Origin of the sequence: Nonomuraea basaltis (assembly GCF_005893125.1) — a bacterium.
GTDB lineage: Bacteria > Actinomycetota > Actinomycetes > Streptosporangiales > Streptosporangiaceae > Nonomuraea > Nonomuraea basaltis.
This window is the reverse complement of the sequence record NZ_VCJS01000011.1, coordinates 1-54,776: the sequence shown is the minus strand read 5'-3', so window position 1 is coordinate 54,776 and position 54,776 is coordinate 1. Positions and strand designations below refer to the sequence as shown.

The 54,776-nt window shown below is 69.2% G+C and carries 56 protein-coding genes, 3 tRNA genes and 3 pseudogenes; 24 read left to right on the top strand and 38 right to left on the bottom strand.

Annotation, left to right across the window (positions count from 1 at the left end; translation table 11 throughout):
* Positions 1-69 precede the first annotated feature (69 nt).
* Together EJK15_RS07540 and EJK15_RS07535 are read left to right on the top strand one after the other, a co-directional pair.
* Positions 70-543: a YtxH domain-containing protein gene (locus EJK15_RS07540; protein ID WP_138709655.1), complete on the top strand. Its 474-nt coding sequence runs from the start codon at positions 70-72 to the stop codon at positions 541-543.
* Positions 544-647: 104 nt separating this feature from the next.
* Positions 648-1,724, top strand: coding sequence for an Rv3169 family protein (locus EJK15_RS07535; RefSeq protein WP_138709654.1), 1,077 nt, complete (start codon positions 648-650; stop codon positions 1,722-1,724).
* On the opposite strand, the gene EJK15_RS07530 is transcribed toward EJK15_RS07535, so the two are convergent.
* Positions 1,725-2,177: a hypothetical protein gene (locus tag EJK15_RS07530; protein WP_138709653.1), complete on the bottom strand. Its 453-nt coding sequence runs from the start codon at positions 2,175-2,177 to the stop codon at positions 1,725-1,727.
* Between the two features lie 124 nt (positions 2,178-2,301).
* Here EJK15_RS07530 and EJK15_RS07525 point away from each other — a divergent pair, with 124 nt between their 5' ends.
* From EJK15_RS07525 to EJK15_RS07515, 3 genes are read left to right on the top strand one after another with little or no spacing between them, the layout of a single operon-like run.
* Entirely contained in the window at positions 2,302-2,973 is a 672-nt protein-coding gene (locus EJK15_RS07525; protein WP_138709652.1) for a response regulator transcription factor, read from the top strand.
* 38 nt (positions 2,974-3,011) lie between these two features.
* Positions 3,012-4,328 (top strand): sensor histidine kinase, encoded by a 1,317-nt coding sequence (locus tag EJK15_RS07520; protein ID WP_240776814.1) that lies wholly within the window; start codon positions 3,012-3,014, stop codon positions 4,326-4,328.
* Positions 4,329-4,376: 48 nt separating this feature from the next.
* Complete coding sequence (locus tag EJK15_RS07515) at positions 4,377-4,754, top strand: QcrA and Rieske domain-containing protein (RefSeq protein WP_138709651.1); 378 nt, start codon at positions 4,377-4,379, stop codon at positions 4,752-4,754.
* Positions 4,755-4,793: 39 nt separating this feature from the next.
* Here EJK15_RS07515 and EJK15_RS07510 read toward each other — a convergent pair whose 3' ends face one another.
* From EJK15_RS07510 to EJK15_RS07500, 4 genes are all read right to left on the bottom strand, one after another.
* A complete protein-coding gene (locus tag EJK15_RS07510; RefSeq protein WP_138709650.1) occupies positions 4,794-5,141 on the bottom strand; it encodes a hypothetical protein in 348 nt (115 codons plus the stop codon).
* On the bottom strand, positions 5,138-5,278 hold the full coding sequence (locus EJK15_RS70290) for a nuclear transport factor 2 family protein (protein WP_171074162.1): 141 nt from the start codon (positions 5,276-5,278) through the stop codon (positions 5,138-5,140). Before EJK15_RS70290 ends, EJK15_RS07510 begins: the two co-directional genes overlap by 4 nt.
* Positions 5,279-5,388: 110 nt before the next feature.
* The gene (locus EJK15_RS07505; RefSeq protein ID WP_138709649.1) at positions 5,389-5,961 is read right to left on the bottom strand and encodes a PadR family transcriptional regulator; all 573 of its coding nucleotides are present in this window, start codon (positions 5,959-5,961) and stop codon (positions 5,389-5,391) included.
* 46 nt (positions 5,962-6,007) lie between these two features.
* Positions 6,008-6,805, bottom strand: a complete 798-nt coding sequence (locus EJK15_RS07500; RefSeq protein WP_138709648.1) for an MBL fold metallo-hydrolase — start codon at positions 6,803-6,805, stop codon at positions 6,008-6,010.
* 30 nt (positions 6,806-6,835) lie between these two features.
* Between EJK15_RS07500 and EJK15_RS07495 the strand changes: the two genes are divergently transcribed.
* Positions 6,836-7,267 (top strand): VOC family protein, encoded by a 432-nt coding sequence (locus tag EJK15_RS07495; protein ID WP_138709647.1) that lies wholly within the window; start codon positions 6,836-6,838, stop codon positions 7,265-7,267.
* Here EJK15_RS07495 and EJK15_RS07490 read toward each other — a convergent pair whose 3' ends face one another.
* The 3 genes from EJK15_RS07490 to EJK15_RS07480 all read right to left on the bottom strand — a co-directional run bounded on the left by EJK15_RS07490 (position 7,268) and on the right by EJK15_RS07480 (position 11,021).
* Entirely contained in the window at positions 7,268-7,912 is a 645-nt protein-coding gene (locus tag EJK15_RS07490; RefSeq protein ID WP_138709646.1) for a response regulator, read from the bottom strand. It abuts the gene before it with no gap.
* A gap of 78 nt (positions 7,913-7,990) precedes the next feature.
* A complete protein-coding gene (locus EJK15_RS07485) occupies positions 7,991-9,148 on the bottom strand; it encodes a sensor histidine kinase (RefSeq protein ID WP_240776813.1) in 1,158 nt (385 codons plus the stop codon).
* An 82-nt stretch (positions 9,149-9,230) separates the two neighbouring features.
* Entirely contained in the window at positions 9,231-11,021 is a 1,791-nt protein-coding gene (locus EJK15_RS07480; protein ID WP_138709644.1) for a flavin-containing monooxygenase, read from the bottom strand.
* A 326-nt stretch (positions 11,022-11,347) separates the two neighbouring features.
* Here EJK15_RS07480 and EJK15_RS07475 point away from each other — a divergent pair, with 326 nt between their 5' ends.
* The 4 genes from EJK15_RS07475 to EJK15_RS07455 all read left to right on the top strand — a co-directional run bounded on the left by EJK15_RS07475 (position 11,348) and on the right by EJK15_RS07455 (position 14,300).
* Positions 11,348-12,694, top strand: a complete 1,347-nt coding sequence (locus EJK15_RS07475; protein WP_138709643.1) for a hypothetical protein — start codon at positions 11,348-11,350, stop codon at positions 12,692-12,694.
* Between the two features lie 104 nt (positions 12,695-12,798).
* Positions 12,799-13,149 (top strand): ArsR/SmtB family transcription factor, encoded by a 351-nt coding sequence (locus EJK15_RS07470; protein WP_138709642.1) that lies wholly within the window; start codon positions 12,799-12,801, stop codon positions 13,147-13,149.
* Entirely contained in the window at positions 13,149-13,424 is a 276-nt protein-coding gene (locus EJK15_RS07465; protein WP_240776812.1) for a hypothetical protein, read from the top strand. The genes EJK15_RS07470 and EJK15_RS07465 overlap by 1 nt, the downstream gene beginning before the upstream one ends.
* A 153-nt stretch (positions 13,425-13,577) precedes the next feature.
* Positions 13,578-14,300, top strand: coding sequence for a hypothetical protein (locus EJK15_RS07455; RefSeq protein ID WP_138709641.1), 723 nt, complete (start codon positions 13,578-13,580; stop codon positions 14,298-14,300).
* A gap of 9 nt (positions 14,301-14,309) precedes the next feature.
* On the opposite strand, the gene EJK15_RS07450 is transcribed toward EJK15_RS07455, so the two are convergent.
* Genes EJK15_RS07450 through EJK15_RS07445 form a run of 3 tightly spaced genes read right to left on the bottom strand, consistent with a single transcriptional unit; the run spans position 14,310 to position 20,354 of the window.
* On the bottom strand, positions 14,310-16,910 hold the full coding sequence (locus tag EJK15_RS07450; RefSeq protein WP_138709640.1) for a LuxR C-terminal-related transcriptional regulator: 2,601 nt from the start codon (positions 16,908-16,910) through the stop codon (positions 14,310-14,312).
* A 51-nt stretch (positions 16,911-16,961) separates the two neighbouring features.
* Positions 16,962-17,123 carry a hypothetical protein gene (locus tag EJK15_RS70285; RefSeq protein ID WP_171074161.1) on the bottom strand — a complete coding sequence of 54 codons (162 nt, stop codon included), beginning with the start codon at positions 17,121-17,123 and terminating at the stop codon, positions 16,962-16,964.
* A 36-nt stretch (positions 17,124-17,159) separates the two neighbouring features.
* Positions 17,160-20,354: an AfsR/SARP family transcriptional regulator gene (locus tag EJK15_RS07445; RefSeq protein WP_138709639.1), complete on the bottom strand. Its 3,195-nt coding sequence runs from the start codon at positions 20,352-20,354 to the stop codon at positions 17,160-17,162.
* A gap of 127 nt (positions 20,355-20,481) precedes the next feature.
* On the opposite strand from EJK15_RS07445, the gene EJK15_RS07440 reads away from it, so the two are divergent.
* Positions 20,482-21,000 carry a universal stress protein gene (locus tag EJK15_RS07440; RefSeq protein WP_138709638.1) on the top strand — a complete coding sequence of 173 codons (519 nt, stop codon included), beginning with the start codon at positions 20,482-20,484 and terminating at the stop codon, positions 20,998-21,000.
* Here the strand turns inward: EJK15_RS07440 and pdxR are convergent.
* Positions 20,956-22,359: a MocR-like pyridoxine biosynthesis transcription factor PdxR gene (gene pdxR / locus EJK15_RS07435; RefSeq protein ID WP_138709637.1), complete on the bottom strand. Its 1,404-nt coding sequence runs from the start codon at positions 22,357-22,359 to the stop codon at positions 20,956-20,958. The genes EJK15_RS07440 and pdxR overlap by 45 nt on opposite strands.
* A gap of 142 nt (positions 22,360-22,501) precedes the next feature.
* On the opposite strand from pdxR, the gene EJK15_RS07430 reads away from it, so the two are divergent.
* Positions 22,502-23,698 (top strand): MFS transporter, encoded by a 1,197-nt coding sequence (locus tag EJK15_RS07430; protein WP_138709636.1) that lies wholly within the window; start codon positions 22,502-22,504, stop codon positions 23,696-23,698.
* On the opposite strand, the gene EJK15_RS07425 is transcribed toward EJK15_RS07430, so the two are convergent.
* The 3 genes from EJK15_RS07425 to EJK15_RS07415 are packed head-to-tail and all read right to left on the bottom strand — an operon-like array spanning position 23,681 to position 27,140.
* On the bottom strand, positions 23,681-25,888 hold the full coding sequence (locus EJK15_RS07425; RefSeq protein ID WP_138709635.1) for a heavy metal translocating P-type ATPase: 2,208 nt from the start codon (positions 25,886-25,888) through the stop codon (positions 23,681-23,683). The two genes, EJK15_RS07430 and EJK15_RS07425, sit on opposite strands and share 18 nt — an antisense overlap.
* Positions 25,889-25,917: 29 nt before the next feature.
* On the bottom strand, positions 25,918-26,931 hold the full coding sequence (locus EJK15_RS07420; protein WP_138709634.1) for a hypothetical protein: 1,014 nt from the start codon (positions 26,929-26,931) through the stop codon (positions 25,918-25,920).
* Positions 26,928-27,140, bottom strand: coding sequence for a heavy-metal-associated domain-containing protein (locus EJK15_RS07415; protein WP_138709633.1), 213 nt, complete (start codon positions 27,138-27,140; stop codon positions 26,928-26,930). Before EJK15_RS07415 ends, EJK15_RS07420 begins: the two co-directional genes overlap by 4 nt.
* A 640-nt stretch (positions 27,141-27,780) precedes the next feature.
* Here EJK15_RS07415 and EJK15_RS74250 point away from each other — a divergent pair.
* From EJK15_RS74250 to EJK15_RS07405, 3 genes are all read left to right on the top strand, one after another.
* Positions 27,781-27,900 carry a DLW-39 family protein gene (locus EJK15_RS74250; RefSeq protein WP_020542320.1) on the top strand — a complete coding sequence of 40 codons (120 nt, stop codon included), beginning with the start codon at positions 27,781-27,783 and terminating at the stop codon, positions 27,898-27,900.
* 15 nt (positions 27,901-27,915) lie between these two features.
* A complete protein-coding gene (locus EJK15_RS07410; RefSeq protein WP_138709632.1) occupies positions 27,916-28,644 on the top strand; it encodes an HAD-IA family hydrolase in 729 nt (242 codons plus the stop codon).
* A gap of 15 nt (positions 28,645-28,659) precedes the next feature.
* Positions 28,660-28,732, top strand: a tRNA-Ala gene (locus EJK15_RS07405).
* A gap of 25 nt (positions 28,733-28,757) precedes the next feature.
* On the opposite strand, the gene EJK15_RS07400 is transcribed toward EJK15_RS07405, so the two are convergent.
* The 5 genes from EJK15_RS07400 to EJK15_RS07380 form a co-directional block, all read right to left on the bottom strand.
* A complete protein-coding gene (locus tag EJK15_RS07400) occupies positions 28,758-29,738 on the bottom strand; it encodes a site-specific integrase (protein ID WP_138709631.1) in 981 nt (326 codons plus the stop codon).
* A gap of 24 nt (positions 29,739-29,762) precedes the next feature.
* Positions 29,763-31,169 (bottom strand): class-II fumarase/aspartase family protein, encoded by a 1,407-nt coding sequence (locus tag EJK15_RS07395; RefSeq protein ID WP_138709630.1) that lies wholly within the window; start codon positions 31,167-31,169, stop codon positions 29,763-29,765.
* Complete coding sequence (locus EJK15_RS07390) at positions 31,166-32,716, bottom strand: NAD-dependent succinate-semialdehyde dehydrogenase (protein ID WP_420847027.1); 1,551 nt, start codon at positions 32,714-32,716, stop codon at positions 31,166-31,168. Before EJK15_RS07390 ends, EJK15_RS07395 begins: the two co-directional genes overlap by 4 nt.
* 167 nt (positions 32,717-32,883) lie before the next feature.
* Positions 32,884-33,576 carry a type 1 glutamine amidotransferase domain-containing protein gene (locus EJK15_RS07385; RefSeq protein ID WP_138709628.1) on the bottom strand — a complete coding sequence of 231 codons (693 nt, stop codon included), beginning with the start codon at positions 33,574-33,576 and terminating at the stop codon, positions 32,884-32,886.
* 32 nt (positions 33,577-33,608) lie between these two features.
* Positions 33,609-34,469 carry an SDR family NAD(P)-dependent oxidoreductase gene (locus tag EJK15_RS07380; RefSeq protein ID WP_138709627.1) on the bottom strand — a complete coding sequence of 287 codons (861 nt, stop codon included), beginning with the start codon at positions 34,467-34,469 and terminating at the stop codon, positions 33,609-33,611.
* Positions 34,470-34,653: 184 nt separating this feature from the next.
* Here EJK15_RS07380 and EJK15_RS07375 point away from each other — a divergent pair, with 184 nt between their 5' ends.
* Entirely contained in the window at positions 34,654-35,535 is an 882-nt protein-coding gene (locus tag EJK15_RS07375) for a helix-turn-helix transcriptional regulator (RefSeq protein WP_138709626.1), read from the top strand.
* Positions 35,536-35,636: 101 nt separating this feature from the next.
* Here the strand turns inward: EJK15_RS07375 and EJK15_RS77450 are convergent.
* Positions 35,637-35,849 (bottom strand): annotated as a pseudogene (locus EJK15_RS77450) (hypothetical protein); the annotation flags it as partial.
* A gap of 77 nt (positions 35,850-35,926) precedes the next feature.
* Between EJK15_RS77450 and EJK15_RS77445 the strand changes: the two are divergent.
* From EJK15_RS77445 to EJK15_RS07340, 5 genes and pseudogenes are all read left to right on the top strand, one after another.
* Positions 35,927-36,133 (top strand): annotated as a pseudogene (locus EJK15_RS77445) (cupin domain-containing protein); the annotation flags it as partial.
* Between the two features lie 724 nt (positions 36,134-36,857).
* A complete protein-coding gene (locus tag EJK15_RS72640; RefSeq protein ID WP_206060703.1) occupies positions 36,858-37,046 on the top strand; it encodes a hypothetical protein in 189 nt (62 codons plus the stop codon).
* Positions 37,043-38,176, top strand: a complete 1,134-nt coding sequence (locus EJK15_RS07355; protein ID WP_171074160.1) for an acyltransferase family protein — start codon at positions 37,043-37,045, stop codon at positions 38,174-38,176. Before EJK15_RS72640 ends, EJK15_RS07355 begins: the two co-directional genes overlap by 4 nt.
* A 270-nt stretch (positions 38,177-38,446) precedes the next feature.
* A complete protein-coding gene (locus EJK15_RS07345; protein ID WP_138709623.1) occupies positions 38,447-39,727 on the top strand; it encodes a sensor histidine kinase in 1,281 nt (426 codons plus the stop codon).
* Entirely contained in the window at positions 39,724-40,353 is a 630-nt protein-coding gene (locus EJK15_RS07340) for a response regulator (protein WP_138709622.1), read from the top strand. The genes EJK15_RS07345 and EJK15_RS07340 overlap by 4 nt, the downstream gene beginning before the upstream one ends.
* A gap of 881 nt (positions 40,354-41,234) precedes the next feature.
* On the opposite strand, the gene EJK15_RS07330 is transcribed toward EJK15_RS07340, so the two are convergent.
* Entirely contained in the window at positions 41,235-41,645 is a 411-nt protein-coding gene (locus EJK15_RS07330) for a type II toxin-antitoxin system VapC family toxin (RefSeq protein WP_138709621.1), read from the bottom strand.
* Positions 41,642-41,962: a type II toxin-antitoxin system Phd/YefM family antitoxin gene (locus EJK15_RS07325; protein WP_103957053.1), complete on the bottom strand. Its 321-nt coding sequence runs from the start codon at positions 41,960-41,962 to the stop codon at positions 41,642-41,644. The genes EJK15_RS07330 and EJK15_RS07325 overlap by 4 nt, the downstream gene beginning before the upstream one ends.
* A gap of 219 nt (positions 41,963-42,181) precedes the next feature.
* On the opposite strand from EJK15_RS07325, the gene EJK15_RS70280 reads away from it, so the two are divergent.
* Positions 42,182-42,253 (top strand) — tRNA-Ala (locus EJK15_RS70280).
* A 25-nt stretch (positions 42,254-42,278) separates the two neighbouring features.
* Here the strand turns inward: EJK15_RS70280 and EJK15_RS07320 are convergent.
* The 13 genes from EJK15_RS07320 to EJK15_RS07260 all read right to left on the bottom strand — a co-directional run bounded on the left by EJK15_RS07320 (position 42,279) and on the right by EJK15_RS07260 (position 52,164).
* Entirely contained in the window at positions 42,279-42,734 is a 456-nt protein-coding gene (locus EJK15_RS07320; RefSeq protein WP_138709620.1) for a hypothetical protein, read from the bottom strand.
* On the bottom strand, positions 42,721-43,092 hold the full coding sequence (locus tag EJK15_RS07315; protein WP_138709619.1) for a hypothetical protein: 372 nt from the start codon (positions 43,090-43,092) through the stop codon (positions 42,721-42,723). The genes EJK15_RS07320 and EJK15_RS07315 overlap by 14 nt, the downstream gene beginning before the upstream one ends.
* A gap of 33 nt (positions 43,093-43,125) precedes the next feature.
* On the bottom strand, positions 43,126-43,638 hold the full coding sequence (locus EJK15_RS07310; protein WP_138709618.1) for an SRPBCC family protein: 513 nt from the start codon (positions 43,636-43,638) through the stop codon (positions 43,126-43,128).
* 281 nt (positions 43,639-43,919) lie between these two features.
* Positions 43,920-44,861, bottom strand: coding sequence for an NmrA/HSCARG family protein (locus EJK15_RS07305; protein ID WP_138709617.1), 942 nt, complete (start codon positions 44,859-44,861; stop codon positions 43,920-43,922).
* 63 nt (positions 44,862-44,924) lie between these two features.
* The gene (locus EJK15_RS07300) at positions 44,925-45,869 is read right to left on the bottom strand and encodes an NADP-dependent oxidoreductase (protein ID WP_138709616.1); all 945 of its coding nucleotides are present in this window, start codon (positions 45,867-45,869) and stop codon (positions 44,925-44,927) included.
* A gap of 120 nt (positions 45,870-45,989) precedes the next feature.
* Positions 45,990-46,442 carry an MmyB family transcriptional regulator gene (locus EJK15_RS07295; RefSeq protein WP_138709615.1) on the bottom strand — a complete coding sequence of 151 codons (453 nt, stop codon included), beginning with the start codon at positions 46,440-46,442 and terminating at the stop codon, positions 45,990-45,992.
* 99 nt (positions 46,443-46,541) lie between these two features.
* Entirely contained in the window at positions 46,542-47,363 is an 822-nt protein-coding gene (locus EJK15_RS07290) for a helix-turn-helix transcriptional regulator (protein WP_138709614.1), read from the bottom strand.
* 15 nt (positions 47,364-47,378) lie between these two features.
* Positions 47,379-47,885, bottom strand: coding sequence for a MarR family winged helix-turn-helix transcriptional regulator (locus tag EJK15_RS07285; RefSeq protein WP_138709613.1), 507 nt, complete (start codon positions 47,883-47,885; stop codon positions 47,379-47,381).
* Positions 47,886-48,390: 505 nt separating this feature from the next.
* A complete protein-coding gene (locus EJK15_RS07280) occupies positions 48,391-48,696 on the bottom strand; it encodes a tyrosine-type recombinase/integrase (RefSeq protein WP_240776810.1) in 306 nt (101 codons plus the stop codon).
* A 46-nt stretch (positions 48,697-48,742) separates the two neighbouring features.
* Positions 48,743-49,561 (bottom strand): protein phosphatase 2C domain-containing protein, encoded by an 819-nt coding sequence (locus tag EJK15_RS07275; RefSeq protein ID WP_138709611.1) that lies wholly within the window; start codon positions 49,559-49,561, stop codon positions 48,743-48,745.
* A gap of 3 nt (positions 49,562-49,564) precedes the next feature.
* Entirely contained in the window at positions 49,565-50,404 is an 840-nt protein-coding gene (locus tag EJK15_RS07270) for a sigma factor-like helix-turn-helix DNA-binding protein (protein WP_138709610.1), read from the bottom strand.
* A gap of 415 nt (positions 50,405-50,819) precedes the next feature.
* Positions 50,820-51,227 carry an ATP-binding protein gene (locus EJK15_RS07265; protein ID WP_138709609.1) on the bottom strand — a complete coding sequence of 136 codons (408 nt, stop codon included), beginning with the start codon at positions 51,225-51,227 and terminating at the stop codon, positions 50,820-50,822.
* A gap of 94 nt (positions 51,228-51,321) precedes the next feature.
* Positions 51,322-52,164 carry a helix-turn-helix domain-containing protein gene (locus tag EJK15_RS07260; protein ID WP_171074159.1) on the bottom strand — a complete coding sequence of 281 codons (843 nt, stop codon included), beginning with the start codon at positions 52,162-52,164 and terminating at the stop codon, positions 51,322-51,324.
* 459 nt (positions 52,165-52,623) lie between these two features.
* Between EJK15_RS07260 and EJK15_RS07255 the strand changes: the two genes are divergently transcribed.
* Positions 52,624-53,223, top strand: a complete 600-nt coding sequence (locus EJK15_RS07255; RefSeq protein ID WP_138709607.1) for a DUF6461 domain-containing protein — start codon at positions 52,624-52,626, stop codon at positions 53,221-53,223.
* A gap of 74 nt (positions 53,224-53,297) precedes the next feature.
* Here EJK15_RS07255 and EJK15_RS07250 read toward each other — a convergent pair whose 3' ends face one another.
* Positions 53,298-53,864: a hypothetical protein gene (locus tag EJK15_RS07250; protein WP_206060702.1), complete on the bottom strand. Its 567-nt coding sequence runs from the start codon at positions 53,862-53,864 to the stop codon at positions 53,298-53,300.
* Positions 53,865-54,017: 153 nt separating this feature from the next.
* Here EJK15_RS07250 and EJK15_RS70275 point away from each other — a divergent pair.
* Positions 54,018-54,091 (top strand) — tRNA-OTHER (locus EJK15_RS70275).
* A 494-nt stretch (positions 54,092-54,585) separates the two neighbouring features.
* Here the strand turns inward: EJK15_RS70275 and EJK15_RS07245 are convergent.
* Positions 54,586-54,776, bottom strand: a pseudogene (locus tag EJK15_RS07245) (IS701 family transposase); the annotation flags it as partial.

Genomic DNA, 54,776 nt, shown 5'->3' with positions numbered 1-54,776 from the left:
GGGAAGGTCAGGCTCGGGGCCCCAACGACAGGGGAGGTTGTCGTGTCCCTGACACTAAGAAGACGCCGCGTGGTCATGGAAGTACCCGCCACGTGGATGGGCCGTGTGAAGGCCCAGGCCGTACGAACCGGCCGCCGTATGGCACCCATGGCGGACCAGGCCAGGACGGCCACCGCCCATCGCATCGAAGACGCCCGCTACTGGGCGGCGCCGCGGCTGGAGTCCGCGGCGCACGGCTTCGAGGATCAGGTCGCCCCCAAGGTCAGCTCGATGCTGACCACGGCGGCCAGGAAGATCGACCCGACGCCGTCGCGTTCGCGACAGTGGCCGGCGTTCATCCTGGTGACCGGCCTCGCGGTGGGGGCCATCGGCTACCTGTTCTACCGCCGCAATGCCCAGCAGTGGACCGAGCACATGAAGGATTCCGCCTCTGATGCCTCACGCTGGGTCAACGAGAAGGCGGAAAGGACTGCCGAGGCCTCGGACCAGATGGCGGCCGACGCGTCGAGCAAGGCGGATGAGACATCCCGCAAGATGTCCTGATCTGCCCAGGGAGCGCGCCCTCGATACCGGAAGAGGTACGAGGGCGCGCTTCTGTTGCCCGGCGCCCCGTTGACGTTTTACCAAGCGCTTGCTACAACCCGGGCATGGCGCTGTCACCCCTCGACGACTATCCCGTCCACCAGGCTGCCCAGGTCATGCGGCACGTGGCCACCTCCGACCGTAACTTCTACGACCGCTACTACTTCAACTGCCACGCGGGCACCGACGAGCTCATGCTGATCGTCGGCCTCGGCCAGTACCCCAACCTGGGCGTCACCGACGCCTTCGCCTGCGTACGCCACCGCGACCTGCACCGCGTCGTACGGGCCTCGCGCGAGCTCGGCCCCGACCGGATGGACACCGGGATCGGGCCGTTCCGCGTCGAGGTCGTCGAAGGGCTCAAACGGCTCCGAGTGATCCTGGAGCCGAACGAGCATGGCCTGTCCTTCGACCTCCTCTGGGAGGGCACGATCCCGGCGACCCTCGAACCCCGGCACTTCCTGCGGTGGCAGGAGCGTGTCATGTTCGACTCGGTACGCCTGGCGCAGACCGGTCGCTGGTCCGGAAATATCAGGATCGGCGAGGAGGACATCCCGGTCACCCCCGACCGCTGGCAGGGCACCAGAGACCGCTCCTGGGGCATCCGGCCGGTCGGCGAACCCGAGCCGCCCGGCATCCAGTCCAACAACCCCGGCACGTTCTACTGGCTCTACGCCCCGATGCGGTTCGACGACCACGCCATCCTCTGCATCGTCCAGGAGGACGAGCGGGGCCGCCGGGTGCTGGAGGAGGCCGTACGCGTCTGGTCGGACGGGCGGGAGGAGGAATACCTCGGCCGGCCGGACTACCGCCCCGTCTACGTCCCGGGTACCCGGGACGTCGTCGAGGCCACGATCACCTTCTCCCCGCCCGGCGGCAAGCCGTTCGACGTGCACTGCACCCCCCTCCTGCCGGTGCACCTCATGGTCGGCACCGGCTACGGGCTGGAGCCGGACTGGCGGCACGGCATGTACCAGGGTCCGGGGCCCGTGGTGCAGGGCGTGACGTACCGGCTGCCCGGCGACGCCGCCAAGATGTGGGGCCTGGTCGACGCCGTCGGGCGCTTCGAGTACGACGGGCTCGTCGGCCACGGCCTCTACGAGTACTGGGCGCTAGGGCCGCATCCGTCCTTCACCGAGTGACTATTCGGCCTTCTTGCAGGTGATCTTGACCGCCTTGCCGGGCTCGCCCACGGGGGCCTCGCCCTTCTCCGCGACGACGACGCCCCCGTTGACGTCCTTCACGTCGACCGGCTCGCCCGGCGTGGCGGGAAGCGCGGGCACCGCGTCGCCCTCCTCGAACTTCTTGATCTTTACGTGCGGCTCGCCCTTCGCCCCTTCAGGCAGGGGAAGGGCCTCCAGCTTCACCGTTTCCTTCGGGTCGACCTTCTTCACCTTCCCGTCGGGGCCGACCAGCACGCCCATCTGCTCGCCCGGATTGATCTCGGGGAACTCGATGGTCTTGCCGTCGCTCGTCGTGCACGTCACCTTGGCACCTGCGGTGGAGGTCGGCTCGTCGGCCAGGGCGGACCCGGCCAGACCGGTGAGCGCGAGCGCGCAGACCGCGCCGAGCACCGCGAGACGTCGCTTGAACATGGAATCTCCTCTATGGGATCGGTCGAACGCCCCCGAGCCTGGCCCGCCGTACCTGAAGCGATCCTGAAGAGGCCCTAAATGATCTTCAGGTTGGCTTTAGGTGCGGTGAGGCACTCTGGACGGCGTGCGAGTGCTACTGGTGGAGGACGAGGAGCGGCTGGCCGACCTGATCAAGGGCGGGCTGGCGGGCGAGGGCTTCGCCGTGGACGTGGCCCACGACGGACGCGACGGGCTGTGGATGGCCACCGAGAACACGTACGACGTGATCGTCCTGGACGTGATGCTGCCCAGGATGAACGGGTACGCGGTCTGCTCCCGGCTGCGCGAGGCGGGCGACTGGACGCCGATCATGATGCTCACGGCCAAGGACGGCATCTACGACGAGGCGGAGGCGCTCGACAACGGGGCCGACGACTACCTGTCGAAGCCGTTCTCGTACGTGGTGCTGCTGGCCCGGCTGCGCGCGCTGGTGCGGCGGGGCGGGCGCGAGCGGCCGGTGTCGATCACCGTGGGCGACCTGGTGATCGATCCGGCCGGGCTGCGGTGCCGCCGGGGTGAGGTGGAGATCGGGCTGACGCCGAAGGAGTTCGCGGTGCTGCACGCCCTGGCCCGGCGGCCCGGCGAGGTGGTCTCCAAGAGCGAGCTGCTGGCCCAGGCCTGGGACTTCTCCTATGACGGCGACCCGAACATCGTCGAGGTCTACATCAGCGCGCTGCGCAGGAAGATCGACCTGCCGTTCGGCCGGACGACGCTCATGACGGTCCGCGGGGCGGGCTACCGATTGGAGGCGGAGTGAAGCGGGTGCGGTTTCCTGCTGCAGGCGGAATGCGGCGGGTGTCCGCGGGGCTCTCCTCCGTGCGGCTGCGGGCGACCGCGGCGGCGACGCTGGTCGTGGCGCTCGCCCTCGGGATCGTGGCTCTGGTGCTGATCGTGGTGCTCCGGGGCAGCCTGGAGAGCAGCGCGGACGCCGAGGCGGCCAGGAAGGCCGTGGCCGCGGCGCCGCTTGCGCAGACCATAGAGATCAAGTCCAATCCCGGTACTCCCGTCGGGGTGCCCGCGGAGCCGGTACAGCCGGGTGCCGTGGTGAAGGGGGGCGCGGTCCACCTGTATGGCGGTACGGCGGCCAGGCTCGCCGATCCCGATGTCGTGCTGACCGCCGAGAAGGGGGACGTGATCAAGGAGTGGGCGGAGCCGGGCGAGTACGCCGTCGCCGGGGTGAAGGTGGCCACCGCGACGGGTCCCGGCATGGTCTGGTCGAGGGTCTCGCGGGCGACCGCCGAGGACGCGCTGCGGACCATGAACAGCGCGCTGCTGCCCGGCGTGCCGGCGGTGCTGCTCGTGGTGGCCGCCATGACGTGGTTCTCGGTGGGCCGCGCGCTCGCTCCGGTGGCCGCCATCAGGGCCAAGGTCGCCGACATCACCGCCCGCGACCTGCACCAGCGCGTCCCCGTACCCGGCTCGAAGGACGAGATCGCCGCGCTGGCCACCACGGTGAACGGCACGCTCGACCGCCTGGAGACGGCCGTGGGGACGCACAAGAGGTTCGTCGCCGACGCGGCGCACGAGCTGCGCAGTCCCATCGCCACCCTGCGCGCGCGGCTGGAGCTGGCCGAGCCCAGTGAGCTCACCAAGGAGGCACTGGCCGACGTCGAGCGCCTGCAGGCCCTGGCCGCCGACCTGCTCATGCTGGCCAAGCTGGACGCGGGCGAGCCGCTGCGCGCCACCGAGCTGGATCTCGGCCAGGTGGCGGCCGAAGAGTCCCTGCGAGCCAGGCGGCGGCCCGAGGTGCGGGTGGAGCTGGACATCGAGCCCGACGTGGTGATGAAGGGCTCCCGGGCGCATCTCGACCGCCTGGTGACGAACCTGGCCGACAACGCGGTACGGCACGCCGCCTCGACCGTACGGGTCCGCGTACACGCGGAGGACGATCAGGCCGTGCTGGAGGTGCTCGACGACGGCCCGGGGATCCCGTTCGAGCAGCGGGAGGCGGTGTTCGACCGGTTCACCAGGCTGGACGAGGCGCGGGCCAGGGACGCGGGCGGCGCCGGGCTCGGGCTGCCGATCGCGCGGGACATCGCGACCCTGCACGACGGGTCGCTCGTGTACGCGGGCGGCGGTTTCGTCGCCAGATTTCCCTTGGGCACCCCCTGAACCCAATCCGTGATCTCCATACGTGAGGATTGGTTGAAGGAGGCAACTATGCTCACACGCCGTGCATTGATCGTCCGAGGTGGTACCGCGAGCGCGGGAGTGGTCTTCCTGTGGCCCGGCCAGGCGGAAGCGGAGGCGGCCGGCCCTCTGCTGGCCACGACCAAGAGCATCCCGCTCGGCGGCGGCCGGGTCATCAAGGGCAAGTACGTGATCACCCATCCGAAGAAGGGTGTCTACCGGTGCTTCAGCGCCATCTGCACCCATCAGGGCTGCGCGGTGGCGAGTGTGAGCCGTGGCACGATCAACTGCCCGTGCCACGGCAGCAAGTTCAGCGCCTCGACCGGGGCGGTGGTGAACGGCCCCGCCAAGCGGCCGCTCGCCCGCAAGAAGATCAAGGTCTCGAAGGGGAAGATCAGGCTCGCCTGATCTGCAGGGCGTACGTCGTGCTGCGCTCGGGCACTGACCCTAGGTGAGCCGCGCGGAGCAGCCCAACTGGTTCGCGATGCGGGCGATGCCCTTGGCGAACGATTCGCGCGTGCGCTCGCCGAAGCCGATGAACAGGTTGTTGGCCAGCGCCACGGCCCAGTACGGGCCGGCCACGCTGTAGACGCGATGGTCCACGCGTGCGCCCTCGGGGTGGCGGGTGACCGACCATTCGCCGCGGTACCACCAGCCACCCTGGTAGGCCACGGTGTGGTCGCCGAGCTCGGTCTTCATCTCGTAGGCGGGCCGATCCTTCAGCAGGGCCTGCCACACCTGCTCGACGGGTGCGCCGATCACCCCGGCGACCTCGGTGATGAGCCGCTTCCTCATGGCCGGCCCACCCGGGTGTTCTGGAAGGAGGCGAAGCGCCAGCCCTCGGGCGTGAACAGCTCGGCGTACGCCCTGGCGTCGCCGGCGTTCCACGTCTCCGTCATTCGCGCGAGCAGGCGGACGATCTCTGCGGACATGGCACAGCTCCCTTGGTCGCGGCGCCTATCCTGTGAATGCGAGTTCGGGCAGGGCAGGCGCCTTGTTCGGATGTCCGGCCGCCGGGGTGTTGGCGCACCCCGGCGGCCTCTTACATTTCGATCGAGGGAGCCCAGTCGAGCTCCCCCTTGTCGAGCCGGTCGAGCAGGTCTCTGACCCAGTCGAGCTCGGCCTTGTGCAGCGCCTGCTCGTACCCGACCTCGAGCATGAGGATCGCGGGCAGGCCGCTGTCGGCCATGGCCCGTATGTGGGCGTCCATCCCGGCCAGGACGCCCTCGATCGTGGCCGCCCGGGTGCGCAGCGCCCGCTGCGCGTCGGGCAGCCGCATGCAGGCGATGAGTGAGACGGCCGCGACGAACGCGCGCCGGTCGGGGTCTGGTTTCTCCAGCAGCTGCCGCAGCCGGGTGACCAGCTCTTCGCGGCCCTCCTCGGTGATCTCGTAGACCGTGCGCTCCGGCCTGCGGCCCTCGCGGTCGGTCTTGGCGGGCACGATCAGCTCGTCCCCGGCCAGCCGCTCGACCGCGTGGTAGAGGCTGCGCGGCAGGCCGGTGATGTAGTCCTTGTGCGTCTCGATGATGAAGCGATGCAGCTCGTACGGGTGGGCGGCGCGCACCGTGAGCAGTGCCAGCACGGTCAGGCCGACCAAGTCGTGGCGTCGCGCCATGATGCCTCCCTCTATATTGCAAGTTGCAATATAGCGTGGCAACGGGTCAGGCGTCGAGCTGCATGAAGGCGCGGGCGATGGCCTTGCTGGTCACGTCCTCGGGATAGGGGAAGAGCTTGATCACGTCGCGCAGGCCCTCCACGTGCGCCCGCCTGGCCAGCTCCGCCACGAGGGCCAGCTCGGCCCGCTGGGCCTGCACGAACTCCCGGTCCACCACCGCGCCGTGCCCCGGCACGAACACCTGCTCGGGCATCTCGTCCAGCATCGCCGCCGTGGTGGCCGGCCAGTCGAGCGGGTACGAGTCCCCGAATGCCGGCGGCGCCCCCTCCTCCACCAGGTCACCGGCGAACACCACACCGGCGTCAGGAACGTGGACGACGACGTCGTTGCTGGTGTGCCCGAGCCCGAAGTGCCGCAGGTGCACGATGCGCCCGCCGATGTCCAGGCTGGCCGCGACCGTGAACGTGTGGTCGGGGGGCACGATCGTGACCTCCTCCAGCTCCTCGCGCCGCTCGGGCAGCCGCCCGATGACCTTCGCGCGGTGCTGCTCGCCGTGCCGCTCGATCTCCTCCGCGCACCTGATGTGACCCCAGATCTCGGCGGGACGGAAGAGCGCGTTGCCGAAGTAGTGATCGTAGTGGGAGTGGCTGTTGACCACCGTCCACGGACCGGCGGTGATCCTCCTGACCGCCTCGATCAGGTCCGCCGCCTCCCGGTGTGAGGTACGCGTGTCGAGCACCAGGCAGTGCCCGTCGTCGCCCACGATCAGGCCCGAGTTCATGTCGAAGGACTCGTGACGCCGGACATAGACCCGGTCGCCGATCTCCTGCCACTGCTCGTTCATGGCACCGAACCCTAACTTTATGATCGGCACATGGCATATGACTTCCAGGTCGTCATCGACACGAACGACCCGCACGCGCTGGCCGACTGGTGGGCCGACGCGCTCGGATGGCAGGTGGAGCCCCAGGACGAGACGTTCATCCGCCAGATGATCGAGAAGGGCTACGCCACCGACGACGACACGACCACCCACCGCGGCGCGCTCGTGTGGAAGTCCGGCACGGCCATCAGGCACCCCGACGGCCTCGAACGCGCGCCACGTGTGCTGTTCCAGCAGGTGCCCGAGCCCAAGACGGTCAAGAACCGGGTGCACCTGGACATCCGGGTGGGCGCCGACAACATCGAGTCCGTGGTCGAGAAGCTGACCGCCAAGGGCGCGAAGGTGCTGCACCGCGGCCGCCAGGGGCCCAACTGGTGGATCACCATCGCCGACCCGGAGGGCAACGAGCTCTGCATCACCTGATCACCCCTGGCGCAGGTACGCCAGCACCGCCAGCACCCTCCTGTGCCCGTCGGCGGCCGGCGGCAGGTCGAGCTTGGCGAAGATGTTCGCGATGTGCTTGGCCACGGCCGCCTCGGTGACGAACAGCTCCTTCGCGATCGACGCGTTCGAGCGTCCCTCCGCGATCAGCCCGAGCACCTCCTGCTCGCGCGGGGTGAGCCGGTCCAGGGGATCGCGTCGCCGTCTCAGGAGCTGCCGCACCACTTCGGGGTCCACGACCGTGCCGCCCGCGGCCACCCGGTCGAGCGCGTCGACGAACTCGCGCACGTCGCCGATGCGGTCCTTCAGCAGGTAGCCGATGCCGGCTCCGGCGCCGGAGTCGAGCAGCTCGACCGCGTACGTCTGCTCGACGTACTGGCTGAGCACCAGCACGGCCAGCTCGGGATATCGCGCGCGGAGCTGCAGCGCGGCCCGCAGCCCCTCGTCGGTGAAGCCGGGCGGCATCCGCACGTCGGTCACCACGGCCTCGGGCCGGTGCTCGTCGACGGCGGCGAGCAGTCCTGGCGCGTCGCCGACCGAGGCGACCACGGTGTGGCCGAAGCGTTCGAGCAGCCCGGCCAGGCCCTCCCTGAGCAGCACGGCATCTTCAGCGATCACTACGCGCACCGGATCTCCACACGGGTCGTCTCCATGAGCACTGCGTCTATGAGCACAGGATCTCCACGCGGGTCGTCTCCGTGAACACTACGCGCACGGGATCTCCACGCGGACCAGGGTAGGCCCGCCGACCGGGCTGAACAGCGACAATCTTCCTCCCACCACGGACAGCCGGTCGGCCAGGCCGGTCAGTCCCGTGCCCTTCGCCGGGTCGGCGCCGCCGGCGCCGTCGTCTCGTACCTCGACGACCAGATGGCCGCGCTCGACCCGGCCGGTGACGGCGCCCCTGGTGGCCCCGCTGTGCTTGGCCAGGTTCGCGAGTGCCTCGCTGACCACGTAGTACGCGGTGACCTCCACGGGCACCGGCAGCCGCCCCGGCACCTCGATGTCGACGTCGACCGGCACGGGGGAGCGCCCGGCCACGTCGCGTACGGCGGCCGCCAGCCCCCGGTCGGTGAGGATCGGCGAGTGCACCCCGCGGATCAGCTCGCGCAGCTCGGCCAGCGCCTGCTTGGCCTCGTCGTGGGCCAGCCCGATCAGCCGGCTCGCATCCGAGCTCTCGGGCAGGTCGAGCCTGGCCATGCCGAGCGTCATCGACAGCGCGACCAGCCGCTGCTGTGCGCCGTCGTGCAGGTCCCGCTCGATCCTGCGGCGCTCCATCTCGAACGCGTCCACCAGCCGCGCCCGCGACCGCAGCACCTCGCTCAATTCCGACCCCTGGGGCGCCAGGACCGCTCTGACCATGGCGCCCCTGGCGCCGCCCCAGGCGGTGACCGTGTACGCGGCGACCGGGACCAGCAGCACCCCGACCACGCTCGCCGCGGCGCCGGCGAACGGCGTCACTGTCGGCTGGACGACAGGCGTGAGGACCAGCAACAGGGGTCCTGCGACGGTGAACGCGACCATGAGCAGGTCGATCCACCACATCGCGAGCAGCGTCATGACCGCCAGCCCGGCCTCCCGCCTGCGCCGGTCCGGCACCTCAGGCAGGGGTACACCGTCGACGAGCCGCAGCCGCCATCGTTCGAACCAGGCGACGGGCAGGACGCACACCGCCAGGGCCGCCGGCCCCGTGAGGACGCGGAGCGGCTCGGGGACGAGCAGCGTGGCCGCGGCGACGAACCCGACGGCCGCGCCGGGGACGACGCTGGCCAGCAGGTACGCCACGCACCGCCACGGCCAGGCCGAGCCGAGGAACGGCAGCGGCCGCCGGGTGAGCGCCTCCAGCGCGGTCCTGTTGAGCACTTTGTGACCGTATCCGCCGGTAGGAGGGCGAGGCAGTAGTGCTGGGTTTACCTTTGGGGCCGTTTTGAGGGCCGGCCACCGATCAGGGGCGGAACTCGAGCCCTTCGAACGCGTTCGAGGACCGCCACTCGTCGATATAGGCGAAATACGCCATCGCGCCCTGCGGATAGCCCACATTGAGCCAGCTCCGCAGCCCGAGATCCTGGCGGCCCTCGTTGTTGTAGTAGCCGGGCGTGCAGTCCGGCGAGCCCAGCAGCGTGCCGGGGCCCGACAGCAGCAGCTCGACCCACGCGTCCTCGGCGGCCTTGGTGACCTCGACCTCCGCGAAGCCGTGGTCGAGGGCGTGCTTGACGATCACGGCGATGGTCCGGCCCGCCTCGGTGAGGTTGTGCGGGATGTTGGAGATGAGGTTCGCGCCCTGGGCCGGCTGGACGAGGAAGGCGTTCGGGAAGCCGTGCACGTGGATGCCGTGCAGCGTGCGCATGCCGTCCGCCCAGCGCTCCGACAGCCTGGCCCCGTCGCGCCCGGCCAGGTCGTAGCCGGCCCGGCGAGTGTAGTCGGTGCCGACCTCGAAGCCGGAGGCGTAGATGACGCAGTCGGCCTCGTACTCCCTGCCCGCGACGACGACGCCGGTCTCGGTGATCCGCTCGACGCCCTTGCCGTCGGTGTCCACGAGGTGCGTGCCGGGGACGTTGAAGGCCTGCAGGTACTCGTCGTGGAAGCAGGGGCGTTTGCAGAGCTGGCGGTACCACGCCTTGAGCTTCCGCGCGGTCTCCCGGTGCTCGACGACGGCGTCGACGCGGGCGCGGATCTCCTCCATCTTCTCGAAGTCGGAGTCCTCGAACGCGGCCAGCAGCTTCTCCGGGGTGAGCTCGTCGAGTTCCTTGATCTTGGCGCGGACCCGGCGGGCGATGTCGGTCCAGCCGTCCATCACCAGGTCCTCCTCGGCCAGGCCGCCGGTCTGCACGGCCGTGAAGTTCTCCAGCCAGCGCTGCTGCCAGCCCGGCGTGGCGATCCGCGCGAACCACTCGGGGTCGGTCGGCCGGTTGTCCCGCACGTCCACGGACGACGGGGTGCGCTGGAACACGTACAGCTCCTTGCACGCCCGCGCCAGGTGGGGCACGCACTGTACGGCCGTCGCGCCCGTGCCGATGACGGCCACCCGCCGGTCCGCCAGCCGGTCCATGGGCGCGCCCGACGGGTCGCCGCCGGTGTAGGCGTAGTCCCAGCGGCTCGTGTGGAAGGAATGACCGCGGAAGGATTGGATTCCGGGGATGCCGGGGAGTTTGGGCACATGGAGCGGGCCGACGCCCATGGTGACGAACTGCGCGGTGAAGTGGTCGCCCCGGTCGGTGTACAGGTGCCAGCGCGATCGGGCCGCGTCCCATTCGAGCTGCCGGACCTCCGTGTGGAACAGCGCGTTGTCGTACAGGCCGTAGTGCTTGCCGATGCGGCGGCAGTGCTCCAAGATCTCGGGCGCGTGCGCGTACTTCTCGGTCGGCATGTGGCCGGTCTCCTCGAGCAGCGGCATGTACACGAACGACGCCGTGTCGCACTGCGCTCCGGGGTAGCGGTTCCAGTACCAGGTGCCGCCGAAGTCGCCGGCCTTGTCGATGAGGCGTACGTCCCCGACCCCGGCCTCCCTCAGCCGCGCACCGGTCACGAGTCCGGCGAAGCCGCCGCCGATGACCGCGACCGTCACGTGGTCGGCCTTCGGCTCGCGCTCCATCCTCGGCGTGTACGGGTCGGCGAGGTAGTGCGCGAAGCGGCCGGTGAGGCGCAGGTACTGGTCGTTGCCGTCGGGGCGGAGCCGCTTGTCGCGCTCCTCGCGGTATTTCCGGTACAGGGCCTCTTTGTCGATGACGGCTGTCATGTGTCCTCCGGAGGGGCCGCATGGGTGACCGGGGCAATTCCAGAATGTCATTCGGAAATGGCCTCCGACAAGCCCCGTACCCTCCGGAGGGCGGGTTTACCTGATCACCGGATGCTCAGCCCCACGCCGATCAGCCCGTCGCCGAGGTCCCCGAGATCGGCCGGTTCGGACGGTGTGGGCCCGCAGCAGGTCCTCGGTGTCCTCGTCGGACCCGCACGTGAGGTACGCGAACCGCAGCAACGCGGTGCCCCGCGCCGCCACGAAATCCGCGCCCGTGACCGAAGCGGCTATGGTGAGAATCCCGCACACGAGGAAGCAGAACCGCCTTGGCTCACCGCGCCCTGGTCATCGCCATGTTGCCCGCCATCGGGCTGCGCGTGCTGGCCGTGCTCGGCTACCCGCCCGCGCTGCTCTTCTACGGCGACTCGTTCGCTTTCCTGCGCGAGGAGCTGACGCCGGGGACGACCCGGCCGTCCGGATACTCCCTGCTGCTGGCGGTGCTCCGCCCCGCCCACAGCCTCACGCTGGTGACGGTCCTGCAGCACCTGCTGATGCTGGCGCTCGCGGTGGGGGTGTACGCGCTGCTCAGGCGGCGCGGCCTGCCCGGCTGGGGCGCCACGCTGCTGGTCACCCCGCTGCTGTACGACGAGTTCCTCATCCTCCTCGAGCACATGATCATGGCGGACGCGATCTTCATCGTGCTGGTCACGGCCGCCGTCGCGCTCATCGTGTGGCGCGTCACCCCCGCCACGGCCGCCGTCGGCGGGGCGCTGCTCGGCCTGGCCGGCATCACCAGGACGATCGGCCTGCCGCTGCTGCTGCTGACGGCCGCCTACCTGCTGATCAGGCGCTACGGCTGGCGCCCGCTGCTGGCTCTGGTCGTGGCCGGGGTGATTCCCCTGGGCGCGTACGCCACCTGGACGAAGGTCGAGAAGGGCAAGTTCGCCCTCACCGAGGCGGACGGGAACTTCCTGTGGTCCAGGACCATGAGCTTCGCCGACTGCGACGTGATCAAGCCGCCGGAGCGCCTGGCCGTGCTCTGCCCCCAGATGCCCGTCGAGCAGCGCCCCTACCCGCCCCACTGGCTGTGGGAGAGCTTCTCGCCGCTGCTCAAGGTGCCGGGGACGGCCAATCGCAACAAGCTGGCCGGGGAGTTCGCCAGGGAGGCCATCCTCGCGCAGCCCGGCGGCTATCTGAGCGCTGTCGCGACCGACCTCGGGCAGTTGCTGCGCTGGGAGCGCACGGCCGTGGACGAGAAGACGCCGTACAAGCTGCCGGCGGCCGAGCGGCCGATCAGCGGGTCGGTGCGGGGCATCGCGGAGGCGTACGAGGCGGGGCCGGCCGCCACGCGCGTCGTCGAGCCGTTCGCCGGGTGGCTGCGCGCCTATCAGCGGTTCGGGTACGCGCCGTTCCCGCTGCTCGTGCTGGCCCTGGCGGGCGCGCTGGCGCTGGCCCTGGTGCGACGGCGATGGGACGCCCTGCTGCCCGCGCTGGCGGCGCTCGCGCTCATCGCGGCTCCGCCGTTCCTGGCGGCCTACGACGTGCGGTACGTGATCCCGGCGATCCCGCTGATCTGCCTGGCGCTGGGGCTGACCTTGGGCGCCCGCCCGGCTGACGCCGCCACCGGCCGGCCCGCGCGGGCGCCGGAGGCCGTAGCCGGTCGCGCGAGCTGACGTCGCGGTGGCCGGTCGCGCGAGCTGACCGTCGCCGTTGCCGTCGCACGTGCCGAATGCTACGGTTCCCCCTGTAAAGAAATTCTTACACCTGACGGGGCCTTATGACTGCGGCCGGGCCGACCGGCGACGATCTGGTCGAGATGCTGGCGGCGCTGGCCAATCCATTGCGGTTGCGCATCGTCGCGCGGCTGGCCGACGGCCGTGACTACGTGAGCCATCTGGCCCGCGAGATCGGGGTGAGCCGCCCGCTCCTCCACATGCACCTGCGGCGGCTCGAGGCGGCAGGCTTGATCGCCGGCAGCCTGGAGCTGTCGGAGGACGGCAAGGCCATGAAGTACTACGAAGTCACGGACTTCAGCCTGCACCTGACCGCGTCGGCGCTGGCCGAGGCGGCGAAGACACTGACCAGGTCGGACCCGGGAAAGGGTCCTGGAGCCGAGGAGCACTCCTGATGCTGGATGGGGCAATGTCCTGGCCCGAGGCCATCTTCTACCTCGGCGTGCTGGTCCTGGTCGCCTTCCTGATCGCCCTCTTCGTCGTGGGCACGTTCGAGATGCGGAAGGCGAAGCTCGAGGCCTCCCAGGCCGAGGATCTGCGCCGGCTCGTGCGCCGGTTCGAGCAGCTCTCCGAGAACACCATGGACGCCCAGCAGCGGGTGGCCGCCGACCTGGCCGAGCTGCGGGCGCGTACGACGTCGATCGAGCAGATCCTGCGCACCGTCGAGTAATCACGTGCCCCCACCGGCTGAGGGCCCTGGCGACGAGCGGCCGGGTGGCGGAGAACCTGCCCGCCAGGCACCAGACGGCGACGATGCGCCAGCGCCGACCGCTTCGGAAGAGTGCCCGGTCTTGGCGCCCCAACGGCGGCATAATGGCGGCCGATGCCGAAATTTCAGGACTTGTCCGAATACGCGGCGGCGATCGCCCCGGTCATCAACGCGGCCCACGTCGACGTGCACGCCTCGGCCCGGCGGGCGGTCACCGAGCTCGCCGAGGCGTCCGGCGTGACCCCCGGGTTGCTAGCCGACCTGCGGTTCATGCTCCCCCTGCACCCCGTGACCCGGGCGCAGCTCGGCGCGATCTACCGGTACGCCGACGCGGCCGAGCAGGACGACATCCAGGGGCACCTGCGCGAGGCCACGCTGACCGAGGACGGCGACGGCGTGCTCAGGGTTACGGAGAAAGGGCTGGCGTTCATCCACCGCCTGTACGAGCTGCACGAAGCCACGACCGAGCGCGTCTGGGCCGGGCACGACCTGCCGGGGCTGGCCGGCCTGGCAGGCAGGGTGCTGGGCCGGGCCACAGCGGAGCGCGTGCCGGGCGGCGCGCTGGAGCTGGTGGCGCCACCGTACGAGCCGGGCGGGGCGGCGCCCGGGTTGGTGCTGTTCAACCGGCTGGCCGTGCTCCGATACCACCGCGCGGACGCGCACGCCGCGGCATGGCGGGCAGCGGGCCTGTCCGCGGCCGAGATCGTCGGCCTGGCGGACGGGCTGCTGCGTGCCGTGGTCGAGGCGGACACGAACGTGCGGGCCGGGACGCCGTACAAGGTGCTCTCCGAGAGCGAGCGGGAGATCCTCTACGACGGCCTGCTCGGACTCATCTGAGGCGCGCGGTCAGAGCGCCGCGAGCAGGCGGCCGACCTGGGTGCGGTCGTTGACGCCGAGCTTGTCGTAGGCGGCCTGCAGGTGGTTGGCCGCCGTACGGGCGGACAGCGTCAGCCGGTCGGCGATCTCCCGGTTCGTCAGCCCGGCGGCGGCGAGCTGGACGATCTCCCGCTGCCGCGGCGTCAGCTCCGGCGTGGCCAGCTCCACCAGCGCGGGCGTCGTGACGCCCGGGCAGCGCCTGGCCAGCGCCCACGCCCTGGCCTGCGCGCCCCTGGCCAGGGTGCCCCGGCCGGCGTCCCGGTAGGCGGCCGACTCCTGCGCGGTGGCCTCGGCCGCGTACAGCACCAGGCCGAGCCCCTCGAACTCCCCGGCCACCGCCCGCAGCTCGTCCGGGTCCCCCGCGGCCCGAGCGTGCCTGGCCAGGAGCCCTACCAGCGGCCCGTCCATGCGTTCCGCCAGTGCGGAGAGCCGGTCGGCGGCGAGCAGGGGCACGCCGAGCCGCACCAGGTCGTGCAGCGCGAACATCAGCGGGCCGAGCTGCTCGTGCTTCTCCGCGAGGTCGGCCGCCGACAGGCACAGGCTCACCGCCTCGTCCAGGGCGCCTCCCGCCGCCGCCACCCAGACCGCCGCCTGCAGCACCGGCTGCCGGGTGAACGGCCAGCGCGCCGCGAGCTCCTCCGCCTCCGCGAGCGTGGCGCGGGCCTGAGCCGTCCGGCCCAGCAACGCCAGCGCGTGGGCCAGCTCGCCCAGGCACCTGCCCAGGTACGGCGTGCGCGCCGGCAGCCTGACGGCGTCGTCGCGGCACCATCTGACGGCCCCCGCCGCGTCCCCGCGTAACCTGCTGACCAGCGCCCGGTAGGCCCCGAACCCGGACACCGACAGCTCGGCGGCGGCCAGCTCCATGCCCTCCTCCGCCGAGCGCGCGGCCGCCTCCAGCCTCCCGGAGAACACCTGCGCGGCGCAGCGTGCGTCCAGCAGCGTCGGCAGCGCGTGCGGCGCCTCGTCCCCCCAGCCGGCCACGCCCGCCAGCGCTTCCTCGGCCACCACGAGGCTGTGCTCGAAGCGCCCCGAGTAAGCGCCGATCCACGCCTCCAGGCCGGCCGCGTGCGCCGCGCCCCTGACCGTCATCGGCGTGCACGCGAGGGCCCGGGCCAGCGACCCGGCGGCCCCGGTCAGGCGGCCGGCCAGGAAGTCGGCCACGCCGCGGTAGATGTGCGCCTCCTGCTGCCAGGCCGGCTCCGTCAGCGCCTCCGCCACCGCGTCCAGCACCCGGCACGCCTCCGCGTCCGCGCCCGCCCAGGCCAGGTTGATGCCCAGGCTGAACGCGTGCTGCGCGCGCTCGCTCTCGGTCACCGCGTTCCTGGCGGCCTGCCGCAGCGCCGCCAGCGCGGAGTCCGCGTCGCCCAGCACCATGAGCACCTGGCCGAGCAGCGCCACCGCCGCCACCCCGGCCCCCGCGTCGAGCGCGGCCCTGGCCAGCCGCGCGGCCAGCCGGGGATCACGCCTGGCCCAGGCCAGGTTCGCGGCGGACAGCAGCATCTCGGGTTCGGCGCCCGAACCGGCGGCCGAGCCGCTGTCCAGCCGCCACACGGCCGCCCGCAGCTGGTCCTCGCGCCGCCGCAGCCCCGTGGCCTCCAGCGCCTCGGCCAGCATCCGCTGCCGGCGCCGGGCCCGTAGCACGCCGCAGTCGGCGCGTACCACCTCGCCGTAGAGGGGGTGGCCGAGCCGCACGTGCTCCCGCCGGCCCTCACCCACGGTCACGACCAGGCCGCGGTCCTCCACCCGCTCCACCGCCCGCGCCGAGGTCAGCGACGCCAGCAGCTCGGTGCCCAGTGGCTCGCCGAACGCCACCAGCTCCAGTACCTCGCGCTCGTCCGCGTCGAGATGGCCGATCCGGTCGCTCACCAGCTCGTGCAGCCGCGTGGTCATGGACAGCTCGCCCCGCCAGCGCCACTGCCCGTCCCGCTCGGCCAGGCACCCCGAAGTGCGGCCCGCGTGCACCATCTCGCGCAGGTAGAGCACGTTGCCCCCGCTGACCCCGGCCAGATGACGTACGGTGTCCGCGGCCACCTCGCCGCCGAGCGCGCCCGCGAGCACCTCCCCGACCTCGTTCGAGGTCAGCGGCGGCAGCTCGATCCTGGCGATCAGCTCGTCCTTCCACAGCGCGGCCACCGCGGCCGGCTGCGGCTCGCCACTGCGTACCGTCACCAGCAGGCTCGCCTCGCCGCTCTCGGCCAGGTAGTGCAGCAGCGCCGCCGAGGCCGGGTCGAGCCGGTGCGCGTCGTCCACGCTCACCAGCAGCCGGCCCCGCCCCGAGCCGTGCAGCAGGCGGGCGGCCCAGCGCAGCAGGTTCTCGCCGCCCTCCGGCGGGCCGGTCAGCACGTGCGCGAACGCGCCGAACGGGATCATCGACGCGGTCTCCGTGCCGAGCGCGCGCACGACCGCGTACTCCTTCAGCCCGGCCAGCGCCTGCGCCGCCAGCCTGCTCTTGCCTACCCCTGCCTCGCCGGCGATCATCACGCCTGCTCCCGACCGCAGCGTCTCCCGCACGGTCGTCAGCGGCCCCCCTCGCCCGACGAACGGCCATCCGCTCCCCAGCTGCTCGCTCATCGCGCCTCCTCTCACTTGCGTCATGGTGCTGCAAGGAGGTTCGCGGGAGGTTCAGGCCGGATCCTGCTCGATTCCGGCGGCGGCGGTCAGCAGGCCGAGCAGCGCCTCGGTCCCGCTGAAGGCGACCTGCTCGCCCCCGACCTCTTCGAGCAGCCCGCGGAGCTGGCCGCCGGATTGCTCGGGCTCGACCAGCCGAACGATGACCGTTCTCATATGGAGCACCATCTCGCCGACCGGTTCAGGTCTGGTTCAGGTGGGGTACGGGGCGGGCTCGACCTCCAGCTCGCGCATGCGTTCCGCGTACAGGTGGTAGCGCCTGCGAGCGTCGCCGCGGCGGCCCGCCAGGTCGAGCACCCGCACCAGGCCGAGGTGGGCGCGCTCGTCGTAGCGGTCGCGCTCCAGCAGCCGCAGCCAGTAACGCGCGGCCTCGTCGTGGCGCCGCTCGCTCGCGCGGGCGGTGGCGAGCCTGGCCGCGGCCTGCACGTACGCCAGCCTGGCCTGCTCGCGCAGGCCCACGGCCCAGTCCGCGTACGGGTCCTCCTCGCAGAACTCGCCACTGTACGCGCTCTCGGCGGCCGCCCACCGCTCCAGCGCCTCGGCCGTCCGGCCGGCCTGGTCGAGCCGTACGGCGGCGGCCACCAGCTCCAGGAATCTCTCGACGTCGACGTCGACGTTGGACAGGTCCAGCCGCAGCGCGCCCTCGTCCGAGACCACGATCTCGTCGGCCGGCCGTTCGTGCTCGGGGTCGAGGACGGCGCGCAGCGTGGAGACCATGACGTTCAGCCGCCGCAGCCCGACCGCCTCGTCCTCCTGCTCCGGCCAGAGGATCTCGACCAGGCGCTCCCTGCTGATCCCGCTCCCCCTCCGGCTGACCAGGATCTTCAGCAGGTCGCGGGCCTTGCGCGACTGCCACGCGGTACGCGCGACGGGCGCGCCGCCCCGCAGCACCCGGAACGTTCCCATGGTCTCGACGACCACCCGCGCCCCCGGCTCGGGCGCGGCGCGGGCGATCAGCGCGTCGATCCGATCGTCGAGCGCCCGGCAGCCGATCGCGTGCATGCGCTCGCGCACCCTCGCGGCGGTGTCCCGGCCGGTCGCGGGATCGGCCAGAGCGGCCCTGACGAGCTCGGCCCTGGCCTGCCCGATCGGGTCGCCGAGCATCGCCCACTTGCGCACGGCCTCGTCGGCGAGCTTGGGATCGCCGTCGAGCCGGGCGCGCAGCTCGGCGATGGCGGCCTGGGCGGCGTGACCCCGGCGCGCGACCGCGATGGGCTCGGTCTCGTCGAGCATCGCCCGGGCCTCGCCGGGCCGCCCGGCGGCCAGCGCCACGCGGGCGCTCACGACCCGGGCCGTCACTCCGGCGATGCCCTCGGCGTGCTCCAGCGCCTGCTCGGCGACATGGACCGCCTCGTCGGGGTCGTCGTGGGCGAGCAGCTCGGCCAGCGCGTTGAGCGCGTTGGACAGGTTCTGCACGTCGTCCGGCGGCGCCTCGGCGATGATCCGCCGGTAGATCGCGGCCGCCGCCGCGCGGTCGCCGCGCAGCGCGTGGATCTCGGCCAGCCGGCCCAGCCCGTAGCCGACCAGCCTGGAGCCCATCGCCTCCCACCCGGCCACCGCGGCGGCGGCCTCGGTGGCGGCCTCCTCCAGGCGGCCGAGCCCGATCAGCGCCTTGGCCCGGTTGGCGGCGTTGAGTGCGGCGTAGGGGGCGAACGACACCAGGTCCGTCAGCCTGGCGGCGAGGTCCGTCTCGGCCAGGGCCTCGGCGTAGGCGCCCTCGTCCAGGTGACGGGAGGCCCGGTTGGCGCGGATGCGGATGAGCTGGAAGACGTCGCCGGCGCGGTCGGCGTACTCCAGGGCCCGCAGGTAGTGGGCGTCGTTGGCGCGGCGGTCGCCGTCGAGGGCGGCGAGCATGGCCAGCACCGTGTTCGCCATCGCCAGGGCGCCCGGGTCACCCAGGCTCCTGGCCTGCTCCAGCGCCCGGTCGGCCAGCTCGGCGCAGCCCGCCCGGTCGCCCTTCATCCACAGCACGGAGGCCCTGGAGGCGGCGCACATGGCGGCGTCGGCGGGCGGGAAGCCGTACTCGTCTCCCCTGCGGTACATGGCGATCGCCGCGTCGTAGTCGCCGCGCAGGTGGTCGATCAGGCCCAGCCGCCTGGCCACGAACGCGTCGAACGCGGGGCCCTCGGCGGCCCGGGCGAGCAGGTCGCGGGCGCGGGTCCAGTGGCCGCGGTTCTGCTCGGCGACGCCGGCCAGCTTGAGCATCGGGGGCGAGCTCCTGGCGGCCTCGGGTAACAGGTCCAGGGCGGCGACCACGTCACCGCGTTCGGCCAGGCGCAGGCCGTACGAGTCGAGGAGGGAGGCGGCGAGACCGGGGTGTGCGGTCGCGACGGCGGCGCGGAGGGCGAGCTCGGGCTGGTCGTTCTCGGCGTACCAGCGGGCGGCGACGGCCGCCACGTCGTGGGCCTCGTGCCGGTCGAGCGGGGCGTGCCTGGCCAGGATGTGCGCGCTGGTCTGGGTGAGGCGGTGGCCGTCCTGCCAGGCCTCCAGGAACAGGCCGCGGCTGGTCAGCGAGTCGAGCGTGTCGGGCGGCGCGCCGAGCACCGCGGCCAGGCCGCCGGTCAGCACGGGCAGGACGGTGGCGGCGCGCAGCAGCTCCCGCATGGTCGCGGGCAGGTCCTTGAACGCGTCGAGCGTGAGGCGTTCGAGCGTGGCGGAGGTCGCGGCCAGGCCAGCGGCGGTACGAGGCCACGTCGCGGGATCCTCCCGGGCCAGCGCGTCGAGCGCGGCCTGGACGGCGGCGGGCCAGCCGCCGCAGGCGTCGTGCAGCGTGGCGGCCACGGCCGCGCCGGCCTCCCCCAGCCGGTCGCGGGCCCAGGCGGCGGTCTCCTCGGGGCTGAGCGCCAGGCCGGTCGCGTCGAAGTCGAGCACCTCGTGGTCCTGGCGCAGCCGCGCGGTCGGGAACGGCAGCGGCACCCGCGACGCGGTGACCAGGTGCAGGTGCCGGGGCGCGGCCCGGACCAGAGTCTCCACGTAACGCACGGCCCCGGGCGCGTCCGAGATCGCCTCGACGCCGTCGAAGACCAGGGCGAGCCCCCGCCGCAGCCGCCTGGACAGCGCCTCGGCCAGCGCACCTGCCAGCGCCGCAGCCCTGGACAGCTCGTCGGCGTCGGGACCGAGCGGCGCCTGCGCTGTCGTCACCAGGTCGGCGGGCAGCCCGGGCACCGCCTCCGACAGCGCCGCGGCCACCGCCCCGGCCAGCGTCGGGAGGTCGCGGTCGGCGGGGCCGAGCCGGTGCAACACCGCGCCGACGGCCTGGCTCCACCCGGCCAGCGCGATGGATTTCCCGTAACCTGTTGTCGCCACGAGCGAGGTGAGCCTGTGCGTCAGCGCCCCGTCGAGCCGCCGGTCGAGGGCGGGACGGGGTTGCACCCACCCTCGTTCCACCCCCGCATGCTACGCCTGCGTTCGTTGGCGACTCCAGAATTCCGTTGAGGACTCCAGAGTTCGCAATTGGCACCTCCCGGTAACCAGTGGGTAGGCGCACTATGGTCGTATTCCTACAGGAGGCACCGTGGAACAGGATCTGCCCGGCGGTGCGAGGCTGATCGTGGGGGTGGACGAGTCCCCGGCCTCGCGCTGGGCGCTGGCCTGGGCCATCGGGGTGGCCAGGCTCCACCGGATGGCCCTGGTCGCCGTGCACGTCAGCCGCGCACCCGTGCACCCCTTCCCTGAGGCGCTGCCCGTGCAGCACGCCGTCAGGCTGGGTGAGGAGGCCCGCTGCGCCGAGGTCATCGCCGCAGCTTTCGACGAGGTCGCGGGCGGGGTGCCCGACGATCTCAAGACGGCGGTGGCCGGCCGGGTCGGCGATCCCGGCTACCATCTCGTCGACCTGGCCCGGGAGGGCGATCTGCTGGTGCTCGGCCGGAGCCGGCGCGGGCTGCTCAGCCGGATCTTCCTGCCGTCCACCAGCATGTACTGCGCCCGGCACGCGCGGACCACGGTCGTGATCGTGCAGCAGCCGTCGGCGCCGGACGACCAGGAGATCTCAGGGGAGCGGAATCGGGGGTTCTGGAGCCGGCGACATCATTAGCGATCTTCTGAGGAGTCGCAGGCCCTCGGGGATCCGCTCCTTGCTGATGGCGCCGTAGCCCAGGACCAGGCCCGGCTGGGCCGGGGTCTCGCCGCAGTACGCCTCCAGCCGCTCCAGCGCCAGGCCGGGCGCGGGGCGTACGGACACGCCGGGCGCGAGGCGGGCGCACAGGTGCAGGCCCGCGGTGGACGGGATCGGGCGCAGGCGCTCGTCTTCCTTGAGTGTTTCCGCGATCAGGGCGTGCCGGGCGGCGTACTCGCGGGTGGCCTTCCTGATGTGCCTGGCCAGGAGCCCTTCGTCGATGAAGCGGGCCAGGGCCGCCTGCGTCGGCAGCTCGCTGTGCCAGTCGGACAGCCGCCTGGCGGCGCGCAGCGCCGGGGCGAGCGAGGCGGGGGCGACGAGGAAACCGAGCCTGAGCATGGGGAGCAGGGTCTTGGAGAACGAACCCACGTAGATCACCCGGCCGGCGCGGTCGAGGCTCTGGAGGGGTTCGAGCGGCCGCTCGCCGAAGCGGAACTCGCTGTCGTAGTCATCCTCGATCACCACCGCCCGGCGGCGCTCGGCCCAGGACAGGAGGGCGGCGCGGCGGGCCAGCGACATGGGCGTGCCCAGGGGGAACTGGTGCGACGGGGTGACGTACACGATGCGGGCGGTTTTGGGGATGGCCCGGACGTCTATGCCCTCGGCGTCGACCGGCACCCCGGCCACGCGGGCGCCGAGGGAGCGGAACAGCAGGCGGGCAGGCGGGTAGCCGGGCTCCTCGACGGCAACGCAGGCGCCCGGCTCGATCAGGACGCGGCCGATGAGGTCCAGCGCCTGCTGGGCGCCGTTCGTGATCAGCACGTCGCCGGCGCCGGCGTGGACCGAGCGGCTGATGCCGATGTGCCGGGAAATGGCCTCCCTCAGCGGCTCGTGCCCGGCAGGGTCGCCGTAACCGGCGGGGCCGGCGCGCAGCTCGCGGGCCACCAGCCGGCGCCACGTCTCCATCGGGAACAGGCGGGGATCGGGCGCGCCGACGCGGAAGTCGTACGGGGCGTCCGGCGTGGGCACGGGTGTCCCGATCCCCCGCCAGATCGCCCGGGGCAGGACGACGCCCTTGGGCGCGGCCCTGCCGCGAACCGGCTCCGCCGACACGAACGTGCCCGCGCCCGCCCGGCCCACCAGGAACCCGTCGGCGACGAGGCGGTCGTAGGCGAGCGCGACCGTGTTCCTGGAGATCTCCAGCCGGCGGGCCAGCTCCCTGGTCGGGGGGAGCCGCTCGCCCGACCTGAGTCTGCCGTCGAGTATCGCGTCGAGCAGTTGCCGGTAGACCTGTGCGGCCAGGTCGCCCCGGCTTTCGAGGGTGACGTGGACGTCCATCTTGGCCCAATCAGTTTGCCGGAAATTGGATCTTATCTCGGGACAAGTTGGGTTCCAAGATGGGTGCATGACCGAGCGGGCGTCGGCACGCGGAGGACGCCGGAGTCGTACAAATCATGAAAAGTGTGGAAAGGCACCAGCCATGAACAGTCGGCGCATCCTGGCTCAGGCCCAGTTCGCGAACTCCGTCGGCGACGGCGTCTACCTCGTCACCTCCGCGTTCTACTTCGCCAGGATCGTGGGCCTGCCGGCCACCGAGATCGGCCTCGGCCTCACGCTGGGCTGGGCCGTCGGCTCGGTGGCCGGCGTCCCGCTCGGCCACCTGGCCGACCGGCGCGGCCCGCGCGGCGTCGCCGTGCTGCTGGCGATCGCCACGGCCGTGGCGGTGGCATCGTTCATGTTCGTCCGGTCGTTCGCACCGTTCGTGCTGGTGGCCTGCCTGTACGGGACGGCGCAGACCGGCCTGTCGGCCGCCCGCCAGGCGCTGCTCGCCGGGCTGGTCGAGCCCGCGGAGCGGACCGTGACGCGGGCGGTCCTGCAGGCCACGCTGAACGGCGGCCTGGGGGCCGGGGCCGCGCTGGGCGGGGTCGCCCTGTACCTCGGGACGCCGTCCGCGTATCTGACGCTGTTCGCGCTCGACGCGGTGAGCTTCCTCGTGGCCGCGGCCCTGCTGCTCAGGCTGCCCGCCGTCCGGCCCGCACCGGTTGCCGCCGCCGGACCCCGGCTGGCGGTGCTGAGGGATCGTCCGTACGCGGCCGTCACGCTGATCAACGCGGTGCTGCTCTTCTACATGCCGCTGCTGAGCGTGGTCGTGCCGCTCTGGATCGCCGAGCGCACCGCCGCGCCCACCTGGGTGGTGTCCGCGCTGCTGCTGATCAACACGGGCAGCGTGCTGCTCTTCCAGGTGCGGATGGCCCGGCGCGTGAAGGGGCTGCGGGGAGCGTCCTCGTCGGTGCGGCAGGCCGGGATGGTGATGCTGGCGGCGTGCGCGGTGTTCGCGCTCAGCGCGTACGGGTGGGCGTTCCTGCTGGTGGCGGCTGTCCTGCTGGTCGTCGGCGAGATGCTGCTGGCCGCCGGGGCCTGGGAGATCAGCTTCGGGCTGGCCCCCGACGACCGGCAGGGCCAGTACCAGGGCTTCTTCGGCACCGGCGTGGCGGTGGCCCGGATGCTCGGGCCCGTCGCGCTCACCACGCTCGTGCTCGGCGGCGGGACGATCGGCTGGCTGCTGCTCGGCGTGATATTCCTGACGGCCGGCGCCACGATGGCACCGGCCGTCAGGTGGTCGGCTCGCTCACGGGAATCAGCTCGCTCATCGGCGAGCTCACTTGAAGCGGCGTAGCCGCAGGCTGTTGCTCACCACGAACACGCTGGAGAACGCCATCGCGGCCCCCGCGATCATCGGGTTGAGCAGGCCGAGCGCGGCCAGCGGCAGGGCGGCCACGTTGTAGGCGAACGCCCAGAACAGGTTGCCCTTGATCGTGGACAGCGTGCGACGCGACAGCCGCAGCGCGTCGGCGGCCACCCGCAGATCACCCCGAACGAGCGTCAGGTCGGACGCCTCGATGGCGGCGTCGGTACCGGTGCCCATCGCCAGACCGAGATCGGCCTGGGCCAGCGCGGCGGCGTCGTTGACCCCGTCGCCCACCATGGCCACCACCCTGCCCTCGCCCTGCAAGCGCTTGACCACCTCCACCTTGCCGACCGGCAGCACCTCGGCGATCACCTCGTCGATACCCACCTCGGCCGCCACCGCCCGGGCCACCGCCTCGTTGTCGCCGGTCAGCAGCACCGGCGCCAGCCCCAGCGCCCGCAACTGCTCGATGGCCTCCCGGCTGCTCGCCTTGACCACATCGGCCACCACCAGCACCGCGCGGGCCTGGCCGTCCCAGCCGACCGCCACCGCGGTACGACCCTCGGCCTGCTCCGCCTCCAGCTTGCGCTCCAACTCGACGGGCAGATGCTGCGACCATTCGGCCAGCAGCCGCGGACGGCCGACCAGCACCGCGTGACCGTCCACGAGGCCCTGCACGCCCAGCCCCTCGACGTTGGCGAAGTCCTCCACCTTCGCCTCCGAATTCGCCGCCCGGGCGATGGCCTGGGCGATCGGATGCTCCGAGGCGTGCTCCAGCGCGCCCGCCAGCCGGAGCACCTCCTCACGGCTCTCCCCCTCGGCCAGGTGAACGGCGCTGAGGGTCATCTTGCCCTCGGTGACCGTGCCGGTCTTGTCCAGCACAATGGTGTCGACCCTGCGGGTGGACTCCAGCACCTCCGGACCCTTGATCAAGATGCCCAGCTGCGCGCCCCGCCCCGTACCGACCAGCAACGCGGTCGGCGTGGCCAGACCCAGCGCACACGGGCAAGCGATGATCAACACCGCCACCGCGGCCGTGAACGCGGCCCCCACACCATCACCGGTGCCGAGCCAGAACCCCAGCGTCCCGACCGCCAACGCGATCACGATCGGCACGAAAACGCCCGAGATCCGGTCGGCCAGCCGCTGCACCGCGGCCTTGCCGGTCTGCGCCTCCTCCACCAGCCTGGCCATCTGCGCCAGCTGCGTGTCAGCGCCCACCCGGGTCGCCCGGACGATCAGCCGGCCGCCCGCGTTCACGGTGGCACCGGTGACCGCGTCCCCCGGCCGGACCTCGACCGGCACCGACTCGCCGGTCAGCAGCGAGGCGTCGACCGCCGAACTGCCCTCGACGATCACGCCGTCGGTGGCGATCTTCTCGCCAGGACGGACGATGAACCGGTCCCCGGCTGCAAGCTCCTCGACCGGCACCCGCCGGCCGTCGGCCAGCTCCACGTCCTTGGAGCCCAGCTCCATCAGCGCCCGCAACGCCGCACCCGCCCGCCGCTTGGAACGGGCCTCGAAGTAACGCCCGGCCAGGATGAACGCGGTCACCCCCGCCGCGGCCTCCAGGTAAATGTTGCCCGAACCGTCGCTGCGTTCGATGGTGAACGCGAACGGGTGGGTCATGCCGGGCGTGCCCGCGGTGCCGAAGAACAGCGCCCACAGCGACCAGCCCAGCGCGGCAATGGTGCCGATCGAGATCAGCGTGTCCATCGTCGCCGCGCCATGCCGCAGGTTCGTCCAGGCCGCCTTGTGGAACGGCCAGCCCGCATACGCCACCACCGGCGCCGCCAGCGTCAGCGACAACCACTGCCAGTAGGTGAACTGCAGCGGCGGGATCATCGCCATCGCGATCACCGGCACACTCAACACGATCGAGGCGACCAGCCGATTACGCAGCGGCCGCAACTCATCGTCCTCAAGCTCATCCCCGGCCTCCGTGACCGGCGGAGCGGGCAACACGGCCGAATAACCGGCCTTCTCCACCTCACTGATCAAGTCCTGCGGGTCGACGCCCTCGGGAAAGGTGACCTTCGCCTTCTCCGTCGCATAGTTGACCGTCGCGGTCACGCCCTCGAGCTTGTTCAGCTTGCGCTCGATCCGGTTCGCGCAGGACGCGCACGTCATGCCGCCGATCGTGAGTTCGACGGAGCTTTCCTCGGTGAGGGAAGACATCACCTCTCCTTTCTTCGCGTCCTGTGCGTTCAGTGGGCGTGGTCGTGGGTGGCTGACGGTACGTGCCCGTCGGACAGGGTGGCCGCGACCGTGAAGCTCGCCGTACGGACCTTGCCGCCGTGCTGGAAGTCGAGGAACAACCGGTAGTCGCCGCCACTCGGCACCTCGGCGTAGAAGGTGATCTCCGGTCCGGCCTTCTTGCTGTCTTCAGGATGGACGTGCAGGTAGGCCAGGTCACCGGCGCGCAGGGCGACCAGGTGACCGTACGCGCCCAGGTAGGGCTGCAGGTCCGTGACCGGCTCGCCGCCCTTGCTGACCGTGAGGGTGAGCCTGCTGGACTGGCCGGGGACCAGGTTCCCGGCGAGGTTCACAGTGTAGTCGTCGACGGTGGCCGTGCCGCTGACGTGCGGGAGTGGCTCGGGCTGGTAGTCGCCGGCGGCGTGCAGGTCGGCGCCGAGCGTGAGTTTCTCGCCGCCCTTGGGGACGAAGTCGGCGAAGGCGCGGTATGCGCCCGCCTCAGGGAGCGTCAGCTTGACCGACCACGTGCCGTCGGGGGTCATGTCCGGGTGCACGTGCTGGAAGTTCGCCAGGTCGCGGGAGACGACGATGAAGTGCATCTTCTTGTCGTGCTCGACCTGGTAGTCGGTGACCGGCTTGCCGTTGGGGCCGATCACGGTGAACTTGAAGTCCATCGGCTGACCGGTCACGGCCGTGGTGAGCGGGTTGAGGGTGTAGCCGTCCTGCGACACTTGAAGCCCCCCAGGAGTGTCGCTCTTGGTCTGCTGCGTGGCTGTGGTGGTGGGCGTGCCATGCTCGTCGCCATGCCCTTCGGCCTGCTCGGTTTCGCTGCCGTCACCCGCAGCCTCCGCGTCGCCGTGGCCCGCGGGCTGTCCGGTCTGTCCCGTTGCCGGAGCCATGGCGCTGTGGTCCCCGGCCGGCGCCGGGGTGGCGGCCGGACCCACCACACGCCCTGCGCCCAGGGCACCGCCGAAGACGATGACCAGCCCCACGACGTAGGCGCCGAGCTTGGCGGCCGTATTCACGAGCGGCCCGCCAGCTCGTACCCGGCCTCTTCCACCGCGGCGGCGATCTCCGCCTCGTCGACGGGCTCTTCGCTGCCGACCCTCAGCAGGCCACTGGCCAGGTCGACCTCCACGGAGGTGACCCCGGCGACCTCGCCGACCTCCTCCTTCACCGAGCTGACGCAGTGGCCGCAGGTCATGCCCTTGACGGTGTAGGTGGCGGTGCTCATCACGGTCTCCTTAGCATGTGCGTCTTCGGTCCGGTGCGTCGCTTCATCGCAGCCTAACACCTTACCCCCCTAGGGTATTTCAGTAAGTTTCCAGGGCTCATATTGGCGTACGGATTCCTGCGCCCGTACGACTGCTTGTTCGCTCAGGGCTTCGCGGGCGCGGAGCAGGGCTTATCTGGTACGGAAGAAACTTCGACGCGGGGGAGATGCGCACCGAAGCGGGATATGCGGCATGATCGAGTCGTCGTCCAAGTCCCTACGGCGAGTCGTTGCGCGATGCCTTACGGCAAGCCGTCGGGGACAGGCCGTCACGGCCAGCCGTGACGCGCCGGGCGAGTCGCTTGATCCGGACCCGATCTGGACCAGATGGAGCGATCTGGACCTGATCCGGACCGCCACGACTCACCCTTGACTCTGAACCGTTACATAAGCATCGCACTGAGTAGTTACGATCGGATCGTTGTCCGAGATGGGACGGGTATGGTGGCCCCCACCAGGGCCTGAACACTTGCTCTTCGCACATTCCGCACATCTGGTCCGTGCGCAACACAGGGACCGCAGCCATCCCTTGCTAGGCTGCTTGTCAACCGTTGGGTCTCACCCCCGGCAGGTGAGGCCGTCGAAGAAGTGGGGTCACACCGTGAAGAAGCTGCTCGTTCTGGCGCTGATCGCCCTTGGGGGGTTGCTGATCTGGCGCAAGGTGCAGGCCGACCGCGCAGAGCTAGATCTCTGGACCGAGGCGACCGGCAGCGAGAACTAACCGACCGGCGAGGCGATGAGTGACATCGTCCCTATAAAGCTGGCGTGCCTGGATCTTGCAGGCGCCACGGTCGGTGACATCGCCATGGTCGAGCGCGCCTTTGCCGAGGCGATCGCGACCCAGGGCATAGTGCCCGGGACCGGAGCGTACGCGCGTGCCATGGTTCACGTGCACCGGTCCCGGGGCTGTCCCAAGATCGATGTCTTCCGCGGGATCTTCCCCGGTAACGAGGCCCAGGCACAGGCGGCGAACCTGACGTTCGAGCGCTCCTATGAGGGAGCGATGGAGCGGGCAGGTCTCGTCCCCATGCCCGGGGTCATGGAGGTCCTCGACAAGCTCCGCGGCACCGGAATCAAGCTCGCCTTGATCACCGGCTTCAGCCGCAAGACCCTGAGCCGCATCCTGAGCATGCTCGGCTGGCACGACAAGATCGACCTGGCCATCTCCCCCGAAGACGTCGGCGGCCGCGGCCGCCCCTGGCCGGACATGGTGCTACATGCGGTCCTCCGCCTGGGCATGGAGGACGTACGGCACGTGGCCGTCATCGGGGACTCGGAGAACGACATGCTGTGCGGCAAACGAGCCGGCGCATCGATCGTGGCCGGGCTGATGACCGGCGTCCACAGCCGAGAACGACTCTTGAAGGGCGGCGCAACCCACATCCTGGACTCGATCGTCGACTTCCCTGGTTTGGTGCTGAGCGATGACCTTGGTACGACGCAGGTGGCTTCGTCCGCCCGGTAAGCTATCTTCGTCGAAGGGGCCTTAGCTCAGTTGGCAGAGCGCCTGCTTTGCAAGCAGGAAGTCAGGAGTTCGAATCTCCTAGGCTCCACAAGATCAGAATGGCGATGACCAGGCTAAACGGCCTGGTCATTTCTCATTTCTATGATCTCCGCGCCGCCGATGGGAGGAATTTGGGAGGACACCACCCAGGGGCGCAGGTACGGCCGCAGAAGCTCCTGCAATATCGGAAGCCTCGAAGGGCCGGTTTTGGCCCTCCGGCGCAGCGAGACCTCCCACCGCTTTTGCAGTGCCGCCACGAGCTGCTGGCGCATCGGCTCCGACACGTGCGAGTAGCGGTCCGAGATGTGCGTGGCCCTGCCCTTGATCGACGCGATGGAGTGGGCAAGTCGCTCCGCCTGCGCCACGTCCGGGATCAGGTCCTCGTCCATCCACACCTTGTGCGAGTGCTTCAGGTCATGGGGCGTCAGGCCGTCGACGACCGGTAGCCACACCTCCGCCGCCCGGTCCTCCAGTGCCTGTATCGTCCGCCTACCGCGGCGCACCACCTGGCGGCCGTCAACGTCCAGCATGATCCTGTGTCGGACTCGTGGCCCCTTCGCCACCAGCTGCCCGTCCGTCGCCGGGCGGAACAGCCGGTTGGCGAAGTTGCTGCGACCCCAGTGGAAGCCGCCCGGTGGCCGGAACACATAGTCGCCGCGGTGCGTTCCGCAGTCGCACATCTTCCGGTCGACTCTCTTGAGCTGATCGGACATGAGTGCCGTCAGGAACGGCGGGATGGGCAGGCTCCGTCGGCCGTTGTGCTTCGGTGGCGCCTGGGTGAACTTGCCCTGAGCCTCGCGCAACTGCCACTGCACCCGTACCTGACCGAGCTTGGCGTACTTGCGCTCGAGGCCGCGCACCTCTCCGAACCGCATCCCCGTGTACGCGGCCAGCAGCACCATCACGAACTCGTCGGGCCGGCCGGAGAGCAGGCCGACCCTCTCGGCGATGACGAGCGCCTGGAACGGGTCACACCACAGGCTTTCCTCTTCGTCCTTGCTGACGTAGATGTCCTGGCGGCCACGCTGGCGCCGCTTGAACGCCGGATTGGGCACCGCCGCAAGCTGTCCCGATCGCGCCTATTCGCACATCTTGAACTGACGAAAGCCGTCTCGGTCCTCCGCGTCGGTTCGCTCCGCGGCAACCCCCACTGCGCTACGGACCATGGCCCGGGCGCTTCCCAGGTAACCGGCGGGGTGGCAGAGCGCGTCGATCCGGTCGTCGCCGAGGATTGCCGCGACATCCGGGTCCTTTCGCAGTTCGACGGCCAGCTCAGTGCCGGTATCTCGTACTCGACTGCAGGCAGCGTAGACGAGTTTATGGGCGTGCTGACGGCCGATTTCGGGTGCGAGTGCCATCATCACGGCTTCCGCGGCGATGAGCCCGCCAGTCAAGCCCAGGTTGGCTCGCATTCGCTCCGCATCGACATGCAGACCGGCCATCGCCTGCTCAGCCTGAGAAAGCGATGAGGCGAGCAGGAGGAATGCCTCGGAGATCACGGCCCATTCGACGTGCCAGGGCCCGGTGGCGCGCTCGAAGTCCTGCATCATCGCGTCGAGCATGGCGGAGGACTTGTCACGAAGCAGCTTCGCCGCTGCCACCATGAGCTCGCTGGAGATGGGGTTGCGTTTCTGGGGCATGGTGGAACTTGTCCCCCGACCCGGCACGAATGGTTCGGCAAGTTCGCCGAACTCCGTCGAGCACATCAACGCGACATCGGTGCCGATCTTGCCGACCGAAGCACCGATCGCCGCGAGCTGTCCGACAATCTCAGCAAGGCCGTCCCGCGCGACGTGCCACGTGATTTCGGGGTCGCGAAGGCCGAGTTCCGCGGCCAGTTCGGCCCGTACCCGAAGGCCGGCCGGGCCTGGGCCGAGAGAAGCCAGGGTTCCTGCTGCTCCTCCGAACTGCACCATCAGGTCCCGCTCCTGCACAGCGGTCAGCCGATCGGCATGGCGGTCCAGCGCGGACAACCAGACGGCCACCCGGTAGCCGAAGGTGACGGGCAGGGCGTGTTGGAGATGAGTCCGGCCGGCGGTGACCGTGTCGATATGCTCCGCGGCCAGATGGCGCAAGTGCGCGCGCAGGCGATCGAGCGCATCCGAGACCAGGGTCAAGCCCTCGGCGCACTGGAGAACTGTCGCCGTGTCCATGATGTCCTGGGTGGTGGCTCCCCAATGCACATATCCGCCGACGTCACCACATTGCTCAGCGAGTTGTTCGACGATGGGCAGGATCGGGTATCCGACCGTCTCTGTGTCGCGGCGAAGCCGATCACGGTCGAGTCGCGCCGGGTCGCACGATGCCGCGATCACGTCCGCACTATGGCGCGGTATGACACCGACTCGTGCCTCTGCCTGCGCCAAGGCGACTTCGACGCGAACAACCTGGTCCACGTAGGCCCGGTCACAGAAGACAGCCCGCATCTCGGCTGTCCCGAACAAGTCCCGGAACAAGAACGAGTCGAAAACGGTGCTGCCGGTCATCGCCCGCCCTCCGGCCCACCGACGCCGGATCGGATCGGCGCTGCCGCGGAGAGGGCACCGTTGTCCCCGCACTGGGGAGTACCCATGTGGATGGCTACGTACTTCTGCTCCAGGTATTCGTCGATCCCGGTGTTACCACCTTCCCGGCCGATGCCGGACTGCTTCATGCCACCGAAGGGAGCGCTCGGGTCGGACACGTAGCCGCGGTTCAGACCCACCATGCCCGTTTCGAGCTGTTCGCTCATCCGGAGCGCCTGACCCAGATCCTGGGTGTAGAGGTAGCTCACGAGACCGAACTCGGTGTTGTTGGCGTCGTGCAGGGCTTCGGCTTCGGTGATGAAGGTTTGGATGGCCGCGACCGGGCCGAAGATTTCCTCGCGTGTGATGCGAGTGCCAGCGGGGACGTTGGTGAGTACGGTGGGCGGGTAGAAGTAGCCCGGTCCCTCGGGAACCCGAGCGCCGGTGCGCACCCGGGCGCCCGCGTCGACTGTTTCGTCGACCAGGTCCGCGACCCTGCGTCGCTGGCGCGCGTCGATCATCGGCCCGAGGTCGGAGGCAGGGTCCGTGCCGGGTCCGACGGTGATGGTGCTCATGCGCGCGACGAGCTTCTCACTGAACTCGTCGACGACGTCGGCGTGTACGTGGAAGCGATTGGCGGCGATACAGGCCTCACCGACGTTCCGGAGCTTGGCGGTCATCGCACCCTCGACTGCGGCGTCGATGTCGGCGTCGCGGCAGACGATGAACGGAGCATTGCCCCCCAGCTCCATCGAGGTCCGCAAGACGGTGTCGGCTGCCTGGGACAGCAACGTGCGGCCGACGGGCGTGGAGCCGGTGAACGACAACTTGCGCAGCCGGCCGTCCAGGAGGAGGGACTCGGTGATCGCGGCGGCTCGTGTGGTGGGAACGATGTTGAGCACGCCACTGGGCAGGCCGGCTTCGGTCAGAAGCGCCGCCAACGCAGCCGTCGTCAGGGGTGTCTGCTGCGCGGGTTTGACAACCATGGTGCAGCCGGCGGCCACGGCCGGGCCGATCTTGCGGGCCGGCATGGCCAGCGGCGCGTTCCAAGGCGTGATCAGCAGGCAGGGCCCGACCGGCTGACGGGTGACCAGTACTCGGGCGGTGCCGTCCTCGCTGACCTTCCAGCTTCCGTCGATCCGGACGGCTTCCTCACCGAACCAGCGCAAGTAGTTCGCGCCGTACTCGACCTCCGCCCGGGACTCGGCCAGTGACTTGCCCATCTCCAGGGTGATCAGCAACGCGAACTCGTCAATGCGCTCGATCAGCAGATCGTGGGCACGCCGAAGGATCTCGCCCCGCCGGCGCGGGGGTACCGCAGCCCACTTCGTCTGTGCGGCACTTGCGGCGTCAAGGGCGGCCAGCGCATCCGTCGGGGTCGCTTCCGACACCTCGCACAGTGTCCGCCCGGTGGCCGGATCCTCCACCGAGAAGCTACCCCCGCCGGATGCCGATCGCCATCGACCGCCGATGAACAAGCCCTTCTCGACACGTTCAACGGCATCGGGTTGAGGCAGAGATGTGACCACGTTTTCCACGCTTCTTCCTGAGCGATCGTGATGGGGATCATCAGCCGACGGATGGGGTTGGTGGCGCCGCTCCCGGACCAGTGGGGCGGGCAGCACAAACTGCGGCAGCTGGGGAAAGACCGAGTGGCGGGCAGGCTGTCGGCTTCCCGGCTAGCTGGTGAGCACTGCTACTTGAGCGCGCCGATCATGGCCTCGGCCATGGGGGCGCTGGAGGCCGGGTTCTGGCCGGTGAAGAGGTTCCGGTCCTGCATGTTGTACGCCTGGTACGCCGGTCCCCCGGAGTGCTTCGCACCCTTCTGACGCAGCGTGCTGGCCAGCAGCCACGGAGCGCCTTCCGCAGTGCCGAAGCTCTGCTCCTCCTCGTCGGTGAAGGCCGTCATCTCCCGACCTGCGAACAGCCACTTGCCGTTCTCGTCCACGGCGGACAGAAGGCCGGCCGGGCCGTGGCAAACGGCCCCGATGATCTTCCCGGCCGCGTCCGCCTCGGTGAGCAGGCGGCCGAGGTCACGGTCTTGGTAGAGGTCGACCACAGGACCGTGCCCGCCGGGGATGACCACAGCGACGTAGTGGTTGATGTCGATTTCGTCCAGCTTGAGCAGCGGACCGAACTCACTCAGGGCCCGCGCGGCGTGCTCCACGTAGTGCGCACAGTCCGGGCCGGCGATCTCCGGGTCGGCACTGTGGGCGTCGAGCGGCTGCAGAACGCCGCCCGGGGAAGCGAAGTCGACCGTGAAGCCGGCCTGCACGAACTTCTCGTGGGGCGCAGCGAGCTCTTCGGCCCAGTACCCGGTCGGGTATTCCGAGCCGTCGTTGCGTTCCCAGATGCCGGCGGCGGACATGACGATCAGAATTTTGCGCACGATTTGTCCTTTCTGTGACAAACGGCGAATTCTCAGGCATCGGCGAAGTCAGTGGCGTCGGCGGTCTGCGCGGTGGCCTCGAGGTTCGCGCGCAGGGCATCGACCTTCGCGGTGGCGTAGGCGTGGGCGTCCGAGCCGAGCAGCTGGCGCAGCGGGCCCTCGCCGCTGGCAACCTGGCGGATGATCGCCTCCGCGCCCTTGACCGGGTTGCCCAGCTGGTTGCCCTGGAGCTTCAGGTGGTTCTCGGTCATCTCACGCAGACCCGGGTACGCATCCGTCGTCGAGGCGGGCAGCGCGAGCGAGTCGGTGGTGAGGAAATCGGTGCGGAAGTAGCCGGGCTCGACGATGGTGACCTTGACGTCGAAGTCGGCCATCTCCTGGGCCAGCGCTTCGGTGAGACCCTCGAGCGCGAACTTGCCCGCGCAGTAGAGGCCCCAGCCCGGAACCGCGGTCAGCCCGAGAATCGACGACACGTTGACTACATGACCGCTCTTCTGCTCGCGAAGGACCGGCAGCGTGGCACGCAATACGTTCCACACCCCGACGACCTGGACGTCGAGCATGTCGCGAACCTCGCGGGCACTCGTCTCCTCCACGGCGGCCAGGTAGCCGTAGCCAGCGTTGTTGACGACCACGTCGAGCCCGCCGAACCGCTCCGTGGCTTGGCGGACAGCCTGCCGGACCTGCTCGTCATCACGCAGGTCGACGGTCAGCGGCAGCAGCCGCGAAGTGTCGACGCGGTCACCGAGGGCTGCCAGCAGCCGCTCCGTGGAACGGGTCGTCGCGGCGACCTGGTCGCCCCGCTGGAGCAGCTGCGTGACCAGCTCCAGGCCCAGACCGCGGGAGGTACCGGTCACGAACCAGGTCGCGGGTCGATCCGTCGGGAAACTCATGGTCGTCCTTTGCTCACGATTTCGGTGATGCGCCTCCGGGCTGTTCCCGTGGTGGCGTGCTTCAAGAGTGACCCGCCGCGAACCCCATTGGGGGCCTATCTCGCGCCCTGTGGAGGCGCGGTCTTCGGAACCTAGGACTCGCCGGTCCACCCAGGACCGCGCCAGCTCAGGGATACTCGAACCCGTGAACAGAACCAACCAAGAACTCGCCGATTTCCTACGGCGCGCCCGCAGCGAGATCGACCCCGCGCGCGCCGGCCTGCCCCCCGACGGACGCGTCCGCCGCGTACCCGGCCTCCGCCGCGAAGAAGTCGCCCGCCTCGCCGGCGTATCCACCGACTACTACGCCCGCCTCGAACAAGGCCGCCGCATCACTCCCTCCGCCGCCGTCGTCGAAGCCATCGGCCGCGCCCTCGGCCTCGACGCCGCCGGACGTGCCCACCTCAAAGACCTCATCGGCCTGACCTCGACACCCACCCCCCGCCGAGCCCACGACGTCCAGCGCGTCCGCCCCGGCCTTTACCAGCTCCTCGACGCCCTCGACGGCGAACCCGCCCTCATCCTCGGCCGCCGCACCGACATCCTCGCCGCCAACCGCATGGCCAAAGCCCTCTTCACCGACTTCGACCAGCTCCCCGCCGCCCACCGCAACTACGCCCGCTGGATGTTCCTCGACGGCGACGCCCGAGCCCTCTTCCTCGACTGGCCCGACCAAGCCCGCGCCGCCGTCGAAAGCCTCCGGTTCGAAGTCGGCCGCCACCCCGACGACCGCGTCACCACCGACCTCGTCACCGAACTACGCGAACACAGCCGCGAATTCGACCAATGGTGGGAACAACACCGCGTCCACCAGCGCACCCACGGCTCCAAACGCCTCCGCCACAACCTCGTCGGAGACCTCACCGTCGAATACGAAACCCTCGCCCTTCCCGGCGACCCCGAGACCACCCTGTTCATCTACACCACCGAACCGGAATCACCCTCACGACGAGCCATCGACATCCTCGCCAGCTGGACCGCAACCACCCCCATCCTCGAACCGAACCCCAACATCACCGAGCAGTGACGCCCATCCGAGTTCGCCGGCAACAGCAGCATCGCGGGGCGATATCGACCTGCGACAGGCCGCCGCATCGGCCCGTTCGTCGTTCGCCGACCAGCTGCTGATCATGCGCAGCGCCCTGTAACCGCCCCGGAACCACAAGGGTGTTGTTCACTCACATGGTCAACGACTATGGACCGCGCCCAAGTCTGGGCAGCCCTGATCGTGGACACAACAGATGCGTTGGCGACTATGAAGTTCTCCACGCTGTTCACCGCAAGCTCCGGCCTTACCACCGTCTGCGGATCATTATCGATGCGGCAGGTGCCGACCGGCTGCCACTGCGTCTGCGCGCACGCTCAGCCGCAGGCCCGTACCGCCAAGAACTTCGCCGACGACCGGTTTTCCGGATTCCCTTGTCGCCGTCGCGGGGTTCCTCGTCGTGCGGCAAGGTCGATGCTGGCTGATGCCGCCGGTCGGCGACGCTGTTCCTCCGACTGCCGGCGAAGCGGTGTTCCTGCCCAGGGCTTCTGCGCACGGCCTCGCCGATGCTCCCGCGACCTCGAACACAAGCGATCGAGCGTCTCGCACATTGCCCGTGTCTGACGGAGTCCTCAGATGAGTTCCACTCCGGCCGCCCGGTCGAGCCTTACCGCACTTGCCCCGTAGGAAAGGAACACCGCCAGGGCGGTCATCGACTTCCAGCAGGTCTTGCAGTACGACTCTGCGGCGATACACGCGCGAACTGGCCGAGAACGTGAGCGAGGCGTGGACCTCGAATCGTGGAACCGCGACCGCCCGTCGATCGCGCGGCAAAAGGTGTTGGAGGCGTCGCCAGCAGATGATCGAGCAGGCGAGGCTGAGGAAGGCTTTGTGAATGTCGTCGCGGATCTCCCGGCGGATCCGCAGGCGCGGAACCAGTGCAGCAGAGCCAGGGGCTGCTCGACGACCCATCGGTGCACGCCGAATCCGGAGCCGTGGTCGACGCCGCGGCGGGCGATGAGCGGCCGGATACCCCTTGGTGCAGGCCTGTCTGCGGCCGCAGTACGGGAGGCGGACGCTCACTCCTCGACGCATCCGCGATGTCGACTTGCGACGAGCCGGACGCCCGCCGGTATCGCAGCAGTGCCCGGCCGAACCCGGCGGGTTCCCGCTTCTTCTCCTGGCGCCCGCCGGAGGATCGTCTACCACCGCCGGCAGGTGCCGGCCGGCGAACCGGGCTGCGAGCACGTCGCCGCCCTGCCGTCCATCCTCCGATCGGAGGATGGAGGGGTCCACCGCGTCCGCGGTGATCCCCGCCCGCGTGGTCGATCCGGCGCGCCCCCGCGGGCGGCAGGCTCTTGCACATGGCGATCATCGAGGTACACGGCCTCATCAAGCGCTACGGCGACCACACCGCGGTGCACGGGGTTGGCTTCGCCGTCGAGCAGGGCGAGATCTTCGGATTTGACACGGGAGCCGCTCTCGCTATCCCGGGGTGCCCGTCGCGGCTCCAGTTCTCCCAGGTCGAGCTGACGGGATGTACTGCCCTGTGAGAACACAACCTGACGTCGTCCGCACTTCGCGCCCGGCACGCATCTTCTACATCGACAACCTCCGCATCTTCCTGACCTTCCTGGTGGTCGCGCACCACTCTGCGGCCCCCTACAGCAATCTCGACCTCTGGCCCAACTGGCAACAGCCTGCTTCGTCGACCGCCGCGCTGCCGTTGGACCTGCTGCTCCTGGTCAACCAGACGTTCTTCATGGGGTTCTTCTTCCTGCTGTCCGGATATTTCGTACCCGGCGCGGCCGACCGGAAAGGGCCGGGCAAGTTCGCGGTCGAGCGCCTGAAGCGGCTCGGGATTCCTTTCCTCGGGTTCATCGTGCTGCTGCGGCCGTTCTTCATCCTGCCGACCTACCTCGACCTGCCGGCCGCGACCCGGCCATCTTTCGCGGTCTACTACTTCACCTCCTGGGAGGTCGGGCCCGCCTGGTTCCTCGAAATGCTGCTGATCTTCTCGCTCGCGTATGCGTTGTCACGGCACCTACGCACGACTGCGGAGCCAGTGCGGTCACGACCGTTGCGGCGGCGGGATCTGCTCGCCTTCGTGCTCGTCCTCGCCGTGGTTACCTATGCGTGGCGGATTTTTGTCCCTCTCAGCACCTATGAACCGGTGCTCGGACTGCCCGACGCCGCCTACATGCCCCAGTACGTGCTGCTCTTCGCCGCCGGTGTCGCGGCCTACCGCCGCCGCTGGTTCGCGACGCTTCCGCGGAGATCGGGCTGGTTCGGCGTGCTCTTCGTGGTGGTGTCGTTCGTGCCGATGGCGCTGGGCGGCTACCGGGGCTTCGGGTCGTCCGGCGCCCTGGCCAGTCACGACCTCGCCCACCTGGCTCTCGCCCTGTGGGAGTCGCTGTTCGCGGTCGGCGTCATCCTGGTCCTGCTGCGCGTGTTCGAACGCTTCGTCGCCGGTACGTCGCGGTTCAGCCGCTACCTCGCCGACAACGCCTTCACCGTGTACCTCGTGCACGCGCCGGTCATCGTCGGAGCTGTGGCGGTGCTTCAATCACTCGACGCGGCACCCGTGCCGACGTTCCTGCTGACCCTGGTGCTCGCCGCGGCCGGGAGCTGGGCGATCTCGGGCGCTCTGCGCCGTATGCCCGCCGTACGGGCAGTGGTGTAGCACAACTTCAGGTTGCGGCTGCCCCGCGTGACGGTGTACCCGATCTCGCTGCGGTGAGCCGACTGCGAAGGTCAACAGTCGAGCGGCTGGTATTCGCAGACACCCGACGGGTGCGAGTACCAGCCGTTCACCCCGCTGGGCGCGGGCGTGCAATCATTGCAGGACGCCACGGCCGGTCACTGGCCGCAGCCGCTGCACTTGGCCGTGGCGCTGGGGTGGGCGATCCTCGCCGGTATCCCGGCCAGGAGGTAGTTCCGCTGGGAGCAGATCGTGAGTGTCGAGGCCGAGTTGCGCGAGGAGTTCGACTGCTGGGAGCGCAAGCAGACCACGGTCCTGAAAGTGCTCCCGTACCCGCTGCTCGCGGTCAGCGTCGTGTTCACTCTGCTGCAGCCGCTCTGGAACGCGGAGGTACACCTCCCCGGGGTGCTCGGGCTCTCCACCCTGCTCACCGCGTGGGTGATGTGGTTCCACACGTTCCATCCGGAGTTGCACGGCAACGGCCCGCTGATGGGCCTGTACTACACGGGGCTCGTGGCGGTGACCGCCTGCCTGGTGTTGCTCACGCCCTGGTTCGGCTTCTTCGCCTTCATCGGCTACGTGCACGCCTTCCAGTACCTGAGGGGCCGGTGGCGGTACGTTGGCGTGGCCGTCACGTCCGCGGTCTCGGCGGTCTCCTACGTGGGAGGGTCGGCCAACATCACGGCCGACCAGTGGTGGAAGTGGCCCGCCGTCAGCGCGCTCACCACGGTGATGGCCACGGCGGGCTTCTACGCCGACGTGATGTCCGACCGGCGCAATCACCGGCAGAAGCGGGCGCTGGTCGAGTTGCACAAGGCCAACGCCCAGCTGGAGACCGCACTGGCGGAGAACGCGGGCCTGCACGCTCAACTGCTGGTGCAGGCCCGCGAGGCCGGCGTGCTCGACGAGCGGCAGCGGATGGCGCGGGAGATCCACGACACTCTCGCTCAGGGGCTGGCCGGCATCCTCACCCAGCTCCAGGCCGCCGAGCAGGCGTCGAACGAACCGGCGGTGTCGCGCCGGCACGTGGCGAACGCGATGGACCTGGCCCGCGAGAGCCTCACCGAGGCCCGCCGGACGGTGCACGCGGTGGGGCCGTCCGCACTGGCGGAGGCGCGCCTCCCGGACGCGATCGGCGACGTGGCCAAGCGCTGGTCGGAGGTGAACCGCGTCGAGGCGGTGCTCATCACGACCGGCGACGCCCGGCCGATGCACACCGACGTCGAGGTGGCACTGCTGCGGACCGCGCAGGAGGCTCTCGCCAACGTCGCCAAGCACGCACGAGCCAATCGGGTCTCCCTGACCCTGTCGTACATGGAGGACCTGGTGACGCTCGACGTGCTGGACGACGGAGTGGGTTTCCTGCCCGACACCAAGCGCGCCGGCCGCTCCGCGGACGGGGGCTTCGGGCTCGCCGGCATGCGGCAGCGGGTGCAGCTCCTCGCGGGGCAGCTGGACGTCGAGTCCGAGCCGGGCGGGGGCACCGCGATCACGGTGACGGTGCCGGCGATCCCTGTCGGGAGCGGGAGTTGATCTCGCTGCTGATCGTCGACGACCACCCGGTGGTGCGGGACGGGCTGCGGGGCATGTTCGGCGCCGATCCGCGCTTCGAGGTGGTCGGCGAAGCCGCTGACGGTGCGGAAGCGGTCGCGGCCGGGGAGCGCCTACGCCCCGACGTGATCCTCATGGACCTGCGGATGCCCGGGACTGACGGGGTCGCCGCCATCAGGGAGTTGGCGAAGCGCGGGGTGCCGTCACGGGTGCTGGTGCTCACCACGTACGACACGGACAGCCACGTGCTGCCGGCCATCGAAGCCGGCGCCACCGGCTACCTGCTCAAGGAGGCGCCGAGGGCGGAACTCGTCCGCGCGGTGGAGGCTGCGGCACGCGGGCAGGCGGTGCTTTCCCCCACCGTCGCGACCCGGCTCTTGGGACAGGTGCGCAAACCGGCCCCGGCACCGCTGTCACAGCGCGAACTGGAGGTGTTGGAGCTGATCGCCCAGGGCTCGACGAACCGCGAGGCGGCGAAGCGACTCTTCATCAGCGAGACGACGGTCAAAACGCACCTGCTGCACGTGTACGCGAAGCTGGGCGTCAACGACCGCGCAGCCGCCGTGGCCGCCGCGTTCTCCCGCGGCTACCTGGCGCCGCGGGACTGACGGCCGATCACAGGCAATGCCGAGTTCGGCTACAAGACCGGTCACCAGGGTGAGCATGAGGATCTTCTGCTCGCGAGCGAAGGCGTGCACCCGGCTGGTGGGGTCCGGGTGCTCGGTCGCGGCGTGGATGGACGGGCAGCCATGGACGGTGCCGTCCGGCCACGACCGCACGGTGTCCCTGCACCAGCACGCTGGCACCGTTCGATAACATCACGGTCCGACCGTCCACAACGGACGACACGGTGATCGGCGGCGGAGTGGTGGTAGTGCTCGAACTCGCAGAAGTCGCGAGACCGGCGGACGGCTGTCCACAACCGGCGACGACCGCCAGCGACGCCATCGCCGCACTGAGGAGTGCCGCACATCGAACGTTCCGAGGAAGAACAGATGCAGTCACGAGCAGCACATCACAACACCGCCGGAGCAGTGTTACCCGTGCGGAGGGACAACTGAGGCCGTTGAGCTCAGCCGGTTCCCTCGCGCGGTTGCTGAACGATCGACGTGCGGAGCGGACATGGCAGGGCCTCGAAGGCCGCGACGTCGGTGCCGCTATTGCCTCAGCGGCTCTCCGCGCCGTCAGCCGCTGCTCAAACCAGCCCCTGATCGATTGCCCTCTATTCGACGAAGATCACGGCGTGGAGGGTGGGAGGTTTTTGGGAGGAGTGAGCCACGATCAACACCGATCGGTCAACATCATTTTTCCCATTTCCCCAGGTCAAACAGGTTTGGCCCAGGTAGGTGGATTGACCTAACGTTGTTTGCAAGCAGGAAGTCAGGAGTTCGAATCTCCTAGGCTCCACTCCAAGCCAAAGGCCACTACCCATGATCGGGAAGTGGCCTTTGCGATCTTGCACAGCTGCCACAAGGCCCCTCTGCGGCATTCACTGGGGGCGAGTGACCGGAACTACCGTAATCAGGTGGTCCAGACCTTTGAAATCCTTGGGATTGCAGGTGTACAGAGGGAGCCGGTTCGCGATTGCCACACAGGCAATCATCAGATCTGCAGCGCGGGGGCGTGGTTTGCGCCCTGAGGCGATGACGGCCGTCCACAACTGGCCGTACTCGCGGGCTGCAGTGTCGTCGAAGGGAAGTGGATCGAATTCGGCTTCGGCGGTCTGCAGGATCTTCATTCGCTGAGCGAGTTCCTGCGGCCCTGTCGCCACCAAGACGCCGACCGAGAGCTCCGCGGTGGTGATGGCACTGATCATCATCTCATCGGGGAGCTCGTCGGGATCGATGCCGGCGCGCAGGATGAGGATGTTGGTGTCGAGCAGCCCTAGGGCGTGGGTCATCCCTCGTCCTCAGCGAATTCGCGTCTGCCGTATGCACGATCGTAAGGATCGTAGAGATCATCGTTGACGTGGCGGTCCATGTCCTCGCGGTATTTACGGTCGTCCAGCCGGGGCATGCCACGCGACACGGCGGCGAACTCGGCACGCGAAACCGCCCGGCGTCGGCGGCGGAGAGGGACCAGATCACCGATGTGATGGCCATTACGGGTAACGGCGTACCGCTCTCCACGTTCCAGGCCATCCATGATCTCCGCTGACCGGTTACGCAGGTCGCGTTGAGATATCTCATGGGAGCGGTCAGGCTCAGGAGTGCTCACATCTGAAGTCTACTGCCTTGTGCCATTCGGTGCTACCGAGTGGCACTCCTGGACACTTATTGAGCCCGAAGGGGCAGTAGTGAGTGGGGAGCGACCGGATGCGGGGGCGAGATCACTTCCCGGGCCGACATAGAGGTTGCTGTACAGCAGAGAAGTACAGCAACGGGGCTGCACTGTGGCTCACCCTGACGTCCCTCCAGCACATGCCTGAGCAGGGCCGAAGCCTCTCCGGGTCGTGACCGGCTCCCGTTTGCAAGCAGGAAGTCAGGAGTTCGAATCTCCTAGGCTCCACAAGATCAGAAGGGCGATGACCAGGCTAAACGGCCTGGTCATTTCTCATTTCTATGATCTCCGCGCCGCCGATGGGAGGAATTTGGGAGGACACCACCCACGGGCGCAGGTACGGCCGCAGAAGCTCCTGCAATATCGGAAGCCTCGAAGGGCCGGTTTTGGCCCTCCGACGCAGCGAGCCCTCCCACCGCTTTTGCAGCACCGCCACGAGCTGCTGGCGCATCGGCTCCGACACGTGCGAGTAGCGGTCCGAGATGTGCGTGGCCCTGCCCTTGATCGACGCGATGGAGTGGGCAAGTCGCTTCGCCTGCGCCACGTCCGGGATCAGGTCCTCGTCCATCCACACCTTGTGCGAGTGCTTCAGGTCATGGGGCGTCAGGCCCTCGACGACCGGTAGCCACGCCTCCGCCGCCCGGTCCTCCAGTGCCTGTATCGTCTGCCTACCGCGGCGCACCGCCTGACGGCCGTCAACGTCCAGCATGATCCTGTGTCGGACTCGTGGCCCCTTCGCCACCAGCTGCCCGTCCGTCGCCGGACGGAACAGCCGGTTGGCGAAGTTGCTGCGACCCCAGGACGGCTCTGGGGACGATGATGCGGTCCCAGTCCCAGTCCCAGTCCCAGTCCCGTTGCCAGGTGCGGGCGTCGGCGGGAGTTTCGTGGGTGTCGGCGGCCGCGGTGAGCAGGCGGTTGATGGGTGCACTTGTGCGCAGGTAGAGCGGCACCCAGACCACCAGCAGCAGGTTTGCTGCTCCCGCGGTCCCTGATGCGGCGGGGGGGCTGGCCACCGCGGCGAGCACGGATGCGGCGGCGGTGACGCTGAGGACTTCGGGAACCGGCATTCGCCGGTCGGCGAAGCGGGATCCTGGGGTCGCCTACGAGTTGCCTTGTGCCGCTTCGACCGCTCGCACGCAGCGCGCAAGGGCGGCGACCATGTATCGGCGCCACAGGGGCGCGAACGGGCCGGCGAGAATCCAGCGACGTCCCGGAAGCGGCTTGAACTCGTAAGTCCATCGGAGGAGCGTGCCATCGCCGTCGGGATTGAAGTTCCATTCACCTCTGACGCCGGCGGCGAGGCGGGAAAGGACATTAGTGAACCCCGTCAGTTGATATGCGAAACTTGAACCTTCGGTGTATTCGGTCAACTGTTCGTCGACTTGCGATCCGTCGTCGAACTGAGGGTTCCTGGTCGGACCGACGTGATCCCATTCTTCGGTCTGGTTCGCCACGCTCTTGACACCGGGGAATGGTGCCACCCGGTGGAAGACGGACGTGAGGTCGATTGGGACGATCATTCGGAAAGCTTTGCTGGGGGCCACTGAGCTTCGCTGTTGGACCGTGATCGAGACGGTGTCGTCCGTTGAGCTGATAAGTATTGGCGTCCTCATGTCGATATCCTTTGGTGTCGCGATGCGTGATTAATCATTTGTGCCGTATGCGCTGCGCTCGTCACGACGAGGATGAGGCTGCCGGGGTCGCGCGGACCGCGCGGTGGCGACGGCGCGGACGACGTCGTCGATCGAGCGGGCGGTGAACGCCCCGGCCGGGTCGACCGGCGCCGCGAGCTGGAAGGAGGCGCCCGCCTGCGCATAGTTGGCGGTTCCGGGCGGGCGGACGGGGTGAGGTCGGTGCTGGTCATCGGGGCTCCTCCGAGTCGCCAGGAAGTCGGTCAGGCCGCGAGTTCGGCACGATGCGCGGCCAGGAAGTCGGTCAGGGTGAGCGGATCGGGGTTGAACGCGCGTGCGATGTCGAGGTCGCGGCGGCCGAGATAGGACCCGGGAAACTCGGTGTAGTACTGGAACATGTTTCCCAGCTCGTCCGCGCCGGGGAAGCCGACGCTGCGGAACTGGTCGTGGGTGGGTGGGCGGTAGGCCACCGGCTCACCGAGGACCGTGCTGAGCGCCGCCGCCATCTGCTCGCCGGTCAGGTACTCGCCGACCACGGGAACCGTGGCGCCGATCGTCTGCGACGGCTGGCGCAGCACGCGCAGCGCCAGCCGGCCGATGTCGTCGGAGGCGACGCCCGCGATGGCCGTGTCGCCGAGCGGGAGATGGAAGGCCAGCGTCCCGTCCGGGTCGCGTTGTGGCTTGGCCAGGCCGAGCAGGTTGTCCCAGTAGAAGGACATCAGCATGTACGTCGTGGGCAGGCCGGACTTGGCGAACAGGGCGTCGGCGGCCCCTCCCTTCAAGTCGAAGTGCGGCACCCGGTAGCCGTCGCCGATGAACGGCATCCGGGTGTCGTCGGGCGCGATCGCCTCGCGGGTGTCCTCGAGCGTCGACCACACGACGTGCCGCAGGGCGGCGGCCTGGGCCGCGCTGATGAGGTTCTCCACCTCGGCCAGTTCCCGGGTGGGCGAACGGTGCTCCCAGTACGGCGTAACCAGGAACGCGCCGTATGCCCCGTCGAATGCCCGGCGAAGGCTGCCCTCGTCGGTGAGGGTCGCCTCCACCACGTGGGCGCCGAGCCCGGCCAGAGTCTGCGCCTTGGGCGACGCGGCGTTGCGCGTCACCGCCCGTACCGTGAATTCGCCGTCGGTCAGCAGCGCCCGCGCGACCGCGCCGCCTTGCGTGCCGGTCGCGCCGAGCACCGTGATCACATTGTCGTGAGACATCGAGGTTTCTCCTGTCATGGGTTGTGCTTCGAAGGTGGCCCGGGTCGGCCTCATTGGGCGGCGTCAGGCGGTGGGGGCGACGATGACGGTCTTCCCGGGCAGTGCACCCGCGGCGGCCTGGGCGTGCACGGCCGGCAGCTCCGGGAGGGGGACCTGCTGGGCGACGTCGACGTGCAGCTCGCCGGAGTCGATTAGCGCGACCAGGTGGGACAGCTGGGTGGCGTCGCTGCGGACGAACAGGTCGATACCGCGTACGCCGCGCTGCTCGTCGCTGGGGGCGGGCATCCACACCGTGGTGTTCACCAGCACTCCGCCGGGACGGATCAGGGTGAGCAGCGCGGCCAACTGCGCCGGGTTGATCGGGGCGAGGTTGAGCACGACGTCAACCGGCTCGCTCACCACCGCGGCCACCTCGGTGGTGGTGTGGTCGATGACCTCATCGGCACCCGTGGCCTTGACCTGCTCGATGCTGCGGGGGCTGGCCGTGGCGATCACGTACGCGCCGGCGTTCTTGGCCAGCTGAACGGCGTGGCCCCCGACGGCGCCGCCCGCGCCGTTGATCAGCACGCGCTGGCCGGCCGCCAGCTTCGCATGGTCGAACAGCGCCTGCCACGCGGTGAGACCCACGATGGGTAGCGCGGCGGCGTCGGCCAAGGAGATGCTGGTCGGCGCCGGAGCGAGAATCTCGGCCGGAGCGACGACGTACTCCGCGGCCGCGCCATCGGTCACCATCGGCAGGAACCCTACGACCTGGTCACCGAACTGGATGCCGGTCACGCCCTCGCCCAGCGCCGCGATCGTGCCGGACACGTCGATGCCCGGCGTGTGCGGCAGCGTCACCGGGATCGGACCCTGCATGAAACCGGCGCGGATGTTGCCGTCGACCCCATTGAACGACGTCGCGGCGACCCGGATCAACACCTGCCCGGCGCCGGGGACGGGCTGCTCGACGTCCTCGTAACGCAGGACGCTCGGGTCGCCGTACTCGTGGAAACGCACTGCCTTCATCACAAGCCCTCGTCTCTTCCATCGTGATGTGCTTCGTTTTCGAAGCACATCGTGACCATAGCACGCTTCGAATTCGAAGCAACTCTTGTACGGTGTGAGCCGGCCGACAGTCGCCGGGGCCTAGTCGCCCGCGACCGTCAGGCGGCGAAGCTTCTCGTCGCTTGGAGAGCCCGGGACGGCCATGAAGACCAGCAGCATCTGGTGCTCCACGGGATCCACCAGAAGCTGTCGGCATAGCTCCAGTTCTCCCAGGTCGGCATGCCGGTAGCGTCGGAGGTGCCAGTGACCGGTGACGCCCACCTCGACGAGGTAGCGCTCGCGCGCCGCCGGGTCGGCGAACCAGCGGTCGACCAAATAGCGCGACGTTCCGCCGAACCGGGTGTAATCGCCGAACAGAACAATCGCCGGACGAGTCTGCAACAGCACCTCGCCGCACCGGGAGAACACCATCGCGGGATAGTCCGGCAGACGCTCGACGATGCGCGTCATGACCGGGCCGGCATGATCGCCCCCAACCTCATTGTGGCGCGCCCGGAGAAAGTGCTCCAGAAGTTCCCGGTCCACGTTGCTCACCACCTTCCCGGTCCGACCGATCAAGCATGGCGCGAACCGGAAGCCGGGTGAATGTCACCGTTATCCACGGACAAACAGTCCGTGGATAACGAGGCGGGCTCAGCTCATCGTGATCAGGCGCTGGAGCTTCTCGTCGCTCGGTGAGCCGGGCTGCGCCAGGAAGACCAGCAACTCCTGGCCCTCGTCGGGATCCACCAGCCGCTGGCCGTAGAGCTCCAGCTCGCCCAGTTCCGGATGCCGGTAGCGCTTCAGATCGTGGTGGTGGGTGACATCCACCTCGTGCCGCCGCCAGACCTCGGCGAACTCGGGGCTGACCGCCAGCAGCGCGTCGACGATCTCGCCGGCTGTGCCCGTAGGGTCGGCGGTGTACGCCGCCCGGATCTCCGCGGTGAAGACCCGGCTGCGGAGGGCATGGTCCTCGGGGGGATAGAGGGCGCGCTGCGCCGGGTCGGTGAACCAGCGGTAGACCAGGTAGCGGGACATGCCGTTGAACCGGGTGTAGTCGCCGAGCAGGGCAACCGCCGACTGGTTCTGCAACAGCGTCTCGCCGAACCGGGACAACACGATCGCAGGCGTGCCTGAGAGACGCTCGACGATGCGCCTCATGGCCGGACTGACCTGCTCGTCGCGCAAGGAGCGCCGCGGAGCCGAGTGCCCGCCGAGGGCGAACAAGTGCTCCCGCTCACTCGGGCTGAGGTTCAGCGCCCGCGCCAGGGCGGCGAGCATCTGCTCGGACGGCATCGGACCGCGCTGCTGCTCGAGCCGGCTGTAGTAATCGGCCGACATGCCGGCCAGCACCGCGATCTCCTCGCGCCGCAGTCCGCCCGTACGACGCCGTGAGCCACGGGGCAGCCCGACGTCCTCCGGCTGCAGCCTCTCCCGCCGTGCCCGGAGAAAGTCCGCCAGCAGTGCTCGGTCCATCCCTCTCTCCGCCCTTCAGTCGGTTCGGTTGCGTCCGGCGCGGGGTTTGGCGGACCGTGGCGGGGTGGCCCGCATGTGGTCGCGGACACGACCGAGAACGGTGCTGAGGGCGGTGAGGTCGTTGCCGGTCATCGGTTCGAACAGCAACTGCCGGACGCGGTCGACATGCCCGGGAAGCACGTGGGCGATCAGGTCCCGGCCGGCGTCGGTGACAGTCACCACGACACTGCGCTCGTCGTCTGGCGACGGTGAGCGGGTGATCAGGCCGCGTTTGTCCAGCAATCCCGCCTGGTAGGTGAGCCCGCTGCGGCTGTACACGACACCGTCGGCCAGATCCGTCATCCGCAGCCTGCCCTCGGGAGCGTCCACCAGCCGCGCCAGGATCTGGAACTGCACGTAACTGAGGTCACCGTCGGCGCGCAGGTGCTCGTCCACCGCGTACTGAAGAAGGCTGCTGACCTCCATCAGAGCGAAGTACGCACCGAGTTGCTCCGAATTCAGGCCAGGTGCCGGGTCACTCACCCCATGATCCTACTTGCTTTGAATTCGAAGTGCATCTCGCGTCTGCCGCCCACGCCTGACGACTCGATGCAATCGTGATCGTCACTGCGGCGCGACCACCCGCTCGGCAAGCCGCCCTTCGGGGGCGGGTAAGGCACTCGCGTTGCACATATCCACACCGCAAGCATCTGATCCGACCGTCTCGCGATGCACACGCATTGATCACGATTCAAGTGGGGGCGCAGCCGGTAATACGCCACGCCGCTGACCATGCTACGGATCAGTTGTGGGCGTCCTGCCGTGTGCTCAGCGCTGTACAGCAGAGAAGTACAGCAACGAGGTCTTACACGATCACACTCGGGAACTGCTCTCTGAACTGGGCAACGCGGGCTTCAGGTGGTACCTGGCTCCCATTTGCAAGCAGGAAGTCAGGAGTTCGAATCTCCTAGGCTCCACTCATACGAAAGCCCAGGTCAACGGCCTGGGCTTTCGATCTTTCTGGGGCCTGTGATTGGGCCCGTGCCCGTTACGTGCCCGATGGCTTCTTGGTGAGCGCGCCGCGTGCGAGGGCGTCAAGCCTGCGTGCGACCTCGCGCTGACGCTCGTCGGTGGAGTGCTGGTAGATGAGCGCGGCCCGAGTGCTGGAGTGGCCCATGCGGGTCATCAGTTCCCGCGTGGATGCGCCCGTGCTGGCGGCCAGGGTGTTCCCGGTGTGTCGGAGATCGTGGAAATGGATCTTCGGCACGCCCGCGTCCTGGAGCGCCTTGGCCCAGACGCGGCGGTGGAAGTTGGTGTTGCGTAGCGCTCCGTTGTCTGGTCCGGCGAAGATCAAGCCTTCCGGCGACCTGGGAAATGGCTGGTGGTGGGTGGAGTAAGCCTCAGAGCCGGAAGTAGAGCGCGGTGGCGTCGTCGAAGGCCTTGCCCCGTGGCCAGCGCGTGCCCTGCGGGTCAGACTGCTCGGCTGCGCGGACCTGACGGAGGACATCGTCCGGGCCGGACTCATCGAGGGTGTCGAGGACGTGGCGCCAGGTGCCCAGGTGGAAGCGGTCGACCAGGCGAGACGCGCCATCGCTGAGGAGCGCAGCGGCTCGGATCTGATCGGCGGGCATGCTGCCGGTCAATGCCTGGTCGGCCGCGAGAGGATCAGTGGCAGCCACCCAGAAGCCGCCGTCCCGGTTCCGGTACGACCGCAGGGTCTCGACATAGCGCCGGTGAGCCGAGACATGTTCGACGCTGCCAGAGTCGAGAGCGTCCATTTCGGCGCGATGGAGCGCCCCAACCTGGGCCTCGCGATCGTCGCAGACGACCACGGGCTCTGCCGCCTCGACGACGTCCAAGAGGAGCACGGAGTCTGCCAAGACCAGCCACTCCAGGGTGTCGTTGACACGGCGCAGCATGATCACTGTGGCCGAGGGTGACCCGGGGTGAGCCAGATCGCAGGTCCCGTCATGGAGCGACGAGACCGACTTGATCCCCACGGACAGCAATTCGGCCAAGGTGCCGGCGCTCTGCGACATGGCGGTCAAGAGGGTGGAGCCGAGAGTGCGGGAGTACCAGGCCACGCCGTGCGAGCACCCGGAGTCCGAGCCTGGCGGAGTGCCGGCGCCGTCGAGGAGGACGACCGCATCAGGAGCCGCAGCAACGAAGTCCTCATTCGGCCAACCGGGTGCCGCTTCCGTGGCGAAGGTGACCCGCACGCCTCAGTCCTCCTCATGCCGGTACAGCGGACTGGCAAGCTCCGCCTTCACCGGTTCCCCAGTGGCTGGGTCGTATTCAACGCCCACGACGGTGGAGAAGCGCTTGTCGCCTACCTGTCCCCACAGCGTCGCGACCTCGGTTTGGAGGAGCTGCACCACGCCGAGCGTGCCTTGAGGATGGATGCCGGTGAACACCAGGAGGTTGCCCTTGCCGTCCGGACGCCCGAGCCGACCGAGGTAGGCGTAATCCACGGCCCGAGCCGGTTCGCTGTCCGAACCGGAGCGGTAGACCGTGCCGGTACGGCTGTCACGCAACGTCCAGACGTCGTCCTTGACCCACTCCAGAACAGGATCCGACTCGTACAGCGCGCCCATGACGGTCGAGAGTCTGGGACCGCAGATCACGATAAGGTTCGGCCGGTTGATGTCGATCTCTCCGCCAAGCGGGACGTGCTGCAACTCCACTGGCAGGTCGAAGCCGCGGGCAAGGTCCTCCAGTCGCTTGGCCGCAGTGACATCCTCCATCGCGACAACAGGCCGGGCGTTGGTGGCCTCGCGCTTGAGCGGCGTAACCAGGATGATCGTGCCCGTGCCGAGGAAGGCCCCTTCGGGGGCCGGACCGGTGTGCCGGATCTGGTGAATCCGCCCCCTGGTGAGGCCGGCTTCCTTAGCGATCTGTGCGTACGAGAGCCCTTGGGCATGCAGTTCTTGGATCACCCTTCTCCGTAGCCGTGAGAGCTCGGCGACCTCCTGCTGAGCAGCGTTGAGACGCTCCGTAGCGACCCGTAGCAGTTGGAACGGGTCTTCTATCGCGGCAATGCGCTCGACGTCACCCGGCGGCATGGATCCCCCTCTGATCGCTGAGGGCGAGTCTAGGCCCCTAGACAGTATGCCGTCTATCCCCCTTGACAGTACAATTTCGACCGGTTCGCCGCTTTTTGAACTAACTGCACGAATCGCCGACCGCCGATTGGGGACACCCCGCGGGCTCATCGAGCCATGCCCGAAAGTAGCGCAACCCACAAGGCCTGAGCTTCGCCGACCCGTACCCGATGAGTCTCGACGACGATCCGCCGTCGCTCCTTCGCGACGCGCCGAATGAAGCCCAAGCCGCCAGACTCGCACAGTTCGTAATAGACGTCCGGACAGTCGCACGTCCAGGCGACCGTCCGAGGCCGTTCGCCCGTACGAGCGGGGTACCAGTCGAGCTTCACGCACGATGGCTGCGGCGGAGGAACATGAGGCGACAGACAGCGGGTCATACGCACGACGCCGCCTGCGATCCCGCCTTCAGCACGGCCCACACCGTTCGGCCGTGTTCGTCACCCCACACACCCCAGTCGACCGCCAGGCTGGCGACGAGCAGCAGGCCGCGCCCACCTTCGCCCTCCGGGCACGGTCGGAAAACCTTGGGTGAGGACTGGCCGCCCTCATCGAGTACGCCAAGCCAGAGGCGATCCGGATGAGCTTGGACGCTCACTAGGAACCGTCCTCCGAAACGCCCGCTGGCGGAGTGACGTATCGCGTTGGTGGCCAGCTCGCTGACGATGAGTTCGGCCTCATCGACTACGGGCCAGCCTCGCAGAAGTGCGACTACGAAGCGTCGCGCCTCAGTGATGGACGGGGCGGAGCCGAGGAAGTAGCGGGAGAAGCGCCAGGCCGACATGGGCAAGCTCCGTCGTCTAGGGGGCTATACATCGGATGGCGCCAGCGTATGAGCGACACTAGAAGAAGCTCAAGCTATTCGACGCATAAATGCGTCACTTTTCTGGACGGCTCGTCAGCTCTCGATAGTCGTCGGCCACCGACCCGAGCAGTCGGCGCAGCGCAGCGCCGTACACCGCCACAGCCGCGAATGCCTCGAAGGTCTCCATGTGCGTGGCCATCTCATCGGCCTCGCTGAAGCTGAGGTCACCCGTCAAGGTTTCGACCACGCTTACCGAACCGTCGTAGATCGTGAATCCGTGCAGAGGGAACGCCGGCACCCGAACAGACCAGGGCACGACACCGAGGGTCACGTGCGACAGTGTGGCCACCATGGCCAGCCGATCGAGCTGAGCCAACATCAACGAGGGTGGGCCTGGCCAGGTGCGCACCGCGCCCTCGGTCAACAGGAACGAGAACTCTCGCGCCGAGTCGAACAAGACCGTTTGCGCCTCCACACGCACCGCCGCAGCCTTGGCCGCGTCACCCTCGTCGACATCACGACCAACCGCAAGCGCCAGCCGGGCGTACTCGGCGGTCTGCAAGAGGGCCGGCACCATTGCCGACTGGAACGACACCACCCGTCGCCCCGCCCGGCCCCGAGCTGCGTTGGCCGCTTCTCGGCCGGCAAGGCCACCCTTTAGCCGAGACACCTCATCCCGGAGCCGCACGAGAAGAGCGTCCAACTCGGCCCGACCCGCCTCATTGAGACCCAGTGCAGAGACCAGCCGCTCAACGGTCTCCGGCGTGGGTAGGAGCTGACCTGTCTCGATCCGAGAGATCGTAGGTTGCGCCACCTGTGCCCGTTGCGCGAGATCCTTACCGGTCAGACCCGCACCCTTGCGCAGCCGCCGCAGCAACTCGCCCAGCGCCCTCAGCCGATCCCGTCGCTCCGCCACACCGAGCGTTCTACCACCAGACCATGCTGAGCATTGCCGAATTGTTCTTATAGGAGATCAAGCCGCGGCGCGGCGCGCCGCCGTACCCCCGGCCCTCCGCCCGCCCGCCGTCCGGGCGTGCGGCCTGGGGGCCGGTCCGGTCCCGGACGGCGGCGGGACACCGGGCCGGGCACCGCACGCCGGCCCCGCCGTACCAACCGAACGCCCCGACCGGGGTTGCCGCACCGCCGCACAAATGCAGCCCTACGATCGCCACGGCATGGCTGGACGCCGTACGTGCTGGGGGGCGATCGACGATCCAGGGTTCGTTCCTCACCCTGGATCACCGGAGAACGTGGCTCCCGCTCCCTCCGGCCGTGCCCATTGTCACTCACGCCCATGTCTTCGAGGTGCTGCGAGCAATGCTGCCCCTGTCGGTGACGGCTGCCATCATGCATGTAGCTGATCACGGGAGTTAAGGTGACGGACTCGCACGAAGAATTTGGCTGGCTCGCAAAGTACGGCCCGTTCTATGACGTCTCCTGTGTAACCTTCGCCCGACCCCTCAGCCCTCGTGAGGCGTTGACGCGTCTCGGTGCAGACAGCAACGGGATTGAGGAGGTGACCTTTGAAGAACACCAGGAACGAACAATGACGTACATCGACTCGGACAACATGCGCACCAGCTACGTGGGCGCCCTCGAGACAAACGGCTGGACCGTGCTGATCCAGCTCTGGACTGGATCGATCGGCCTCAACAGGCTCCTACTGCGCAGCCTTTCTCAGTCGACTGAGGTCGTGTCGATCCATCGCAACCTCCATGCCACGGACTATTTCGTCTACGCGGTCGACAGCGAAGAGGTCATACGCTTCGATCAATTGGTTCCCGATACACGCTGGGGCAGTGATCCCGACCGCCTGGTCAGCGAGATGCGCGAAGTCGGCCTGTCCTGGGAGGGGCCCGGCATCGACGCCCCCTTCCCACGGTCGTTTGCCCTGGCAAAGAAGATCACCGGCTTCTCTTTTTCCGAGGACATGCTGAGCGCACGATTCCTCGGTGCCGCAATCCGTGACTGGTGACCGGATCCAACGCCCATCGGCGCTGTCTTGGTGACGATGGTGACGATCACTTGAGTACCTACTGGTCACGAGGTTCATGCAGGGGTCAGCAGCCACCGGGCGAAACAGCCCTCTTCGTCTAGCTGGGTGTACCAGCGCACCTTGAACGTGAACGTTGTGTACGTCGTCGATATCAGAAGGCCTGGATCGTCCTCGTGCGATGGTCGTCCGTGCACCGGCGGCACTGGTCCTGGTCGGGCAGGCACCAGGGGTTGCGAGTGTGGTCCGGCGCCGTCGCACGCGGCGCTGAACAAGGCGATCTCGCCGCTGTGCACGATGAGCGGAGCACCGTCTTCATCATCGGTGTCCGGATAGCGGAGGGCCTCAGTCAGCGCACGCGGGTAGTCGGGACCGGATGCCTGTACGACGGCGATGCCGCCGTCTTCTGCTTGGAAGACCTCCATCCAGCTGTCATCGCGGACGACTCCGTCCGCGCCCACGAGGGCTGCCCAGCCGGCTCCGACCGGGATGCTGGTGTCCTCCGGGCCAAGATCCACAATGTCGTCGTATTGGTTGTCGCTGAACCCATGCCACGCGCCGCGCAATGAAGCGTCGACAGCGAGAAACGGATCGCCGTTCGTCCAGAGTCGGCCAGCATGCACCCAGGGTCCTCGCACTGGTCCATTGTGGACGAAAGCTCGGCGAAAGCCGCGAAGAGTAAGCGGCGGGGCCGAGGGCTCGTGCAATATGCGTGTAATGATCTTGCTGACTGTGGCGGGCGAACAAGAAGGCACCGCAGGTCAGGTGCATTGCATGGGCAGGAACGGTCACGCGCTGTAAAACCGTCGGCTCAGCCTACGCAAGTTCGAACCTTGCACCTGCCACACCATGAGGGATGGCCTCTGACCAGCTAGAACGCGGTCGGGGGCCATTCGTCGTTACTGCCACGATTCCCCGCGACTCCCCTTGCGTCCCCGTCGCGTAGGGCACGTGTAGGGCACGTGATCTCCTTCACGTCCTCCCCTGCCTGATCTGACCCTTCGCGATCACCCCGGAGCCGAGTCCCCGCCGGAGGCGCAAAGACATCAGCCCCGTAGGATCGGGCAACCCACTATCTCCTGAACGCGTTGCGCGAGTGCGGGGGCGAGCTCGTCATAGTTGTGATCAGGCACTTCGATCACGATGCCGGGTCCGGAATGCACATGGCACCGGGTCGCCGGAATGAACTCGAGAAGCCAGTACTGGATCTTTAGTACTACAACCTGATTTTGTGATGTTTAAGCCAGCGTTTCCAGTAGTGGCTGCTGCGGGCGCGGGTCTGGTCCTGGCGTCGGCGAGCGGACCAGGCAAGGGCGAAGTCGAGCGGTCTGATGATCGTCGTGGTCAGGTGTGCCAGGAGACGGCGGATCTCGGCGGGTGTGAGACGGACCAGGCCGCTTGGGCTTTCGGGGCGTGAGCTGCGGTGACGGCCAGATAGGCGTGGGCGAGCATCGCGAGGGTGATGTGCCGATGCCAGGCGTCGAACCGGCGGACCTGGTAGTGGTCCAGGCCGGTCTCGTTCTTGGCCGCTTGGA

What these genes read in the sequence shown, in the direction of transcription:
- EJK15_RS07535 (WP_138709654.1), top strand. Translation starts at nt 648, where the DNA reads ATGGCGCTGTCACCCCTCGACGACTATCCCGTCCACCAGGCTGCCCAG.
- EJK15_RS07530 (WP_138709653.1), bottom strand. Translation starts at nt 2,177, where the DNA reads ATGTTCAAGCGACGTCTCGCGGTGCTCGGCGCGGTCTGCGCGCTCGCG.
- EJK15_RS07515 (WP_138709651.1), top strand. Translation starts at nt 4,377, where the DNA reads ATGCTCACACGCCGTGCATTGATCGTCCGAGGTGGTACCGCGAGCGCG.
- EJK15_RS07510 (WP_138709650.1), bottom strand. Translation starts at nt 5,141, where the DNA reads ATGAGGAAGCGGCTCATCACCGAGGTCGCCGGGGTGATCGGCGCACCC.
- EJK15_RS70290 (WP_171074162.1), bottom strand. Translation starts at nt 5,278, where the DNA reads ATGTCCGCAGAGATCGTCCGCCTGCTCGCGCGAATGACGGAGACGTGG.
- EJK15_RS07505 (WP_138709649.1), bottom strand. Translation starts at nt 5,961, where the DNA reads ATGGCGCGACGCCACGACTTGGTCGGCCTGACCGTGCTGGCACTGCTC.
- EJK15_RS07500 (WP_138709648.1), bottom strand. Translation starts at nt 6,805, where the DNA reads ATGAACGAGCAGTGGCAGGAGATCGGCGACCGGGTCTATGTCCGGCGT.
- EJK15_RS07495 (WP_138709647.1), top strand. Translation starts at nt 6,836, where the DNA reads ATGGCATATGACTTCCAGGTCGTCATCGACACGAACGACCCGCACGCG.
- EJK15_RS07480 (WP_138709644.1), bottom strand. Translation starts at nt 11,021, where the DNA reads ATGACAGCCGTCATCGACAAAGAGGCCCTGTACCGGAAATACCGCGAG.
- EJK15_RS07470 (WP_138709642.1), top strand. Translation starts at nt 12,799, where the DNA reads ATGACTGCGGCCGGGCCGACCGGCGACGATCTGGTCGAGATGCTGGCG.
- EJK15_RS07465 (WP_240776812.1), top strand. Translation starts at nt 13,149, where the DNA reads ATGCTGGATGGGGCAATGTCCTGGCCCGAGGCCATCTTCTACCTCGGC.
- EJK15_RS07455 (WP_138709641.1), top strand. Translation starts at nt 13,578, where the DNA reads ATGCCGAAATTTCAGGACTTGTCCGAATACGCGGCGGCGATCGCCCCG.
- EJK15_RS07450 (WP_138709640.1), bottom strand. Translation starts at nt 16,910, where the DNA reads ATGAGCGAGCAGCTGGGGAGCGGATGGCCGTTCGTCGGGCGAGGGGGG.
- EJK15_RS70285 (WP_171074161.1), bottom strand. Translation starts at nt 17,123, where the DNA reads ATGAGAACGGTCATCGTTCGGCTGGTCGAGCCCGAGCAATCCGGCGGC.
- pdxR (WP_138709637.1), bottom strand. Translation starts at nt 22,359, where the DNA reads ATGGACGTCCACGTCACCCTCGAAAGCCGGGGCGACCTGGCCGCACAG.
- EJK15_RS07430 (WP_138709636.1), top strand. Translation starts at nt 22,502, where the DNA reads ATGAACAGTCGGCGCATCCTGGCTCAGGCCCAGTTCGCGAACTCCGTC.
- EJK15_RS07425 (WP_138709635.1), bottom strand. Translation starts at nt 25,888, where the DNA reads ATGTCTTCCCTCACCGAGGAAAGCTCCGTCGAACTCACGATCGGCGGC.
- EJK15_RS07415 (WP_138709633.1), bottom strand. Translation starts at nt 27,140, where the DNA reads ATGAGCACCGCCACCTACACCGTCAAGGGCATGACCTGCGGCCACTGC.
- EJK15_RS07410 (WP_138709632.1), top strand. Translation starts at nt 27,916, where the DNA reads ATGAGTGACATCGTCCCTATAAAGCTGGCGTGCCTGGATCTTGCAGGC.
- EJK15_RS07395 (WP_138709630.1), bottom strand. Translation starts at nt 31,169, where the DNA reads ATGACCGGCAGCACCGTTTTCGACTCGTTCTTGTTCCGGGACTTGTTC.
- EJK15_RS07380 (WP_138709627.1), bottom strand. Translation starts at nt 34,469, where the DNA reads ATGAGTTTCCCGACGGATCGACCCGCGACCTGGTTCGTGACCGGTACC.
- EJK15_RS72640 (WP_206060703.1), top strand. Translation starts at nt 36,858, where the DNA reads ATGGCGATCATCGAGGTACACGGCCTCATCAAGCGCTACGGCGACCAC.
- EJK15_RS07330 (WP_138709621.1), bottom strand. Translation starts at nt 41,645, where the DNA reads ATGACCCACGCCCTAGGGCTGCTCGACACCAACATCCTCATCCTGCGC.
- EJK15_RS07320 (WP_138709620.1), bottom strand. Translation starts at nt 42,734, where the DNA reads ATGCTGGACGTTGACGGCCGTCAGGCGGTGCGCCGCGGTAGGCAGACG.
- EJK15_RS07315 (WP_138709619.1), bottom strand. Translation starts at nt 43,092, where the DNA reads ATGCCGGTTCCCGAAGTCCTCAGCGTCACCGCCGCCGCATCCGTGCTC.
- EJK15_RS07310 (WP_138709618.1), bottom strand. Translation starts at nt 43,638, where the DNA reads ATGAGGACGCCAATACTTATCAGCTCAACGGACGACACCGTCTCGATC.
- EJK15_RS07305 (WP_138709617.1), bottom strand. Translation starts at nt 44,861, where the DNA reads ATGTCTCACGACAATGTGATCACGGTGCTCGGCGCGACCGGCACGCAA.
- EJK15_RS07300 (WP_138709616.1), bottom strand. Translation starts at nt 45,869, where the DNA reads ATGAAGGCAGTGCGTTTCCACGAGTACGGCGACCCGAGCGTCCTGCGT.
- EJK15_RS07290 (WP_138709614.1), bottom strand. Translation starts at nt 47,363, where the DNA reads ATGGACCGAGCACTGCTGGCGGACTTTCTCCGGGCACGGCGGGAGAGG.
- EJK15_RS07270 (WP_138709610.1), bottom strand. Translation starts at nt 50,404, where the DNA reads ATGCCGCCGGGTGACGTCGAGCGCATTGCCGCGATAGAAGACCCGTTC.
- EJK15_RS07265 (WP_138709609.1), bottom strand. Translation starts at nt 51,227, where the DNA reads ATGTCGGCCTGGCGCTTCTCCCGCTACTTCCTCGGCTCCGCCCCGTCC.